General features: G+C 62.5%; 53 protein-coding genes, 4 pseudogenes and 1 riboswitch (1 of these 58 running past the window's edge). Of the genes and pseudogenes, 26 read left to right on the top strand and 31 right to left on the bottom strand.

Annotated elements, in window-relative coordinates; translation table 11 throughout:
* Nucleotides 1–785, bottom strand: partial view of an ATP-binding protein gene (locus NKH12_RS06755; RefSeq protein WP_352952427.1) — the 5' portion only. 382 nt of this gene lie to the left of the window's left edge; 785 of the gene's 1,167 nt are visible here — the first part of the coding sequence; its start codon is at nt 783–785; the stop codon falls past the left edge of the window.
* 309 nt (nt 786–1,094) lie between these two features.
* On the opposite strand from NKH12_RS06755, the pseudogene NKH12_RS06750 reads away from it, so the two are divergent.
* A pseudogene (locus tag NKH12_RS06750) lies at nt 1,095–1,187 on the top strand (polar amino acid ABC transporter ATP-binding protein); the annotation flags it as partial.
* Between the two features lie 161 nt (nt 1,188–1,348).
* On the opposite strand, the gene NKH12_RS06745 reads toward NKH12_RS06750, so the two are convergent.
* Nucleotides 1,349–2,350, bottom strand: a complete 1,002-nt coding sequence (locus NKH12_RS06745) for an NADP-dependent oxidoreductase (protein WP_352952426.1) — start codon at nt 2,348–2,350, stop codon at nt 1,349–1,351.
* A gap of 130 nt (nt 2,351–2,480) precedes the next feature.
* Here NKH12_RS06745 and NKH12_RS06740 point away from each other — a divergent pair, with 130 nt between their 5' ends.
* Together NKH12_RS06740 and NKH12_RS06735 are read left to right on the top strand one after the other, a co-directional pair.
* Nucleotides 2,481–3,083 carry a TetR/AcrR family transcriptional regulator gene (locus NKH12_RS06740; RefSeq protein WP_352952425.1) on the top strand — a complete coding sequence of 201 codons (603 nt, stop codon included), beginning with the start codon at nt 2,481–2,483 and terminating at the stop codon, nt 3,081–3,083.
* Complete coding sequence (locus NKH12_RS06735; protein WP_352952424.1) at nt 3,080–3,946, top strand: alpha/beta fold hydrolase; 867 nt, start codon at nt 3,080–3,082, stop codon at nt 3,944–3,946. The genes NKH12_RS06740 and NKH12_RS06735 overlap by 4 nt, the downstream gene beginning before the upstream one ends.
* A gap of 194 nt (nt 3,947–4,140) precedes the next feature.
* Here the strand turns inward: NKH12_RS06735 and NKH12_RS06730 are convergent, their stop codons facing one another.
* The 3 genes from NKH12_RS06730 to NKH12_RS06720 form a co-directional block, all read right to left on the bottom strand.
* A complete protein-coding gene (locus NKH12_RS06730; RefSeq protein WP_352952423.1) occupies nt 4,141–5,199 on the bottom strand; it encodes a Gfo/Idh/MocA family protein in 1,059 nt (352 codons plus the stop codon).
* 78 nt (nt 5,200–5,277) lie between these two features.
* Nucleotides 5,278–6,063, bottom strand: a complete 786-nt coding sequence (locus NKH12_RS06725; RefSeq protein WP_352952422.1) for a ThuA domain-containing protein — start codon at nt 6,061–6,063, stop codon at nt 5,278–5,280.
* Nucleotides 6,064–6,447: 384 nt separating this feature from the next.
* Complete coding sequence (locus NKH12_RS06720) at nt 6,448–7,965, bottom strand: tlde1 domain-containing protein (protein ID WP_352952421.1); 1,518 nt, start codon at nt 7,963–7,965, stop codon at nt 6,448–6,450.
* Between the two features lie 504 nt (nt 7,966–8,469).
* Here NKH12_RS06720 and NKH12_RS06715 point away from each other — a divergent pair.
* On the top strand, nt 8,470–8,895 hold the full coding sequence (locus NKH12_RS06715) for a hypothetical protein (RefSeq protein WP_352952420.1): 426 nt from the start codon (nt 8,470–8,472) through the stop codon (nt 8,893–8,895).
* Between the two features lie 177 nt (nt 8,896–9,072).
* Here NKH12_RS06715 and NKH12_RS06710 read toward each other — a convergent pair whose 3' ends face one another.
* On the bottom strand, nt 9,073–10,512 hold the full coding sequence (locus NKH12_RS06710; RefSeq protein ID WP_352952419.1) for an FAD-binding oxidoreductase: 1,440 nt from the start codon (nt 10,510–10,512) through the stop codon (nt 9,073–9,075).
* A 243-nt stretch (nt 10,513–10,755) separates the two neighbouring features.
* Between NKH12_RS06710 and NKH12_RS06705 the strand changes: the two genes are divergently transcribed.
* Both NKH12_RS06705 and NKH12_RS06700 read left to right on the top strand, forming a co-directional pair.
* A complete protein-coding gene (locus NKH12_RS06705) occupies nt 10,756–11,019 on the top strand; it encodes a hypothetical protein (RefSeq protein ID WP_352952418.1) in 264 nt (87 codons plus the stop codon).
* Between the two features lie 342 nt (nt 11,020–11,361).
* Entirely contained in the window at nt 11,362–11,658 is a 297-nt protein-coding gene (locus NKH12_RS06700; RefSeq protein WP_352952417.1) for a hypothetical protein, read from the top strand.
* A gap of 67 nt (nt 11,659–11,725) precedes the next feature.
* Here the strand turns inward: NKH12_RS06700 and NKH12_RS06695 are convergent, their stop codons facing one another.
* The 3 genes from NKH12_RS06695 to NKH12_RS06685 are packed head-to-tail and all read right to left on the bottom strand — an operon-like array spanning nt 11,726 to nt 14,714.
* Nucleotides 11,726–12,940, bottom strand: a complete 1,215-nt coding sequence (locus tag NKH12_RS06695) for an NAD(P)/FAD-dependent oxidoreductase (protein ID WP_352952416.1) — start codon at nt 12,938–12,940, stop codon at nt 11,726–11,728.
* On the bottom strand, nt 12,937–13,650 hold the full coding sequence (locus tag NKH12_RS06690; RefSeq protein ID WP_352952415.1) for a methyltransferase domain-containing protein: 714 nt from the start codon (nt 13,648–13,650) through the stop codon (nt 12,937–12,939). Before NKH12_RS06690 ends, NKH12_RS06695 begins: the two co-directional genes overlap by 4 nt.
* Entirely contained in the window at nt 13,647–14,714 is a 1,068-nt protein-coding gene (locus NKH12_RS06685; RefSeq protein ID WP_352952414.1) for a type III polyketide synthase, read from the bottom strand. Before NKH12_RS06685 ends, NKH12_RS06690 begins: the two co-directional genes overlap by 4 nt.
* 854 nt (nt 14,715–15,568) lie before the next feature.
* Between NKH12_RS06685 and cueR the strand changes: the two genes are divergently transcribed.
* The 3 genes from cueR (at nt 15,569) to NKH12_RS06670 (ending at nt 17,300) form a co-directional block, all read left to right on the top strand.
* Entirely contained in the window at nt 15,569–15,967 is a 399-nt protein-coding gene (cueR, locus tag NKH12_RS06680) for a Cu(I)-responsive transcriptional regulator (RefSeq protein ID WP_352952413.1), read from the top strand.
* Entirely contained in the window at nt 15,964–16,512 is a 549-nt protein-coding gene (locus NKH12_RS06675) for a cytochrome c (RefSeq protein WP_352952412.1), read from the top strand. The genes cueR and NKH12_RS06675 overlap by 4 nt, the downstream gene beginning before the upstream one ends.
* A gap of 110 nt (nt 16,513–16,622) precedes the next feature.
* Nucleotides 16,623–17,300, top strand: coding sequence for a phytochelatin synthase family protein (locus NKH12_RS06670; RefSeq protein ID WP_352952411.1), 678 nt, complete (start codon nt 16,623–16,625; stop codon nt 17,298–17,300).
* A 60-nt stretch (nt 17,301–17,360) separates the two neighbouring features.
* On the opposite strand, the gene doeB is transcribed toward NKH12_RS06670, so the two are convergent.
* The 10 genes from doeB to ehuR all read right to left on the bottom strand — a co-directional run bounded on the left by doeB (nt 17,361) and on the right by ehuR (nt 27,154).
* The gene (gene doeB / locus NKH12_RS06665; RefSeq protein WP_352952410.1) at nt 17,361–18,362 is read right to left on the bottom strand and encodes a N(2)-acetyl-L-2,4-diaminobutanoate deacetylase DoeB; all 1,002 of its coding nucleotides are present in this window, start codon (nt 18,360–18,362) and stop codon (nt 17,361–17,363) included.
* Between the two features lie 5 nt (nt 18,363–18,367).
* On the bottom strand, nt 18,368–19,546 hold the full coding sequence (gene doeA, locus NKH12_RS06660) for an ectoine hydrolase DoeA (RefSeq protein WP_352952408.1): 1,179 nt from the start codon (nt 19,544–19,546) through the stop codon (nt 18,368–18,370).
* A 39-nt stretch (nt 19,547–19,585) separates the two neighbouring features.
* Nucleotides 19,586–20,578, bottom strand: a complete 993-nt coding sequence (eutC, locus tag NKH12_RS06655) for an ectoine utilization protein EutC (RefSeq protein WP_352952407.1) — start codon at nt 20,576–20,578, stop codon at nt 19,586–19,588.
* Complete coding sequence (gene eutB / locus NKH12_RS06650; protein ID WP_352952406.1) at nt 20,575–21,567, bottom strand: hydroxyectoine utilization dehydratase EutB; 993 nt, start codon at nt 21,565–21,567, stop codon at nt 20,575–20,577. The genes eutC and eutB overlap by 4 nt, the downstream gene beginning before the upstream one ends.
* Before the next feature lie 16 nt (nt 21,568–21,583).
* Entirely contained in the window at nt 21,584–22,357 is a 774-nt protein-coding gene (eutA, locus tag NKH12_RS06645) for an ectoine utilization protein EutA (protein WP_352952405.1), read from the bottom strand.
* Nucleotides 22,358–22,394: 37 nt separating this feature from the next.
* Entirely contained in the window at nt 22,395–23,054 is a 660-nt protein-coding gene (ehuD, locus tag NKH12_RS06640; protein ID WP_352952404.1) for an ectoine/hydroxyectoine ABC transporter permease subunit EhuD, read from the bottom strand.
* Nucleotides 23,055–23,070: 16 nt separating this feature from the next.
* Nucleotides 23,071–23,730, bottom strand: coding sequence for an ectoine/hydroxyectoine ABC transporter permease subunit EhuC (ehuC, locus tag NKH12_RS06635; RefSeq protein WP_352952403.1), 660 nt, complete (start codon nt 23,728–23,730; stop codon nt 23,071–23,073).
* A gap of 186 nt (nt 23,731–23,916) precedes the next feature.
* On the bottom strand, nt 23,917–24,768 hold the full coding sequence (gene ehuB / locus NKH12_RS06630) for an ectoine/hydroxyectoine ABC transporter substrate-binding protein EhuB (RefSeq protein ID WP_023797848.1): 852 nt from the start codon (nt 24,766–24,768) through the stop codon (nt 23,917–23,919).
* 91 nt (nt 24,769–24,859) lie between these two features.
* Nucleotides 24,860–25,645: an ectoine/hydroxyectoine ABC transporter ATP-binding protein EhuA gene (ehuA, locus tag NKH12_RS06625; RefSeq protein WP_352952402.1), complete on the bottom strand. Its 786-nt coding sequence runs from the start codon at nt 25,643–25,645 to the stop codon at nt 24,860–24,862.
* A gap of 123 nt (nt 25,646–25,768) precedes the next feature.
* The gene (ehuR, locus tag NKH12_RS06620) at nt 25,769–27,154 is read right to left on the bottom strand and encodes a MocR-like ectoine utilization transcription factor EhuR (RefSeq protein ID WP_352952401.1); all 1,386 of its coding nucleotides are present in this window, start codon (nt 27,152–27,154) and stop codon (nt 25,769–25,771) included.
* Between the two features lie 82 nt (nt 27,155–27,236).
* Between ehuR and NKH12_RS06615 the strand changes: the two genes are divergently transcribed.
* From NKH12_RS06615 to NKH12_RS06600, 4 genes are all read left to right on the top strand, one after another.
* The gene (locus NKH12_RS06615) at nt 27,237–27,728 is read left to right on the top strand and encodes an Lrp/AsnC family transcriptional regulator (protein ID WP_352952400.1); all 492 of its coding nucleotides are present in this window, start codon (nt 27,237–27,239) and stop codon (nt 27,726–27,728) included.
* A gap of 130 nt (nt 27,729–27,858) precedes the next feature.
* Nucleotides 27,859–29,352, top strand: coding sequence for an NAD-dependent succinate-semialdehyde dehydrogenase (locus tag NKH12_RS06610; RefSeq protein ID WP_352952399.1), 1,494 nt, complete (start codon nt 27,859–27,861; stop codon nt 29,350–29,352).
* 181 nt (nt 29,353–29,533) lie between these two features.
* Nucleotides 29,534–30,913 carry an aspartate aminotransferase family protein gene (locus tag NKH12_RS06605; protein ID WP_352952398.1) on the top strand — a complete coding sequence of 460 codons (1,380 nt, stop codon included), beginning with the start codon at nt 29,534–29,536 and terminating at the stop codon, nt 30,911–30,913.
* Between the two features lie 9 nt (nt 30,914–30,922).
* Nucleotides 30,923–32,032, top strand: coding sequence for an alcohol dehydrogenase family protein (locus NKH12_RS06600; RefSeq protein WP_352952397.1), 1,110 nt, complete (start codon nt 30,923–30,925; stop codon nt 32,030–32,032).
* A gap of 9 nt (nt 32,033–32,041) precedes the next feature.
* On the opposite strand, the gene NKH12_RS06595 is transcribed toward NKH12_RS06600, so the two are convergent.
* A complete protein-coding gene (locus tag NKH12_RS06595; protein WP_352952396.1) occupies nt 32,042–32,650 on the bottom strand; it encodes a YkoF family thiamine/hydroxymethylpyrimidine-binding protein in 609 nt (202 codons plus the stop codon).
* Nucleotides 32,641–32,753: riboswitch (TPP riboswitch) on the bottom strand. Its footprint overlaps the gene before it by 10 nt.
* 33 nt (nt 32,754–32,786) lie before the next feature.
* On the opposite strand from NKH12_RS06595, the gene NKH12_RS06590 reads away from it, so the two are divergent.
* Nucleotides 32,787–33,113: a hypothetical protein gene (locus NKH12_RS06590; protein ID WP_352952395.1), complete on the top strand. Its 327-nt coding sequence runs from the start codon at nt 32,787–32,789 to the stop codon at nt 33,111–33,113.
* Nucleotides 33,110–34,222, top strand: a complete 1,113-nt coding sequence (locus NKH12_RS06585; RefSeq protein WP_352952394.1) for a nucleotidyltransferase family protein — start codon at nt 33,110–33,112, stop codon at nt 34,220–34,222. Before NKH12_RS06590 ends, NKH12_RS06585 begins: the two co-directional genes overlap by 4 nt.
* A gap of 68 nt (nt 34,223–34,290) precedes the next feature.
* Here NKH12_RS06585 and NKH12_RS06580 read toward each other — a convergent pair.
* Nucleotides 34,291–35,657: pseudogene (locus tag NKH12_RS06580) on the bottom strand (aspartate aminotransferase family protein).
* A 281-nt stretch (nt 35,658–35,938) separates the two neighbouring features.
* On the opposite strand from NKH12_RS06580, the pseudogene NKH12_RS06575 reads away from it, so the two are divergent.
* The 4 genes and pseudogenes from NKH12_RS06575 (at nt 35,939) to NKH12_RS06560 (ending at nt 39,529) form a co-directional block, all read left to right on the top strand.
* A pseudogene (locus NKH12_RS06575) lies at nt 35,939–37,116 on the top strand (NAD(P)/FAD-dependent oxidoreductase).
* Nucleotides 37,117–37,333: 217 nt separating this feature from the next.
* On the top strand, nt 37,334–37,621 hold the full coding sequence (locus NKH12_RS06570) for a Cif family virulence factor (RefSeq protein ID WP_352952393.1): 288 nt from the start codon (nt 37,334–37,336) through the stop codon (nt 37,619–37,621).
* Between the two features lie 203 nt (nt 37,622–37,824).
* A complete protein-coding gene (locus tag NKH12_RS06565) occupies nt 37,825–38,265 on the top strand; it encodes a hypothetical protein (protein WP_352952392.1) in 441 nt (146 codons plus the stop codon).
* Nucleotides 38,266–38,338: 73 nt separating this feature from the next.
* Nucleotides 38,339–39,529, top strand: a complete 1,191-nt coding sequence (locus NKH12_RS06560; protein WP_352952391.1) for an NADH-quinone oxidoreductase subunit D — start codon at nt 38,339–38,341, stop codon at nt 39,527–39,529.
* Between the two features lie 16 nt (nt 39,530–39,545).
* On the opposite strand, the gene NKH12_RS06555 is transcribed toward NKH12_RS06560, so the two are convergent.
* Both NKH12_RS06555 and NKH12_RS06550 read right to left on the bottom strand, forming a co-directional pair.
* Nucleotides 39,546–40,298 carry a metallophosphoesterase family protein gene (locus tag NKH12_RS06555; RefSeq protein WP_352952390.1) on the bottom strand — a complete coding sequence of 251 codons (753 nt, stop codon included), beginning with the start codon at nt 40,296–40,298 and terminating at the stop codon, nt 39,546–39,548.
* Entirely contained in the window at nt 40,291–41,103 is an 813-nt protein-coding gene (locus NKH12_RS06550) for a nucleotidyltransferase family protein (RefSeq protein ID WP_352952389.1), read from the bottom strand. Before NKH12_RS06550 ends, NKH12_RS06555 begins: the two co-directional genes overlap by 8 nt.
* 146 nt (nt 41,104–41,249) lie before the next feature.
* Here NKH12_RS06550 and NKH12_RS06545 point away from each other — a divergent pair, with 146 nt between their 5' ends.
* Complete coding sequence (locus tag NKH12_RS06545) at nt 41,250–41,534, top strand: acylphosphatase (protein ID WP_352952388.1); 285 nt, start codon at nt 41,250–41,252, stop codon at nt 41,532–41,534.
* A 203-nt stretch (nt 41,535–41,737) separates the two neighbouring features.
* Nucleotides 41,738–43,444 (top strand): HAD family hydrolase, encoded by a 1,707-nt coding sequence (locus NKH12_RS06540; protein ID WP_352952387.1) that lies wholly within the window; start codon nt 41,738–41,740, stop codon nt 43,442–43,444.
* Nucleotides 43,445–43,629: 185 nt separating this feature from the next.
* On the opposite strand, the gene NKH12_RS06535 is transcribed toward NKH12_RS06540, so the two are convergent.
* On the bottom strand, nt 43,630–44,064 hold the full coding sequence (locus NKH12_RS06535; RefSeq protein WP_082982175.1) for a hypothetical protein: 435 nt from the start codon (nt 44,062–44,064) through the stop codon (nt 43,630–43,632).
* A gap of 301 nt (nt 44,065–44,365) precedes the next feature.
* Here NKH12_RS06535 and NKH12_RS06530 point away from each other — a divergent pair, with 301 nt between their 5' ends.
* A complete protein-coding gene (locus NKH12_RS06530) occupies nt 44,366–44,551 on the top strand; it encodes a hypothetical protein (protein ID WP_352952386.1) in 186 nt (61 codons plus the stop codon).
* 129 nt (nt 44,552–44,680) lie between these two features.
* Here NKH12_RS06530 and NKH12_RS06525 read toward each other — a convergent pair whose 3' ends face one another.
* Nucleotides 44,681–45,487, bottom strand: a complete 807-nt coding sequence (locus NKH12_RS06525) for a GntR family transcriptional regulator (RefSeq protein WP_352952385.1) — start codon at nt 45,485–45,487, stop codon at nt 44,681–44,683.
* A 963-nt stretch (nt 45,488–46,450) separates the two neighbouring features.
* Between NKH12_RS06525 and NKH12_RS06520 the strand changes: the two genes are divergently transcribed.
* Nucleotides 46,451–46,717, top strand: a complete 267-nt coding sequence (locus NKH12_RS06520; protein WP_352952384.1) for a hypothetical protein — start codon at nt 46,451–46,453, stop codon at nt 46,715–46,717.
* A 137-nt stretch (nt 46,718–46,854) separates the two neighbouring features.
* Here the strand turns inward: NKH12_RS06520 and NKH12_RS06515 are convergent, their stop codons facing one another.
* Both NKH12_RS06515 and NKH12_RS06510 read right to left on the bottom strand, forming a co-directional pair.
* On the bottom strand, nt 46,855–48,327 hold the full coding sequence (locus NKH12_RS06515; protein ID WP_352952383.1) for a coiled-coil domain-containing protein: 1,473 nt from the start codon (nt 48,325–48,327) through the stop codon (nt 46,855–46,857).
* 1,174 nt (nt 48,328–49,501) lie between these two features.
* Entirely contained in the window at nt 49,502–49,801 is a 300-nt protein-coding gene (locus NKH12_RS06510; RefSeq protein ID WP_352952382.1) for an ABC transporter substrate-binding protein, read from the bottom strand.
* Nucleotides 49,802–49,983: 182 nt separating this feature from the next.
* Between NKH12_RS06510 and NKH12_RS06505 the strand changes: the two genes are divergently transcribed.
* From NKH12_RS06505 to NKH12_RS06495, 3 genes are all read left to right on the top strand, one after another.
* A complete protein-coding gene (locus NKH12_RS06505) occupies nt 49,984–50,484 on the top strand; it encodes a hypothetical protein (protein WP_352952381.1) in 501 nt (166 codons plus the stop codon).
* Between the two features lie 93 nt (nt 50,485–50,577).
* On the top strand, nt 50,578–51,495 hold the full coding sequence (locus tag NKH12_RS06500) for an aldo/keto reductase (protein WP_352952380.1): 918 nt from the start codon (nt 50,578–50,580) through the stop codon (nt 51,493–51,495).
* A complete protein-coding gene (locus NKH12_RS06495) occupies nt 51,496–52,161 on the top strand; it encodes a DUF6064 family protein (protein ID WP_352952379.1) in 666 nt (221 codons plus the stop codon).
* A gap of 252 nt (nt 52,162–52,413) precedes the next feature.
* Here the strand turns inward: NKH12_RS06495 and NKH12_RS06490 are convergent, their stop codons facing one another.
* The 4 genes and pseudogenes from NKH12_RS06490 to NKH12_RS06475 all read right to left on the bottom strand — a co-directional run.
* The gene (locus NKH12_RS06490; protein ID WP_352952378.1) at nt 52,414–53,055 is read right to left on the bottom strand and encodes a ThuA domain-containing protein; all 642 of its coding nucleotides are present in this window, start codon (nt 53,053–53,055) and stop codon (nt 52,414–52,416) included.
* Nucleotides 53,056–53,123: 68 nt separating this feature from the next.
* Nucleotides 53,124–53,765 carry a LysE family translocator gene (locus NKH12_RS06485; RefSeq protein ID WP_352952377.1) on the bottom strand — a complete coding sequence of 214 codons (642 nt, stop codon included), beginning with the start codon at nt 53,763–53,765 and terminating at the stop codon, nt 53,124–53,126.
* A gap of 23 nt (nt 53,766–53,788) precedes the next feature.
* Nucleotides 53,789–54,718, bottom strand: a complete 930-nt coding sequence (locus NKH12_RS06480) for a dihydrodipicolinate synthase family protein (RefSeq protein ID WP_352952376.1) — start codon at nt 54,716–54,718, stop codon at nt 53,789–53,791.
* A gap of 11 nt (nt 54,719–54,729) precedes the next feature.
* A pseudogene (locus NKH12_RS06475) lies at nt 54,730–55,049 on the bottom strand (hypothetical protein); the annotation flags it as partial.

The following is a 55,049-nucleotide window of genomic DNA, read 5'->3' as shown; positions in this document are numbered from 1 at the left end:
ACAATAGCGGAGAGTGCGGCTTGGTCGATCGTTTCTCCCTCTGCCTCGATTGGCTGTCGGATCGCCTCCTCGGCTGCGGTGATATCAAGCGCATCAACCTTTGGAAAGATAAACAGTCTTTCGGCGTAGGATTTCGCATCTCCCGACAACGCCGCGATCTGAGGCAAACCCGCGCCGAAGAAGAGGACGGGAAGGGACTTCTGGTTGATCCGATGGATAGCGACAATAAGTGCCGCAAGCTCTTCGGCGGAGAGGTACTGCACTTCGTCAACCAGAAGGGTCCACCCCCTCCCAGCGGCCTGGGCTGCCTGTCCCACTCGCAAAAAGAGATCCGCGATGTCATATTCGATGTTGCCGCTATCGGCGACGCCGGGTTCGGGATCGACAGCAATCGCGACGTCGCCCACCTCGATCTTGAAGGCACTCGCAAACCCACGCAACGCGCGCAGCGCCGAGTAGGTCGCTGCCTTCGCGCCCTCCACAACGGACAGTCGGCGCAAGACTTGGTGCATCCGCGGGTACAAGAGCTCTACGAGAGACCTATCTTCTGGCGCCTCGACAAACGAGGTGAGGTGACCATGGCCTTCAGCGATCTCTTCGATCTTGTTGAGAAGCACTGTCTTGCCTACCCCTCGCAACCCCAGGAGCATCTGCGATTGCGATGGCTTTCCAGCTAGAACTCGCTGCAATGCGATGTCCGCGGTCGAAATTATGTTGTCACGGCCGGCAAGCTCGGGAGGCTGGGAGCCCGCTCCAGGGGCAAATGGGTTTCGAACGGCGTCCAAGCTATACCCCTTTATAAGCAACTATATCCCGATCCTCATATATTCGCTTATACATCATTATAATCGCATATCAATCGTCTCGTCGCCGCGGTCTATGAGGAGCAACCCTTCCTGTCCCATGAGACAGACGCAACTGGGCCACGCGATTGCAGCGGCATGTCCGCTTTGGGTCATGGGCGTGACTTCGGCCGAGCGCGAACGATCTTCCGCTTAGGGTCGAATTCGGTCGTTCAGAGTGATTGGGTTTGATGCTAAAACGTCAGCCTGCCCTGGCCGGCGTCTTCAGCCGGACGTCTGCAGAGGCTCAGTGCGGACCTCGAGAGCGGCACGCCCGACGAGTTCTTCTCGCATCCCAAGACCGACCGCAGCCGCGCTTTCCTGAGCAAGATCCTGCGGCATTAGCGTTCTAACTCAACTCAGTTGGCTGGTCAGTTGGCCGGCTGCCGATGGCCGAGATGGGTGGATAGTGTCGAAAAGTCCGTAACTATGCCCATTGGGACGCTTGGGTAGAACATCATTTGGCGATGCCGGAAGCGAAGCTCGTCGCCTGAAGCATTGCAGGGCTATTTGACCTTGATAACAACCTTGCCCTTGGCGCGGCCCTGCTCGATATAGGCCAAGGCCTCATTGGTCTGCTCAAACGGGAAGACCCGATCTATGATCGGGCGGATAATGCCCGACTCGATGAGAGACGTGATTTTGGTCAACTGCTCCCCATTGGCCGCCATGAACAGGAACGAATATCGGACATCTGCGCGTTTGGCCCGCCGCCTGATGCCGGCGCTCAAAACGCGCATGACCAAGTTCAGCACCACGCTCAGACCCTTCTCCCTGGCAAACGCAGCATCGGGCGGACCGGAGATCGAAACGGCAAGGCCACCTGGTTTCAACACACGCAGCGATTTTTCGAGCGTCTTGTTGTCCTGGCTGTTCAGGACGACGTCGTAGCCCGAAAGGACTTTCTCGAAGTCATCCTTCTTGTAGTCGATGATGACATCGGCGCACAGATTCCTGACCATATCCGTGTTGGACGCGCTTGTTGTCGTGGCGACCGTCGCGCCGAGGTGCTTTGCCAATTGAATGGCGAATGTCCCCACCCCGCCGGAACCAGCCTGAATGAAGATTTTCTGTCCTTTCTTCAGCTTCGCCCTCTCAACCAGCGCCTGCCAGGCGGTCAGCCCCACCAGCGGAATGGACGCAGCCTCTTCCATACTGAGGTTCTTCGGTTTCAGGGCCACGTCCGCATCATTTATGGCGATGTACTCGGCGAAAGCCCCGATCCGCCCGTCGCGTGGTCGCGCATAGACCTCGTCGCCCGGCTTGAACTGTCGGACTTTCGAGCCGACGCGAATGACCGTTCCGGCCACGTCATGGCCTGCAACCAAGGGCCGGCGATAGGGCAGGATGAGTTTGAATTCTCCATCCCTGATCTTGGAGTCCAGCAGATTGACGCTGGCGGCACGGATCTGCACCAGCACGTCATTCTCCCCTACTTCCGGCTCCGGAACCTCTCCAAGCCGCAGGGGAGCGTTCTTTGCGTATCGATCGACGATGAAGGCCTTCATTGTAGCTTTCCCAAATTGAGGAGACCCGGAGCGCGCTCGGGGCGCCATCTCCGATGCGTTGCCCTATTGCATTACGTTCATTTAATGATAATATGATCGTAATGCAATAGATGATCGAAGGAGAAAAAACATGCGCTACGAGAAGGGCAGGAAGGACGCATCGCGGCAGCGGATCATGGATGTGGCGACCGAACGGTTTCGTTCCGACGGCATCGCTGCATCAGGTCTGGCCGGCATCATGGGCGAGGCGGGACTGACCAATGGAGCTTTCTATCCCCATTTTCCGTCCAAGGCAGCGCTGGTGCGTGAGAGTGTGGCCGCCGCCCTGGAGGTTCAGGCGACCCAGATTCAGGAACTATTGGCCGCCGGTGGCCCGTCAATGGCCGTCGACGCGTATCTGTCGGCGGAACACCGAGACAATCCAGGCAAAGGTTGCGCTTCAGCCGCGCTGTTGCCCGAAATTGCGCGTGAGCCGGCCGAGACGCGCCAGGTTTACGCCGAACACCTGCTCAAGCTCGTGCGCCAGGTGGCGGCCGAACTTACGCCCGACGCCCGCGACCCCGAAGATGTCGCGTTCGGCGTCTTCGCGACCCTGATCGGCACGCTTGAGCTGTCGCGCGCGGTGAACGGAACCGAACTGTCCGATCGCATTCTTGAGGCTGGCTCGGTGGCGGCGAAGGCGCTGCTCCAGCCCCGCGAGAACGACAAGCCACAAGAAAGGAAACCATCATGAACGTGCATCAGCTATCGCGGCCTGCCGCGATCATCAAACACAGGGACGTGCCGACGAAAACGGTCGACGTCGGCGGTACGAAATTCGCCTACCGGGAGCTCGGACCCACAACCGGGGTACCGGTGATCTTTCTTACCCATCTGAGTGCGGTTCTCGACAATTGGGATCCCCGGGTCGTCGATGGTATTGCCGCAAAACGGCGAGTTATTACCTTCGACAACCGTGGTGTTGGTGCATCTGGCGGCTCCACTCCCAACACGGTGGAGGCGATGGCCCGCGACGCGATCGCCTTCATCCGCGCCCTCGGTTTCGAACAGGTCGATCTGCTCGGCCTATCTCTTGGCGGCTTCATCGCCCAGGCGATTGTTCAACTGGAACCTAATCTGGTTCGCAAGATCATCCTCGCGGGAACCGGCCCAGCCGGAGGTGCCGGCATCGACAGGGTGACGTTCGTCACCATCTTCGACATGATCCGCGCCGCGCTGACTATCAAGGACCCAAAGAACTACCTCTTCTTCACCCAAAGCCCCAACGGCAAGAAGGCGGCGCGCGAGTTTCTGCAGCGATTGAAGGAACGGACCAATGACCGCGACAAGCCCATCGCGCTCGGCGCCTTCAACCAGCAGCTCAAGGCTGTCCGTGCCTTTGGCCGGGAGCGCCCTGCCGACCTATCGCGTATCCGGCACCCGGTCCTCGTGGTGAATGGCGATCACGACAGAATGGTGCCCACCAGCAATTCCGTCGACATGGCACGGCGCTTTCCCAATGCCGAGCTGGTCCTGTACGAGGACGGCGGGCATACGGCCATTTTCCAGTATCACGACGCCTTCGTGGAAAAGGCCCTGGACTTCCTCCAGGCCTAGCGCATCGGCCCGAAAATCGGAATCGATTTTCGGAAAGCACGATGCGCAGTTTCAAAAGTGCTAGAGCGAACTTTGTGCGTCAAGGTGGACGCACGTCGCTCTAGCGGCGGCCGCCTGGTCCGATCCAATCGATAGCTGATCGCAGAACATGGGCACGGCGCGTGACCATGGCTGGCTCCTTTCAGCGAACGACATCAATGAGTATCCGCATGGGCCCTCAGCTCTGCCCTCTTCTCGTCGGAGACGACGGCAAGGTCCAGCACCTTCTGCAGTTCGGCGGCATGGCGGAATGACGGTTCGGCCTGCACGCCGCTGCGCACCGCATCGACAAAGCGTTGGTAGTTGGTCGGCACCGTTCCGGCATCGAGAACCTGCCATTTGGCGTTCTCGATGTTCTCGCCCATGCAAACTTTCAGCTCCGAGCCGTTCAGATTGTGCACGACTTCGATGCCACCCTTGTCGCCATAGATGCGCAGCCGCAATTCGTTGAGATGGCCGGTTGCCCAGCGGCTGGCATGGACGACGCCGAAGGCGCCGTTGCTGAAATCCAGCGCCATGGTGAAACTATCGTTGGCGTCGAGCTCGTACTCGCCAATCCGGTTGCCGGGCGCCTTGTCGAAGGACTTGAGGCGGCAGAACACATGGTCGATGTCGAGCGCCGCGCCATAGCTGGCGAAATCGAGGATATGGATGCCGACATCGCCCAGCACGCCATTGGAGCCATGGCCGCGTGACAGCCGCCACAGCCATTTCGGATCGGTGCGCCAGTCGCCCCAGAATTTGGACACCAGCCAGCTCTGCAGATAGGACGCCTCGATATGCCTGATCTGGCCGATTTCGCCGGCTAGCACCATGGTGCGCGCCTTCTGCAGCGGGGCGACGTTGCGATAGGTCAGGTTGACCATGTTGATGATGCCGGCTTGCTCGGCGGCATCGGCCATTTCATTGGCCCTCTGGTAATTTTCGGCCAGCGGTTTTTCGCATAGCACCGGCTTGCCCGCCGCGATCAGCCTCATGGTGGTCGGATGGTGGATGCGATCCGGCGTTACGTTCGCCACCGCGTCGAACTTGTCCCATGCGAGCGCGTCTTCCAGCGACGCGAACCGATTGGGAATACCGTAGATGTCCGAAAACTTGTCGACACGCGCGCGGTCGAGATCGACGGCGCCGATCAGTTCGACGCCCTCGATCTTGCTGAATTGCCTGGCGTGCTCTTCCGCCATCCAGCCGGTGCCGAGTATCAGGAGACGCATGATTCTTATCCTTAGAACAGGGCTCTATCTTCTTGTTTGACGATGGATTTTCCGAACCGAAGGTTCGGGACCATGGTTCTAGCGAAAACCGGCTTCGCCCTTGGCGTGGAGTTTTCCGCCGCGCTCGACGATTGGCTCGAGCGCCTTTTCCACCGGCACGTTCGGCGCGTCGAGGATGGCTGGATTTGAGCCCTGCGGGTTGTGCGCCCATTTCACCGCATTGCGCAGCACCTTCTGGACGGTAGCGTCGTGATAGGTCGGATAGGTTTCGTGGCCAGGCCTGAAATAGAAGATATTGCCGGCGCCGCGGCGCCAGGTCAGCCCCGACCGGAACACTTCGCCGCCCTGAAACCAGGAGATGAAAATCGTTTCCAGCGGCTCCGGCACGGCGAACTGCTCGCCATACATCTCCTCGTTCTCGAGCTCGAAATACTCGCCGATCCCGGCAGCGATCGGGTGGTTGGGGCTCGTCACCCAGAGCCGCTCGCGCTCGCCGGCCTCGCGCCATTTCAGCGTGCAGGGCGTACCCATCAGCGTCTTGAATATCTTCGAGAAATGGCCGGAGTGAAGGACGATCAGCCCCATACCTTCCCAGACCCGGCGCGCCACGCGCTCGACGACTTCGTCCGCGACGGCGCCATGGTCCTTGTGCCCCCACCACACGAGCACATCGGTTCGCGCCAGACGGTCGGCCGGCAGGCCATGGTTCGGCTGCTCGAGCGTCGCCCACGACACGGAAATTTCGGGATCGAGCTTCAGGGCGTCGGCGATCGTCGCGTGCATGCCCTCGGGGTAGATCCCCGCGACCACCTCATTGGTCCGCTCGTGGATATTCTCGCCCCAAACGACAGCGCGTATAGTCATGACATCCTCTTGATTGGTTGAAGCCGCCGCCCCGGTCCGGTCAGTCATAGTATCCCTAGGCAGGATTGAAAACGATTTCGAGGCCGGCTGCTGACAATCTGTCGGGAAATTCGGCGACGCCGGCGGGACAGCTCCCCCTCTGTCCTGCCCTCTGTGCCACCACTTGGCATCTCCCCACTTGGGGAGAGATTGGATGTCACGCCGGCTTTCGCAAATCGCCAACGCTGCAGGAGTGAGTGGAGCGCGGAAGCTGCCCCACTTGTGGCGGCGATGTCCGGCAGGACAGAGGGGTGCGCGAAGGATCGCTGCAGAACGCTTCCTTCTACGCCGCCGCAGATGGTCAGGCGCCGCGTCCCTCCGACGCGACCTGCATCAGCGCTTTGGTCAGCCGCGCACGACGAGACGCTTGATCTTGCCCTTCTTGAAGGCGGCGAGGAAGCGGGCATAGTCCTTGAAAACGACGCAGCCGCTCGATTCCCCGCGGCGGCCGCGCAGCAGGTAGGTGTGCGCAAGAAAGCCGTCGCGGCCAAATTTGTTCTTGCCGTCGATAGGAGTGAGACGCAGCGCCTCGACGCCATGGAAGCGCGATTCACGCAGCCTCAGATCGTAGGTGTGGGGCGGCGTCGGGCCGGCATTCTTCCGGTTGGCGTAGCGCGGCTGGTCGGCCATCGAGCCCAGTCCCGAATGCGCCTCGAGCCGCGAGCCGTCCGGCATATAGACGGTTTTCGACGAGATGTCGTAGACGGCGACGCCGCTGCCTGGCTTGGTGAACAGGTTGCGGAAGGCCCCGCCGCCCGCCGGGCTGTCGGGTTTGGCATAGGCCAGCATGTCTGCGGCCTTCGACCGCTTGGCCGGCTTGCCCCGGCTGCCTTGCACGCCCGGGCTGCCTTGCATGCCCGGGCTGCCCTGCTTGGCTTGCAGGCTTGGCATCGCCGCCGGTGACGAACTTCTCGGCGACAAGGCCGGCGCCCGGGGCATCTCGACCTGCGGAGCGTCCGCGATCGGCGCCTTGGTGGATTTGGGCGGCTGAGACTGGGCCTTGGCGGGCTTCGATGCCTGGACCTTGGGCGTTTTGGCCGTGGGTGCCTCGACCTCGGGCGCCTCTGACTGATCGATTTCCGCCCGCGAGCGGAAGGTCGGCAGCGGAATGCTATCGGGCATATCGTCTTGCGGCGGCAGCGACGCCCCCTGAACCTCAGCCCCCTGCGGCTCCTGTGAAGAAGCAGGCTCGCTCGCCGCAACAGCTGGCGGAAGCACGTCGATCATCTCTTCCGGCAATGCATTCGCAAGCGCCAGCGCCAGACGGGAGGATCGTTCGGATTCGGCAATCTCGGGCCCGAAGCGCGCGGCCGCGGGACCATGCTGATCGGGCAGGCGCACCGGCTCCGCAAAGCGCGCGCCTGTTGGCACACTGGCGACAGCAAAAGGGGCGCCCGCGCCGGAGGCTCGGGCAAAGGCAGCAGCAAGCTTTTGCGGCGACAGCGCGGCTTTCGCCACCACGCTGTCGAAGCGCGCTTGCGGCGAGATTTCTGCGACAACCGGCACGGTATTCGGCTTCGCTAACGGCTTGAGACGCGCCATCTTGCCTTCATGCACGAAGCTCGCAGCGGCCTGCGCGCAGCCGGCATCGCATCGGCTGAGCAGCGCCGCCTGACGCTGCCGGCTGGCCGCCAGCGACGGCGCCGGTGAACTGGCCCACGAATTGGCCCATGAATTGGCAACGGTGTGTCGGGGATCGGCGAGCGCCATGGAGCGCGGCGCAAGCAGGCTTTGCGGAAGACTGTTGGAGGCAGTGGTGAGCGACGTTCCCACCGAATGGAGGCCGGCCACGGTCGCCACCGACCACAGAGCGATCACAACGCCAACAACGGGAATCGCGGCCCAGCGCCGGCCGGGCCTCATCGAGGGCAATCCACTATCAGGATTGTCACCCCGGTTATTCAAACGCATCAACGCCATACAACCAAACCTCAATCGGCCTTGCGGCATGCGGGCTCGCAGCCGTCACAATCACAGATGCCTGGTGCTCCCCGGCACGCTTCACGTCTGTTGCCGATTGAATCAAAAGATGGACAAACTTGGTTAACCAATCCCTCTACCGATCGCCAATTAGGCGAAGGTCGATACCAAAAAAGCTCCCTCCAAAAACTATGAAAATGGTGGAAATTCCCTCCATGCCAGGCTTTGCTGCCCGTTTTTGCAGGCCGAGTCAACAACGCGAAAGGACTAGACCTTGCCTGGGCGGGCGTCAGCTGAAGGGCTGTTTCGGGATCAAAAGCGTCGCATCACCATGATCGTCTGCGCGCAGGCTGCGTCGCCGGCTCCGCCTTTGCATACAGGTAATTCGTCTGTGCTAATATAATTTGTCATGCACATTTGTGCGCGACCAACAAAAGGGAGGATGCGATGGAAACCATGAATCGCAGATCTGCAATTGCGCTCGGCGTCACGGCCGCCGCGGTAACGCCATTGTTCGCTTTGGCGACGCCTGCAAGGGCAGCCAAGCAATACGGCCCGACTGAAGGCAAGGAGGTTGCGCCCGGCATCAGAGTGGTGGAGGTCGGCACTGGCAACTCCGACATTCCCGCTTACAAGAGCATCTCAATCGTCGACATAGTCTTTCAGCCCGGAGCAGTCTTTCCTGAAACGGTCATGGACAACGACATGGTCTGCACGATTGCTGCCGGCGAATTCACGATCAAGAAGGCGGACAAGGAATTCAAGCTTAGGGAAGGCGACATGTACACTTGCGCTAAGGGCAAGACCGACGGTGCCACCAACACGAGTGCCGTGGTCGGCGTGCATCGAATTGCGATCTTGATACCTGCCTAGAGCAATTCCAGGAAAAGTGTGCAACGGTTTTCCCGGGAAAAGCGCTTAGCGCTTTCCCTAGGAATTGCGCAAAAAACAAAGGACTAGAGCGGCTCAGCGAACCGCTCTAGCGCGTGACTAGAAAATGGAGCGCGCGTCCTCCGTCAGACGCGTGGCCTTTGTCATGCGTGCGCACCCCTATGCGGCGCGCAGACTTTCCACCGGCCGCAAATTCTGGTTCATGCGGAACAGGTTCAGCGGGTCATAACGCTGTTTGATTTCCAGGAGCCGCCGGTAGTTGCCGCCATAGACTGCTTCGACCCGGTCGACCTCGTCCTCCGGCATGAAGTTCACGTAGGCCGTGCCGGCGGCATAGGGCCTGGTCGCCTCGTAAACACCGCGCGCCCAGTCAATGCAGGCGCGGTCCATTTCCGGTTCGCGCCAGCGGGCGTGAACATTCATGACGAAATGCGCGCTGCGCTGCGGAAACGCCGTTGCATCCGCTGCCACGCGGCCCGCGGCACCGCCGACATGGCCGATGAATATCTCGCATTCGGGGCCAGGAAGCCTGGGTATCGCCGCCGTGACGACCTCGATCGCGCTGTCGGAAAGCTCGGTGAAGTCATGGCTCTTCCAGTAGTTTCGGGCGCCAGGCGTCAGCAACGGATCGAATCCCTGCTGCCAGCCGGTGAACGGGCTCGGACCGACCACATCGGCAATCGGTGTGCCGATGGCGCGAAGCCTTTGCGTCGCTTTCTCGCCCTCCTGAAGGTCGCCGCAATAGCACATGGCCAGGACCAGCACCTCCTTGCCATGCCATTCGGCCGGCAGGAACGGCAGCGGCGGCGCCTGCCGCATGACCACCCAGCAGGTCAGCTCATTGGGCGCTGCTTCGAGCGCCGCTCGGTATTCCTGCAACACGTTTTCGGCATCGGCGAACGGATGGACGACAAGCCCCGACAGCACCTGCGGACCGACTTGGTGGAGCTTGAACTCGAAAGCCGTGACGACGCCGAAATTGCCGCCGCCACCGCGCAGCGCCCAGAACAGGTCCGGATTTTCGGTCTGGCTGGCGCGCAGCAGCTTGCCGTCGGCGGTAACCACATCGGCGCAGAGAAGATTGTCGATGGTCAGGCCGAATTTCCGCGTGATCCAGCCGAAGCCGCCGCCCAGCGTCAGGCCTGAGATGCCGGTGGTCGAGTTGATGCCGGTCGGCACCGCCAATCCGAAGGCCTGTGTTTCCGCGTCGACATCCGCGAGCGTCGCGCCAGGTTCCACCCATGCCCGCCGCGTCGCCGGATCGACCCGCACCGACTTCATCGGCGACAGATCGATCACCAGGCCGCCGTCGCAGACGGCGCTGCCGGCGATGTTGTGGCCGCCGCCGCGAACCGCGACGAGCAGCCTGTTTTCCCTGGCAAAATTGACGGCGGCGATAACGTCGGCGGCGCCGGCGCAGCGCACGATCAGCCCGGGCCGCCGGTCGATAATGGCATTCCAGATGCTGCGTGCCTCGTCATAGGCGGCGTCGCCTTCCCTCAACACAGTGCCGCGCAATTGCGCCGAAAGCGCGTCCAGGGCCGCGGCATCGACTGTTGTCTTGCCGCGTTCAAGCGTGGTGAAGCTCATGCTATCCATGGCTTTCCTCCCGATTGTTTTTTGAGCCGTTTTCCCTCCACCCGTTTCGAAGTGTGCCCCTATATTAGAGGTCATGCAAGTTCCTAGTGGGCTGCCGGCGGTATTGGTAAAAAGCCCCGCCGGCAGGCCAAACCGAGATGGGTGCTGGATCGCCGTAAGGCCGTCTCCGCCGGTTCGGTCGAGGAACTACGCAGCGGTCCGCGGAGTTAAGGATATGAACAACCAATGCATAGGAGAGCTCTGATGGCACCGCGCAGAAAACCCGACGATCCGTCCGAAGGTCCGACCATCGAACAGCAGGATTGGGACGCGATCAAAGGCGGCGAAATTCTACCGGACAGCGTGCCGGGAAACGGCGACATCCGTCGCGACGTCGAGAACGAGGCTGAACTGCCCGAAGAAGACGACGACAATCCGTACCAGGAAAGTGACGAGGCGCTGCCGGACGACGAAGAGGAACGTGCCATCTCGCGCAACCCCTCGAAGCAAGATATCGACGAGCCGTGAACGGCAGCATAGCGCGGCTGGTTCCGGTCCAAATTCCGTGAAAAGTTCCTCCAAATGACAGAAAAGGCCCCGCGGGAAGGAAGCGCGGGGCCTTTGTCCGAATGCCGTGCGAACGGCTTTCCAGTCGCTGGAGTAGGACGATTTTGCTTCCACCCATGGCCGGCGGATCTTGCTCCATCGAAACCGAAAAGAGAAGGCGCTCGTTCGCTGCTTCGCCAGCATTGCTGCTCGATGCATAAGGCTCAACCCATCGATCACAATTTCTGTCTGACGGAACAACTCCAAAAAACGCTCGTTGGATAATCATCGCAATCAGCGATGCAACTCGAATGGAGACCCATCATGATGAAAATTCTTTCTGCAACCGTACTCAGCATCGCCCTTGCCACTTCGGCGATGGCGCAATCAAGCGGCACAGGATCCGGCACCAGCGATCCGGGAGCGGCCACCGGGACCGGCACTGGCACCATGGCTCCCGGCACCGATAATGCAACTCCTGCCGATCCAAACGTAACCGGTTCAACAACCACAGGCGCGGACGGCATGGGTGACCGGTGTAAGGAAACGGCAGGCGCCGATGCGAATACAGGCTCCGCCAGTGGCACTGCAACTTCGGACATGGAGAATTGCCCCAAGTGAGGGAGCTAGCGCTTGTTGAGCACCGCTGTAGGTGCCTTCGTTTGCGCATGATGCGCCGCATCACTTGTTAGACAAAGCCGGGAACCGGCTTTGTCTTGCCGCTTAGTTGCGCGCCCAATGTCAGTGCCTGCGGAAAATTCCGGATAATTGCCGGCATCAAGGTGGTGTTACCGGGGCGAAGGGCAATTCTGGCAATCGCTGCAGCGGCGTAGACCCGTGTCGAAAACAGTCTCTTCCAGGCCATCTCATAGCGCCTACCGGCAGCCTCGCGCCCTGCACCGCCACCTGGCGCGCATGCGAGTTCCGAGGCCAGCAGCCAGCCTGACTGAAGCGCCATCGATATGCCCTCGGCGATAACAGGATGAGACTCTCCGGCTGCATTGCCGACGCGGAAGATGTCCCGTTCGTAGCAGGAGCGAATTCCCGGCCGGATCGGACCTGCGGCAAGCCACGGACCGTCGGCGTGAGCTGACTCCAGGGCATCCCTGACACCCCGGCACGATTCCATCAAATGACGGGAGACCGCATCGGCGGCCGACAAATGGCTCTGGTGTTTGGGGTGTTTGCGCAACCGTGCAAGCATATCGCGCCGAATGCAGCACGAGATAGACAGCCGGCCATGATCCGCCAAGACCATGCCGCCATAACCGCCGGGGAATACCAGCAGGGGCATCAAATCAGGCGCCAGGGACGACCCGGTGAAATGCGCCTTGAAGCCGAGCAGATCCGACGGGCGGTTGGTCTTCCCGAGCTGGCTGGGCAGCGGCCCTGGTTCCCAGGAGCCGTGAGCGGCGACAATCACCGGCGCACGCAACATCGTCGTTTCGTTTCCGGCTTGAATTCGCACTATTCGCATCTCGCCATCCCGATCGATGGCGACGGCGCGGCAAGGCTGAAAGATTTCGACGCCCGCCGATCGCGCCGCCTGCAGAAGCAGACCGTCGAGAATGTCCCGGCCGAGCGCCCGGCCGAAGCCATCTTTTGCAGAGCGCCCATCGTTTGCGCGAGGCATTGGCGCATCGACGCTAGTTTCGCCGGAAAAGAATCCGACACGGCGGATTTCGGGGCCGGCATCGGCACGCCACGCTTCGCCGATCTCCAACTGGTCCAGAAGCGCAAGATTGCTTGCTGACACGTATTCGCCGCAGACCTTGCGACGCGGGTACGCGCTCTTTTCCACAATAGCCACGGCCCATCCGCGCCGGGCCAACGTCAGCGCGACGGATGTGCCCGCCGGGCCGGCGCCTATGATGATCGCGTCGTGTGTCGATAATCGCGTCATAGGTCATGACCGGCGCTGGCGCCGACGAAAATGTGGGAAAAAAGGCCGGCGCGCCGTTCCTCGACCGGTTTGCCGTTTGCTGCGAGCCAGAGACCGGAAAGCTCGTTGCCGCGAAAGCCGGCACGCACGCTTTGAGCCGCGTCGTTTCGTGTCACGTCATTGGCGCCGATTGCCGGCAGAAGACGGGTCGCGGCCAAGGCCAGTTTCGTCCGCAACGGCTCTGTCGCCACGAGCAGCGGGGTCTTCGGCGCCATCAGCGAAAACAGACGCGCGAGCTCGGCATCGTCGAAATGATGCAGAAACAGATTGACGGTGATGGCGTCGAACCGCGTGCCCTCGGTCTTTCTTGCCCAGTCGAAGACATCGGCGGTGACGCCTTCGACCGTCCACCCCAGCCTGTCAAACTCACCACGCAATTGCACGGTGAAGAGGTCGACGCGGTCGAGCATTACCAGTTCGACCCCAGGCCAATGCCCGGCCATGCGCCGCGCTACCGCCAGCATGAAGGAGCCATCGCCGGCGCCGATCTCCAGAATCCGGCGTGGCGGCTTTGGCACAAATTTCCTGAGCAGCGACGCCATGATCTTCGCCTGAAACATCAGCGCGTTGATCCGACGGAGGTCGCGGCGCGCCGCAAGTGCTCGCGGGTCGTCGGCTGCAAGTCCGTCGAGGATTTCCGGCGCAAGCTGCCGGTGCTCCAGGCCGCTCATGACACCGTTCGGAAAAGCATGGTTTCGGCCGTCAGCCCGGGTCCGAACGACATGCCGCAGCCGAGCTGGCCTGGTGGCGCCTTCAACATCTCTTTCATCACGAACATGACGGTCGCAGACGACATGTTTCCGTATCGGCGCAACACCTCGCGCGATGGCTCCAGCGCGGTGGGTGCAAGTTTCAGGGCCCGTTCGACCGCGTCGAGGACCGAACGTCCACCCGGGTGCACGGCCCAGAGGTCGATCGCCTCGGTCGGCCGGTCGCCGAGGATGGCGTCCTGGTTGCTCCGCAACGCTTCATGGATTGCTGCCGGGACCTGGCCGGAAAGAATCATCTCGAAACCGTGGTCGCGAATGCTCCAGCTCATCAGATCCCGCCGCTCGTTCGCCACGATACAGTAAAAGCTTTCGAGCTCGATGCCGTGCGGTTCGGCGGTGACGAGCGCAGCCGCACAGCCATCGCCCCAGAGACAGAACGACAGCAGCTTTTCCAAGTCGCTGGTTTCGCGCAGATGCATCGTGCAAAGTTCAATATTGACCAACAGGACCCTGGCCTGCGGGTCCGAGCGGATGATGTGGCGGGCAAGCTTGAGGCCGTTGATCGCCGCGTAGCACCCCATGAACCCGATCATCGTGCGTTCGACCCTTTCCGGCAGGCCGCATCGCGCAACCAGCTCCAGGTCGATCCCCGGCGCTGTAAAACCGGTGCAGGTGGTGACGATGAGGTGGGTGATGCGGGAAGCACCGCCACCGAGCTCCAATCCGTCGACGCCTTTTTGCGCCAGAACAGGTGCGGCATGACAGAACATTGCCATTCTCTCGGCCGTTCCAGGAAAGGCGCCCCGGATGAACCTCCCGGCCAGATCTGCTGATGGTCCCTCGGGGTCGCCGGCAGGAGCAAAGCAGGAATAGCGGTGCTCGATGCCGGCAAGGTCAGCCATACGTTTGAAAATTCTTCGGCGATCGGCCGCAAGCATGGAGGCCGCGAAACGCAGATAGAATTGATGAACCTCGTGCTCCGGCACCGCTGTCGCGATCCGGTTGATATACGCTTTGGTCGGCATATTTGTCTCCTCGGCGTTGTGCACGGTATAATTTGGGGCCACCGCCGGAGGTTGTTTGGTCATCAGCACCAGATGTGGACATCAGGTTTTGAGTGTTGTCTACAAACGTTTCAGAAAACTGATTTCATCCCGAGGTTTAGCTTGTGCTGTTGCCAGCCGATGCTGCAGTTCGCCGATACTAGGAACATAGGATCCATCACCGAGGCGTCCACCGCAGAGCCCGCGCTTCCGGCCCCCACCGGGCACGGTCTTTTTGCTGGTCGATGGAACATTAGCACATACTAAGAGTTGTAGGATGACAGCCGAATATCTCCCGGACATTGGCTGCTGGACCGGGGCCAGTACCCCAGTCGGCCCGCGCTCCTGCAGAGGCGCGGGCTTCCGGTCCAAAGAATAATTTGGCGGCTTGAGGCCCAGTTTTGGAACGAGAACGCCGTGAGGGCGTTCGCCATAATTATCGCAAAGGAGAGCTGTCATGAACAACATCATCTGGCTGGTCGGGGCCATCGTTATCGTAATAGCGATACTCAGTTTCCTTGGTCTTCGTTAATAGTCGCTTTTAGCGAAGCCGACGCGTGAATAGCCCGTTATTTGGGGTCGGCTCTGGGGTCTGCAGGCGCAGCAGCTACCCGCGCGAACGACCCCGCTCCTTCACGGGCGAAGTTCCCTGCCCGATCCATACCCTCCAAAACCCGGCGCTCTCATTTGACGCCGCGTCTCCTGGCTTGAGCGGGTGACGTCCGCATCCCCGCTCGACTTTGCGTCGCGGGGTTGCGGCGCATGAAAATCACCCTCGGGCGGTTGACCTTCCAGCAGCTGGAAGGTCTATTTCCACGCAAACGGAGATTTTCATCATGAACATTGGCCTCGCATCCGAGAAATCCGGCCTGCCGTCCAAGACGATACGCTACTACGAGGACATCGGGCTTTTGCGCCCGGCCCGGACAGACAATGGTTATCGTGACTATTCGACGGCAGACATCCATCGCCTCCGGTTTCTGCAGCGCTCGCGCAGCCTGGGTTTTTCGGTCGACGAGTGCCGTCAATTGCTGTCGCTTTATCAAGACAAGGACCGCGAGAGCGCCGACGTCAAATCTATCGCAGAAGCCAAGCTGGTGGAGATCGACAGGAAGATCGCCGAACTCGTGGGATTGCGCGGCCTGCTTCATCATCTGGTCGAGCACTGCCACGGCGATGAGAGGCCGGACTGCCCGATCATCGACGAATTGGCGGGAGAGGGCATGGTTCAGTGAAATGGACTGCCGTGGTGATGCTGAAGCTTGCCTGCGCCTCCGCTGTGGTGGCCGCGGCCGGACCTGACCCAATCGTCGCGACGCGCCAGGCCTCGATGAAGGAGATGGCCGCCGCCGCGAAGACGATCGCGGGGATGTTCGAGGGCAAGCTGGCCTATGACGCCGCGGTTTTCAAGGCGGCGGCCGGAACCATTCGCGCCCGCACCGGCCCTGCCCTCATTGCGGAATTTCCCAGCACGACATTGGGCGCACCTTCGGGCGCCAAGTTGGAGATTGATCAAGCCCGTTCGGAATTCGAGGCGCTGGCCCGTCACATCGGGACGCTGGCCAGCACGCTGGCAGCCAAGGCCGAGCGGGCGCCCGCCAGCATCACCGACGATATGAGGATGGGTTCCGGCCCGGCGATGGGCGGCGGCAGCCTGCTTGGCAAGCGGCAGGCAGCGGCGGAAGCCGATCCTGCCAAGGCTCCCGCCGAGCACCTCCTGCATCTTATCCTGCAGGATTGCTCAAGCTGTCATTCGAAGTTTCGGCAGAAGGTCCTTTGAAGGCCGAGCGATCCGCGACATCACCGGATGGCTGATTGGCCGGGTGCGGCGCTGATTGACGCTGCGGTGCCTTTTCTTCATTGTCCCGTTGCTGACTCCGAGGTTCAGCAATGAAGCGCAGTCTCGCTTTCGGTGTGATTGTCGGCAGTGTGATCGCCGTCGTCGGCCTGCTGGGCGGCGGCGCACTTTTGATTGCTGGCCAGTCCAGAGTTTCGCAAGACGCAATCCAGTCATCGGTTATCCGCACCCCTGAATTGATCGACAGCGCCTGGAAGTTGCCCGTGGCTGCCACTTTCACTGCCGACGTCGCATGGCAATCAAATGGGTCAAGGTGCGGCCCGGCAAGTGTCGCAAACACATTCCGCTCCATCGGCGAGGAGGAGACAACCGAAGCCGAAGTCCTCGCGGGAACCGGAAAGTGCTGGACAGGCTTTTGCATCATCGGGCTCACGCTGGACGAGCTTGCCGAGGTCGCTCGAACCAACACCAAGCGGAAGGTCTCCGTGCTTCGGAATCTGAGCGCTGATGCGTTTCGCGAGCACATGAAGCGCGCCAACGATCCCGGCCGCCGTTACATCGTCAAGTTTACCCGTGAGAAGATTTTCGGCGCCGGCAGCGGCCATTTTTCCCCGGTCGGAGAATATCTGGAGGCCGAGGACATGGTCTTCGTCCTCGACGTAAACGAGGATTATAAGCCCTGGCTGATCGAGCGTGAGCGCCTGTTCTCAGCCATGAACACAATCAATAGCGATGGCGACAAAAAGCGCGGCTTACTGCTTCTCGAGTAGCACGGTCGCAAGCAGTTTCGCAGACTGCCTAATCCATGAGCCGAGTCCCTGCGGCTGCCTTCAATCGACGAGCACGGCGACCACTGCGGTGCAGTCGCCCGACTTGACCAATCCGGGGAAATGCCGCGCGGCCAATAGACCCGACATCCTCGCCCTGATCTCCTGAGGTGCGGTACCGGTGCGACCGATGGAGTGGATGCGCGCCAGGACCTGACCCTCCTCGACAGGCTCGCCGAGATCGATCATCGTTTCGATCATCCCGTCGTCCTCGGCGAACGAGAAGCAATCGCCCGACGGCATGTCGAGCCAGCGGGTCGGCTGCATCTCGACTGCACCGGCGACAATGCCGGCATGGCGCAGCACATTGAGCACCCCGCGACGGGCGATCCGCACCGTCCCCGCGCGAGAGGTCCCACCCCCTCCAAGCTCGGTGGTGATGAACAGCTTGCCCATCTCTTCGGCTGCAGTGTCGAACATGCCAACCGCGTCGATCTCCAGCATCTTCATCGACCACGGCGCCGAGAACGCTTCGACCGCGGCGAAGCCCTTCGCTTCCAGCACCTTGTCGGGCCGGATATGGGCGGCACAGAACGGCACGAAGTCGAGCGTCTTGCCGCCGGAATGGAAGTCGAGCGCGATGTCTGCGCGGGGGAGCAACTCACTTTGAAAATAATCCGCGATCTTCTCGGTCACCGTACCGTCGGGCCGGCCGGGAAAGCTGCGGTTCAGATTGCCCTTGTCGATCGGCGAGGTGCGGGTGCCGGCGCGGAACGCCGGGTAGTTCATCGCGGGCACGATGATCACCGTGCCGCTGACGTGCTTCGGATCGAGGGTACGGGCGAGATCGTAGAGCGCCAGCGGCCCCTCATATTCGTCGCCATGATTGCCGCCGGTGAGCAACGCACTCGGCCCGTTGCCGTTGCGGATCACGCAAATCGGGATCATCACCGATCCCCAGGCCGAATCGTCGCGGCTATAGGGCAGGCGCAGGAATCCGTGCTGCACGCCGTCGCGGTCGAATTCGACGGTCGGCGTAATCGGTGATGGGCGAAGGTGGGACACCGGGCTCAATCCTTCACCACCAGCTTACGCGGCACATTGGCCAGGCACTCGACACCGGTCTCGGTGATCAGGATGGATTCGGTGATCTCGAGCCCCATCGTCTCCAGCCACAGGCCGGTCATGAAATGGAAGGTCATGCCGGGCTTCAGCTCGGTGCGGTCGCCGGGGCGCAGGCTCATCGTGCGCTCGCCCCAGTCAGGCGGATAGCTGAGACCGATCGGGTAGCCGGTGCGGTTATCCTTGACGATGCCGTATTTCTTCAACACTGCGAAGAAGGCGTTGGCGATGTCTTCGCAGGTGTTGCCGGGCTTTGCCGCAGCCAACCCCGCCTCCATGCCTTCCAGCGTCGCCTTTTCGGCATCGAGGAATTCCTGGGTGGGTTTACCAAGGAACACAGTCCGAGAAAGAGGACAATGGTAGCGGTTGTAGCAGCCGGCGATCTCGAAGAAGGTGCCCTCGCCCGACTTCATCGGCCTGTCATCCCAGGTCAGATGCGGCGCCGACGCATCGGCGCCCGACGGCAGCAGCGGCACGATCGCCGGATAGTCGCCGCCGATGCCGTCGACGCCGCGCGTGCCGGCATCATAGATCTCGGCGACCAGGTCGCATTTGCGCATGCCGACTTCGATCTTGTCGACGATGCGCTGGTGCATCACTTCCACGATGCGGGCGGCCTTGCGCATATAATCGATTTCGGTCGGGCTCTTAACTGCGCGCTGCCAGTTGACGAGTGCCGTGGCGTCGACGAAGCGGGCATTGGGCAGATGTTTCTGCAGCGAAGCGAAGGCAGCGGCCGAGAACCAGTAATTGTCCATCTCGACACCGATCGCGAACTTGCCCCAGCCGCGATCGGTCAGCACCTGCGAGAGAAAATCCATCGGGTGACGTTCGGTCGACTGCACATAATGGTCGGCATAGCCAACGATGTTGTCGTGCGCGAGATAGGCGGTGCGCTTGGCGCCGTTGGCGTCCTGGCCGCGCCCGTACCACACCGGTTCGCCCGACGGCGGCACGATGACGGCCTGGTGCACATAGAACGACCAACCGTCATAGCCGGTCAGCCAGGCCATGTTGGACGGATCGCTGACAACAAGGAGATCGACACCCTTGGCCTCCATGGCCTTGCGTGTCTTGGCGAGGCGGTCCGCATATTCGCCGCGCGAGAATTTCAAACTAGGCTGCATTGTTTCTTGGTCCTCGTTTGTTGGGCCTTGCGGCCGGCATCAGCTTTCGAAAATAGTCCCGGCATTCCCCGCCCGCGCACGGTCGCGGGCGAGCGTCGCGATCGCCGTGTCCTGCACGCCGGTGCCGGTGAGGTCGGCGATGGTGATGTCGCTATCCGAGCGCCGGCCATGTCTTTCGCCGGCGATGATCTGGCCGAGCTCGGTAATCTCGGCATCGGCCGCCATCACGCCCGTCGCGATGGCATGATGCAGTTCGCCCAGCAGCCGCGTCTGTTTCGCGCTGTCGGCGACGTAGAGATCGGCCATGCGCAGGATCGCCGGCGCGATCTCGTTCTTGTGCTCGGCGTCCGAGCCCATCGCGGTGATGTGCTGGCCGGCGGAGACGAAGCCGGCCTTGATCAGCGGTTCGGTCGATGGTGTCGTGGTGACGATGATGTCGGCGCCGGCCGCCGCCGTTGCCGCATCGGGCTCAGCATGCACGACGATGCCCAGCCGCTCGCGCAATGCTTCCGCGGCGGCCTCGGCCTTGGCTACGTCTCTGGCCCAGATGCGGGCCTCGGCGATCGGCCGCACCAGCCTAAGCGCCTCGAGCTGTAGTCCGGCCTGGACGCCGGCGCCGAAGATCGCGGCGATCGAGGAGTCCGCCCGCGAAAGATGTTTCGCCGCGACCGCTCCGGCGGCGGCCGTGCGGATGTCGGTCAAATAGCCATTGTCGAGCAGCAGCGCCTCGACCAGCCCGGTTTTTGACGACAGCAGCACCATCATGCCGTTGACGCTGGGCAGGCCGAGCTTTGGATTGTCGAAGAAGCCGGGACTGATCTTGATGGCAAAACCGTCGATCCCGGGCACATAGGCAGTTTTGACGTCGACCTCGCCGCGATGCTCGGGAATGTCGAGCCGCAGGATCGGCGGCATCGCCACCGGCAAGGTGGCAAGCGCACGGAACGCATTTTCGACGCAGGCGACGGCAACGAGATCGAGCTTCACGACCGCGCGCAATTCGGCTTCGGTGAGTATCGTCATCCGGTTCATGCGGCGTGCTCCTCAATTGCTTCGCCGCAAATGACTCTCCTGTGCAGCGTCATGTCGATGTTGCGGCCCGACAGAATGAGCACCGTGGGGCCGCTCGCCCTGACCTTGCCGGCAAGCACGGCGGCGATGCCGACCGCGCTGGCGCCTTCGACGATCTCGCGCTCCTGTTCATAGGCATGGCGGATGCCGGCGGCGATCTCGCCCTCGTCGAGCAGGATCACGTCGTCGAGCAGGTCGCGGCACATCGAGAAGGTCAGCCGGTTGTCGAGGCCGATGCCACCGCCAAGCGAATCCGCCAGCGTCGACAGTTCCTCGACCAAAACTGGATGTCCGGCATCGAGGCTTGCCTTCATCGCCGCACCCCGCGCCATCGAAACGCCGATGACCTTCGTGCCGGGGCTGACGCCCTTCACGGCAGCGGCGACACCCGCTGCCAGTCCGCCACCGGACAGCGGCACCAGCACCAAAGCGGCGTCAGCAACCTGCTCCATGATCTCCAGCCCGAGCATGCCTTGCCCGGCGATGATATCAGGATGGTCGAAGGGCGGCAGCATGACCAGCCTCTTTTCCGCGACCAGCCGGTCGACCTCCTGCTGCGCATCGTCCTGGCTGTTGCCGACGATGCGGATCTCGGCGCCAAGCCGACGGATTTCATCGAGCTTATTCTGCGGCACCAGTCGCGACATGCAGATCGTCGCGCGCACGCCTTCGAGCTTCGCCGCATGAGCCAGCGCCCGGCCGTGATTGCCCGTCGAGGCGGCGACCACGCCACGTGCCTTCTCCTCGGCGTCCAGCGAAGCGATTGCGTTCGAGGCGCCACGCAGCTTGAAGCTGCCGGTAGTCTGCCGATGTTCGAGCTTGAGATAAACAGGCGCGCCCAAGCGTCCGGAAAGACTCGGGGAAAGCACGGTCGGCGTGCGCTCGACCTTGCCTGCGATGCGCTCGCGCGCCGCGCGGATATCGGAGAGGGTGACGTCGTTCGCGGTCATGACCTTTGCTCTGCAATCAATTCAAAGGCAGCGTCATCAGCCGGCCAAATTCGGCGCGCGGCTCGTCGTCGCCGCAAAGCCGCAGGCAGTTCCAGACCGTCGCCTGGTTGCTGGTGACGACCGGACGGCCGATCGCCTCTTCCATGCCGACCACGGCAAGTGCAGCCCGCAGCGCCGTGCAGGAGACGAACAGCGCGTCCGCTTGCGCGTCGGTCGTCTCGCGCGCCAGATCGACCAGCGACGCCGGCGCAATCCGCGCCATCTCGCGGTCGTCCTCGAAGCCGAGACAGGTGAAGCTGGCGATCTCGAACCCGTGCGCCGCGAAATAGGCCGCCATCGGCCGGCTGGTCTCGACCGTGTAGGGCGTGAGAATGCTGATCGTCCTGGCGCCCAGCGCCTTCAAGCCGCGCACCCCTGTCATCGGCGGCGTGACCACGGGCACGCCGGGCTTGGCTGCCTGCACCGCCGCCTCGATCTCGGCATCGCCGATGATCACGGAGGCCGAGGTGCAGGAATAGCAGATCGCGTCGAGCGGCTCATCGGGCAGGATGAGCGCCGCGCCCGCCGTAAGCGACGGCTGCATCTTGCGCAAATTCTCCGGCGTCGTCGGATTGGCGTAGGGAATGCGCGCGACATAAACGCCGATCCGGTCGCTCGCCACCATGCGGCGAAAATCCGGTTCGGTCGTATGGTCGGTCGCAAGGATGATCAACCCGACGCGCTTTTCCAGCGGGCGCGCGTCGAGCGCGGGCCGTGTCGCGTGGACGCGGATGTCGACAGGAGCGGTCATCACGCGCTCCTTGCCAACGGTTTGGTCGAAGGAACTGTCATCTTTCAATCCGCCCGTAGCGGCGTTCCAGCCAGCGCAGCAGCACGACCGAGAATAGGCTGATGACGAGGAAGAAGGCGCCGACCAAGGTCATCGGCTCGACATAGCGGTAATAGGTGTTGGCGACGCTCTTGGCCTGGTTCATCAGTTCCAGCACGGTGATCGCCGACAGCAGCGGCGTCTCCTTGAACATCGCGATGAAGTAGTTGGCAAGCGCCGGGATCATCGGCGGAATCGCCTGCGGCATGATGATGTGGGTCCAGGTCTGCCTGGCGTTCAGATTGCAGGCCTTGGCGGCTTCCCATTGGCCGCGCGGCACATTCTCGATACCGGCGCGATAGACCTCGGCCGTATAGGTGCCGTAATGCAGGCCGAGGCCGATGACGCCCGCCACCAGCGGCGGCAGCAGGATACCAATATCCGGCAGCACGTAGAAGATGAAATAGAGCTGCACCAAAAGCGGCGTGCCGCGAATGAATTCGGCGAGGAAGCCGACGGTGCGCGACAAGCCCTTGTTCGGCGAGCGCCGCGCCAGTGCGATGGCCAAGCCGACGATCGCGGCCAGAACCGAGCCGAGCAGCGTCGCCAGGATGGTGATCTTCACGCCCTGGATCAGCGTCGGCATGATCTCCCAGACGAAATTCCAATCCCACTCCATTATGAGACCCGATCCATCAGACGCGCACCCCGTCGAGGCCGCGCGCCATGCGGCGTTCCAGCGATCGCACGCCCCAGGAAATGATCAGCGCAAGGACGAAATAGATGATGAGAATGGTGGCGAACGGCACCAGCGTGTTGCCGGTCTGCGAGCGCACCACCTGCGCCTGGAATGTCAGATCGGCGAGCGAGATCAGCGAAACGACGGCGGTGGACTTGAGCAATTCGATGGCGTTGTTGCCGAAGGTCGGCAGCATGACCAGCAGCGCCTGCGGCAGGATGACATGGCGCATGGCTTGCCAGCGGCCGAGATTGACCGCGATGCAGGCCTCGTACTGTTCGCGGCCGATCGACTGGATGGCGCCGCGCACCACCTCCGCGCCGTAGGCGCCGACATTGAGGCCAAGTGCCAGCACGCCGGCCTGCAGCGGCGTCAGCGAAATGCCGATGAACGGCAGCACGAAATAGGCCCAGAACAGCTGCACGAAGATCGAGGTGCCGCGGAAGAATTCGATATAGGCGGTGGCCAGCGCCCGAACGGCGAAAAAACGCGACAGCCGCCCCATCCCGGCGAGAAAGGCCATGATCAGGGCAAGCACCGACCCCATCAGCGTCAGCTCGATGGTAACTAGCGCTCCCTGCAATATCAGGCCGAAATAGCCGGACCATTGGGTCATTGGGTCGAGAGTTTCCGCGTTGAATGTCGAGCGAGACGTTGGTTCCAGCGTCCTTCTCCCCGTTCACGGGGAGAAGATGCCCGCAGGCAGTGAGGGGCGGCGCGAACCAACCAAAGTATGGCGCTGCCCCTCATCCGTCACTTCGGGCCACCTTCTCCCCGTGAACGGGGAGAAGGAAAAAGGCGCCTACTTTGCCGAGCAGAGCTTGTCGCGGCTCGTCGACATCGCTGCCGCTGCCGAGAAGCCGTAAGGCTCGATGATCTTGGCGAATTCGCCGGACTCCTTCAGCTTGGCCAGCTCGACGTCATAGGCGTCGCGCAGCGCCTCGTCGCCTTTCTTGAAGGCCGCGCCGTCGCAATAGACCGGCGCGCCGACCACCGGGGCGACGACTTCGAGGTTCGGATCATTGGCCTTCTTGACCAGATCGTTGATCGACAGCACTGGCAGCGAATAGGCGTCGATGCGGCCGTCCTGCAGCATCTTCAGGCCGCTCTGGCCGTCCGGCACGACGATGACGCGGTCACGTGGCACGCCGGCAGTGAGCGCCAGCTTCTCCTCGGTGCCGCCGCCCGGCGCCCCGATCGTCGCGGTGGCATCCTTGGCGACATCCTCGTAGCTCTTGAAGCCCTTCGGGTTGCCCTTCTTCACCAGCATCGCCTCGGCGTCGCACAGCACCGGCTCCGAATAAGCGACCGCCGCGCAGCGCTCCGGCTTCATGAACAGGCCGGCGGTGACGACGTCGAAACGGCCGGCCTGCAGGCCGGGGATCATGGCGCCATATTCCGAGATCGAGGCGACGATGTCGTTGACGCCGAGTCGCTTGAATATCTCGCGCGCCACGTCGGGCGCCGCACCCGAAACCTTGCCGTCGGCCGCAACCGCCGTATAGGGCGGCTCGTTGGCGATGGCGACACGGGCGAAGCCCTGTGCCTTGAGCTCTTCGAGCTTGCTGTCGTCGGCCGATCCCGCGGTCGAGGCGGCCAGAATCGCGGTCAGTGCAACACCGGCCACGCCGGCCAGAATGCCAAGTTTCTTCATTGTTCCCAACTCCTTGCTTCTCTTCTTGGTTTGCTTTGGTCGAGACGGCGTTGCCGCCCTTGAGGACGGCTTCGCCGCCTTGGCATGGCGGTCAGACGCGATGTCCGGCCGCGATGATCTTCTTCAGGAAGCCTTGCGTACGCTCCTGCTTGGGATTGCGGAAAATCTCGTCGGGCTTGCCTTCCTCGACGATCTTGCCGCGGTCGAAGAACAGAACCCGGTCGGCGAAATCATGGGCAAAACCCATTTCGTGGGTGACCAGCAGCATGGTCATGTCTGTCTCGGAGCAGAGCCGCCACAACACGTTCAGCACCTCCTCAACCAGTTCCGGATCGAGCGCCGATGTCACCTCGTCGAACAGCATGATCCTGGGCTGCAGCGCCAAGGCGCGAGCGATGGCAACGCGCTGCTTCTGCCCACCGGAGAGCTGCGCCGGCATCGCTCTGGCCTTGTCTGCCATGCCGACCATGTCGAGCAGTTCCATCGCCCGTTTTTCGGCGGCGGCGCGCGGCATGCCCTTGGTCAAGATCGGCGCCAGCGTGACGTTGTCGATGACACTCTTGTGCGGAAACAGGTTGAACAGCTGGAAGACCATGCCGATCTTCTGGCGCATTCTTGCCAGATGCCGTTCGTCGGCGGGCAGCAACTGGCCGTTGCGCTCCATGTGGTAGAGCTGCTCGCCGTCGATCTGGATGTGGCCGCTGTCGATCCTCTCCAGCGTCATCAGGATGCGCAGGATCGTCGTCTTGCCCGAGCCGGATGGGCCGATCAGCGCCAGCTTCTCGCGCGGCATGACCTGCATCGACAGGCCGTCCAGCACCTTGAAGGTGCCGAAGCTTTTCGAAATGCCGTCGATCTTGATGATGGGCGCGGACAATGAATTCCCCGTGTTGGAGAAGCTTGGTGCCTTCAACGATGCGGAACGCGCCAAATCATGTCAATCAGGAAAATAAACTCATGACAATGTTTCTGGCTCCGCACAATTCCGCGGCGATCTTGCCTAGATCGCCAGCAGGAGATGCTCCGGATCGCCGAGCAGAAGTTTGGTGACAACGCTCAGGCCGGCGCGCAGTTCCTCCTCGGTAGTCGATCCCAGCGAGATGCGCACTGCCGGCTGCCAGGGCTCCTGCGAAATACGGAAGGATGTGCCTGGCGCGATCGCCACGCCCTGCAAACGGGCCTGCGAGACGAAACTCTCCTCGGCGCGGTCCCCGGGCAGCTGCAGCCACAGATGCAATCCGTCACGATGGACACGATAGTCGACCCCGGCAAGCACCTGGGCGGCAATCTCCTGCCGCCGCCGCAGTGCGGAACGTTGCCAGCGGACAAGCTCCATCGCCGTGCCGTCGGTCACCCATTTTGTCGCGATCTCCGCCACCAGCGGCGTCGCCATCCAGTTGGAGACGAGATGCCGGTTGGCGACGGCGGCGACATAGCGGTCGGGCGCCGCGAGATAGCCGATGCGCAGGCCTGGCACGACGATCTTGGTGAAGCTGGTAACGTAGAGCGTGCGCTCTGGCGCGAAGGCGGCGACCGGTGGCGGCCGGTCTTCGACCAGCGGACCGAGCACGTCGTTCTCGATGAGGGCGATGTCGTGCCTGCGCGCCACCGCGGCGATCTGCTCGCGCCGCGCGGCATCCATAAGCGTTGCGGTCGGGTTGATCACCGAAGGCTGCACGAACACGGCGCGAATATCGGAAAGCTGGCACGCCTCGTCGAGCGCCTCCGGGATCAGGCCATTATCGTCGATCGGCAGGCCCTCGAGGTTGAAGCCGAGATAGCGCGCCAGCGGGATCAGCGTGTGGTGGCCGATCGCCTCGGTGGCGACGGTCGAACCGGGCGGCGCCACGCTCATCAGTGCCACCGTCATGCCGGCCGTGGCGCCGTTGGTCAGGCTGACATTCTGCGCGGACACATCGAGACCGCACAGCCGCAGCCATTCGACCGCCACCGCGCGGGGGCGCGGGAACACCATGTTCGGCCGGAACGACAGCGCCGAGCTCGACGGCAGGTTCTCGGCAAGCCAGCCCAGCGCCTGTTTCAACCGCTCCAGATGCATCGGCTCGCAAACCGGCTTCAGGATGGAGAGGTCGATGACCTCGCCAAGACGCTCCGGCAGGTATGGCGGCTCGGGCTCGCGGCGCTGCGTCTGCACGAAGCTGCCGCGGCCGATCTCGCCGGAGACCAGGCCCCGGCGGATCAGTTCCTCATAGGCGCGACTGACTGTCTGCACCGAAAGCTTCAATTCGTCGGCCAGCCGGCGATGCGTCGGCAGCCGCGCGCCGTTGGCTAGCCGTCCATCATGAATGGCGCGCGCGAACTGGTCGGCGAGCGACTGATAGGCCGGCCGCCGGATGAGCGCGGGATCTGGACGCCACAATGTCATGACATATTAGAGATCGAAATCAGTGCAATTGACAATCGAAATAATGCGCCGTCATGGTGTCGGGACGAAAAAGTGGAAGCTCATGGCCGCACCGAAACTCGATCAGATCGACCTCAAAATCCTCGACGCCGTCCAGCGCGACGGGCGCATCACCAAGCTGGCGCTCGCCGACAAGGTCGGCCTGTCGCCGACGCCGTGCTGGATGCGGCTGCGCAAGCTGGAAAAGGCCGGCATCGTCGCCGGCTATCACGCCAAGGTTGCGATGCGCGCCGTCGCGCCGGTCGCCACCGTACTGATGGAGGTGACGCTGGCCAACCACCGCCAGGCCGATTTCAACCGCTTCGAGCGCGTCATTCGCGACGTCCCCGAAATCGTCGCCTGCTGGTCGGTGGGCGGCGGCGTCGACTATCTGCTGAAAGTGATGGCGCGCGACATCGACGCCTACCAGCGGCTGGTCGACGTCCTGCTCGAACGCGAGATCGGCATCGACCGCTATTTCACCTACATCGTCACCAAGACAGTGAAGGAGGAGGTCGCCTTGCCGGTGGCGGATCTGCTGCCGATGTCGTCTTAGCGCTAGAGAGATCGGCTGCCCGGGCGATGCAATAGAGACAATCTCTCTACGCCCGGGCGCCCAAACAGCCTCTCTGTCTGCTGCACGCGGATAGTCTTCCCGTATCACTCCGAACCGGGAGACCTCGAACATGTCCGCGCATTTTGCCCGCCCACAACGCCACGAAGCGCTCGACCGCCTCGCCGACCGCCGGCTGCTGCGCGAACTCGCCTATGTCGACGGCCACTGGACTGCGAGTGAGGCCGCCGAGAGTTTTGAGGTGACCGACCCTGCTACAGGCGCCACCGTTGCCTGGGTTTCCGCGCTCGATAGCAGGCAGACGAGCAAGGCGATCGATGCGGCGTCGCGTGCCTTTCCCGCCTGGCGCGCGGCTCTCCCACAGGAACGCGCAAGAATCCTGCGAAAATGGTTCGACCTGATCATCGCCGCCAAAGACGATCTGGCACTGTTGATGACGCTGGAACAGGGCAAGCCGCTTAGGGAAGCCCTTGGCGAGATCGACTACGCCGCCTCCTTCGTCGAGTGGTATGCCGAGGAGGCAAAACGCCTCAACGCCGAAAGCGTCACCAGCCATTTGCCAAACGCCGAGATGATGGTGCGGCGCGAACCGCTCGGCGTCGTCGGCGTCGTCACTCCGTGGAACTTTCCCGCGGCCATGCTGACCCGCAAGGCGGCCGCCGCGCTCGCAGCCGGCTGTACGATCGTCGCGCATCCTTCGTCGGAAACGCCGCTATCGGCACTGGCGCTGGCCGAACTCGGCGAGCGCGCCGGCCTGCCGGCTGGCGTCTTCAACGTTCTCACCGGCAAGGCCTCGACCATCGTTGGGCGCATGTGCGAAGACGCTCGCGTCCGGGCCATGAGCTTCACCGGCTCGACCGAGATCGGCAGGCTTATCGCCGCGCAAAGTGCGCCGACGATGAAGCGGCTGGTGATGGAGCTTGGCGGCCATGCGCCGCTGATCGTCTTCGCCGATGCCGATCTCGACAAGGCTGTGACTATCGCTGTCGATGCCAAATTCGCCACTTCCGGCCAGGATTGCCTTGCCGCTAACCGCATCTATGTCCAGCGTTCGATTTATGATCACTTCTGCGCCGCCTTCGCCAGGCGCATCGAGGCGTTGCGGACAGGCAATGGCCTGGCCGATGACACCGATATCGGGCCCTTGATGCACGAGCGCGGCGTCAAGAAGGTCGAGGAGCAGGTTGCTGATGCGCTCGCCCATGGCGCGCGCTGCCTTACCGGCGGCAAACGCGATTCTGCAGGGCCGCTGTTCTACCAGCCGACCCTGCTGGCCGATGTTGGAGACGACGCGCTGATCATGCGCGAGGAAACCTTTGGTCCGGTCGCTGCCGTGACGCCTTTCGACAGCGAAGACGAGGTCATCGCCCGCGCCAACGCCACCGAATACGGCCTCGTCGCCTATGTCGTCACCGAGAACGGCGGCCGCCAATTGCGCATAGGCCGCGCGCTCGACTACGGTATGGTCGCCGTCAACCGCGTCAAGATCACCGGCGCGCCGATCCCGTTCGGCGGCGTCAAACAGTCCGGCATCGGCCGCGAAGGCTCGCGCCACGGGCTCGAAGCCTTTACCGACCTTAAATATCTCTGCCTGGACGTTGCGTAAGGTGTATCGACATTCAGGTGATGCCGGTCTGCAAATGGCGGCGTCCTGCGCTTCCGGTGCTCACGTACGAAAAAGTACGCTCCGCTCCGGTTCTCGGAAGCCACCATTTTCGACTCGGCCTGACCTGAATCTCGACACACCTTAGGCCGCGTCAGACCGTCTTTCTCTAAGGAGTCAAAAAATGCTCGACCAGTCCAATGAACTCGCCGCCTGGGACCGCGACCACTTCTTCCATCCTTCGACCCATATGGGCACGCATGCACGGGGTGAATCGCCGACCCGCATCATCGCCGGCGGCGAAGGCGTCACCATCTGGGACAATAATGGTCGCAAGAGCATCGATGCCTTCGCCGGGCTTTACTGCGTCAATGTCGGCTATGGCCGCCAGAAGATATCAGACGCCATCGCCGCCCAAGCCAAGAACCTCGCCTATTATCATGCCTATGTCGGCCACGGCACCGAGGCGTCGATCACGCTCTCCAAGATGATCATCGACCGGGCGCCGCAAGGCATGTCGAGGGTCTATTTCGGCCTCTCCGGTTCCGACGCCAACGAAACCAACATCAAGCTGATCTGGTACTACAACAACGTGCTCGGCCGTCCCGAGAAGAAGAAGATCATCTCACGCTGGCGCGGTTATCACGGCTCCGGCGTCATGACCGGATCGCTGACCGGGCTCGACCTGTTCCACAACGCCTTCGACCTGCCGCGCGCGCCGATCCTGCACACCGAGGCACCCTACTACTTCCGCCGCGCCGACCGCTCGATGAGCGAGGAGCAGTTTTCCCAATACTGCGCCGACAAGCTCGAGGAGATGATCCTGGCTGAGGGCCCGGACACGGTCGCCGCCTTCATCGGCGAGCCGATCCTCGGCACCGGCGGCATCGTGCCGCCGCCCGCTCTCTATTGGGAAAAGATCCAGGCGGTGCTGAAGAAGTACGACGTGCTGCTGATCGCCGACGAGGTGGTCACCGGCTTTGGCCGGCTGGGCACCATGTTCGGCTCCGACCATTACGGCATCAGGCCCGACCTGATCACCATCGCCAAGGGCCTGACCTCGGCCTATGCGCCGCTGTCTGGCGTCATCGTCTCGGACAAGGTCTGGCAGGTGCTGGTGCAGGGTTCCGACAAGCTCGGCTCGCTCGGCCATGGCTGGACCTATTCGGCGCATCCGATCTGCGTTGCCGCCGGCGTCGCCAACCTGGAACTGATCGACGAGATGGACCTGGTGACCAATGCCGGCGAGACCGGCGCCTATTTCCGCGCCGAGCTGGCGAAGGCCGTCGGCGGCCACAAAAATGTCGGCGAGGTGCGCGGCGACGGCATGCTGGCGGCAATCGAATTCGTCGCCGACCGGGACGATCGCGTGTTCTTCGACGCCTCGCAAAAGATCGGGCCGCAGGTCGCGACCGCCCTTGCCGAGCGCGGCGTCATCGGCCGTGCCATGCCGCAAGGCGACATTCTCGGCTTCGCACCGCCGCTCTGCCTCACCCGCGAGGAGGCCGACATCGTCGTCTCGAAGACGGCCGATGCGGTGAAGAGCGTGTTTGCAAACATCTGAAGAACCGACATGAATGCCATGACCAAAACCCTCCCCGCCACCATGGCCGCCGTGCAGCTCACCGGTCACGGCGGGCCGGAAAAGCTCGTCTACCGCACCGACGTGAAAGTGCCTTCGCCCGCCCCGGGCGAGGTGCTGGTCAAGGTCACTGCTTGCGGCATGAACAACACCGATGTCTGGGTGCGCCAGGGTGCCTATGGCACGGAGGAAGATGCTGCCGCGGTGTCGACCTGGCGGCGGCAAGGCAACACGCTGACCTTTCCGCGCATCCAGGGCACCGATACGGTCGGCCGCATCGTTGCCGTCGGCGCCGGTGTACCTCCAGCTCGCATCGGCGAGCGCGTGATGGTCGATTTCTCCATCTATAACCGCGACAACGATTCACTCGCCGACATCGACTACATGGGCCACGGCCGCGACGGCGGCTATGCCGAGTACCAGACCGTGCCGGCCGAGAATGCGCATGTCGTCGACACCGAGCTGACCGATGTCGAACTCGCCACCTTCTGCTGCGCCTATCTCACCGGCGAACAGATGCTGGAACGCGCCGCATTGAAGGCCGGCGAGCGCGTGCTGGTCACCGGCGCGTCGGGTGGCGTCGGCTCCGGCATCGTGCAGCTGGCGCGGGCGCGCGGCGCCATCCCCTATGCCGTCGTCGGCAAGGGCAAGGAACAGGCGGTGCTCGACATCGGCGCCGAGGCAGTGATCACCCGTGGCGTGGCCCACCTTCCCCCCGCCGTGAACGCGGCGACCGGCGGCCAGCCGATCGACGTGGTTGCCGACCTGGTCGGCGGCGCGATCTTCAATGACCTCTTGCGCATCCTTCGGCCCGAAGGCCGCTACGCCACCGCCGGCGCGATTGCCGGCCCGGTCGTGCAGCTCGATCTGCGCACCATGTATCTCAAGCAGTTGCAGTTGCACGGCTCCAGCCAGGGCACGCGACACGATTTCCGCCGTATCGTCCGCTACATCGAGGACAAGAAGATCCGGCCGCTGGTCGGCGGTGTCTACAAGCTCTCCGATTTCCACCGCGCCCAGGCGGATTTCGTCGCCAAGGACTTTGTCGGCAAGCTGGTGGTCGTTCCGGATGCCGTTTCGGATTTCGCTGTAACCCGTTGACAACCAACACTAACAAGGGCTCGGGCTGTTTGCGGACACTGTGAGATCGAGCGCGACATGGCCTTGCGGCGCGCCGAAGCGAAGGAAGGCTTCCGACAGCGTCGCGAACACCGGCCCGGCATCGCCTCTCAGCTTGGTGCAGAAATTCTTCGACCTGTCGAAGACGCCCGAAGTCTTGAGAAAGTCGACGCAGCCGTAGATCTCGTCCATGTGATGGCCTTCACCGAGCGGATAGAGCGAGAACTGCGCGGCGACCTCTTGTCCGAGTTTTTTCGCACTGTCGACATGCGACCGCGCCGCGCCGATGCGCTCGGCCAGGGAGAGCTCGTGACTGCTGCCGGAAATCGGTGTGCAGATCGGATCGTCAGGCTCGCCGGGGCAGCCGCGCGACACCGTCGCCGACAACACGCAATGCACACCGCTTGCCGCCGCCGAGGCGAACAGATCGCGTATGGCCGGAAAAAGCTGTTCCGGCGGGCCGACGATCAGCGTCGAGATGTCGTCGGTCTCGATGCGGAAATTCGGCCGATAGGAATCCATCGCCGAAATTGCTCTAAGGATGACGCCGACGAAATCGTCGCACATCGGATACAGGGAAATCTGTGCACCTGAAAACATAGTCGCCTCGCTCCGCTGGCATTACCCAGATCAGCTTGAGGGACCGAAGGCTTGGCACCTTCCATCTCAGCCCCGGCAATACGGAGCGCCCCTGTCGATGGGGGCGACGTAGCACCTGCGCGAAGGATGTTCAAGTATGGTCCAGGCAGTCGCTTCGGACCAATTGCCGATCGTGGCGCCGCCGGCGAAGCTGCCTATCTGCCGCGGCAAGGCGTCAAAGCGTACCTGGCTTTCAACGCTCAATACGCGGCGGCTTTCACGAGGCGTTTTTCGTGATGGCTTCGTTTATCTGGATGAGCAAAACCATTCTGATTTGGCTGCACGACGGCAACAGGGATTCTTGATCTTCTCCTGCGGCGTTATAAGTTTTTCGCAATTTTCTTATAACGCCGCTTGCGTCGCTCGAGATCATGCCGTTATAAGAGAACCGCATTTTTCTTATAACCGGAGCCGCCTGACATGAAGACGGTCGACCTCGTTTACCGCACGATGTATGCGGAACTCGTCCAGCGATCCTTGGACGCAGCCTTCGAAACGGATTTTCCGACGACGGGCAACCTCGTCAAGGTGCCCGTCAAGGACAAGGTCTACTGGTATTTCGAGGAAACGAAGCCGACGAAGACGCGACGGTATGTCGGGCCTGACAGCGATCCCGAGATTGCAAAACGCGTCGAATCCTTCCGTCAGATCAAGGACGATCTCCGCGCCCGCAGGAAGCTGGTATCCACGCTCGTGCGCGAGGCAGGGCTGACAGAACCCGAAAAGTTTACCGGGGATGTCGTCGAGGCGCTGGGAAAGGCTGGCATCTTCCGCTTGCGCGGCGTCCTGGTCGGCACGGTCGCCTTTCAGTCATACGCGGGCTATCTGGGCGTGAAGCTGCCCGGTGCAGCGTTGCAGACGAGCGATGCAGACTTCGCCCAATTCCATTCCGTGTCGGCCGCGGTCGAGGACAGCCTGCCGCCCATCCTCGAAATCTTGAGGGAGATCGACCCAACCTTCAGGGAAATCCATCACAGATCGGATCCCGGACACGCGACGCAATTCGAGAACGCAGCCCGATACAAGGTCGAGTTCCTTACACCGAATACGGGCAGCGATGACTACGCCGATCATGCAACCTCGATGCCGTCTTTGGGCGGTGCATCGGCGCAGCCTCTTCGGTTTCTCGATTTCCTGATCCACGAACCAATCAGAACTGTGCTGCTGCATCGATCGGGGGTGCCTGTCGTGGTACCGTCGCCCGGACGATATGCGGTTCACAAGCTGATCGTCGCCTCGCGCCGACAGAACAACGCAAACGGCGTGGCCAAGCGGGAAAAGGATGTCCACCAGGCAGCACTCCTGGTCGAGGCACTGGAAGCCACCCGTCGCCAGGACGATCTCGCCATCGCGTTTTCGGAAGCGTGGGGCAGGGGGAAACATTGGCGTGATGCGATACAAAAAGGACTTGGTTTGATACCCCAGAAACAGCGTGGCGACGTCGAGGCGACGATTGTCAACGCACTTTCAGGAATCGGCGAGGAACTGGAAGGATTCAGCGGCTCGTCTGCGAAAACAAAGCAGGGAGACTAAATGGCAGCAACGGGTGTGGAGGGTGGCCTTCTGCCAGCCCCGCTTTGTAGGGCAAACGCGCGCGCCAATTACGGGACCTGCTTGACCGCGGCTTCGAGCGATCTTTCAAACGCGTCGACCACCTGATCGACCTGGGCTTCGGTGATGATCAGCGGCGGGCAGAAAGCCAGCGCGTCGCCCATGTTGCGCGAGATGACGCCGTTCTGCTGCATAAAACCGTTGACGAGCCCGCCCAGCGCGCCGGCCGTCTCCCACGGCGTTTTGTTCGCCTTGTCGCCGACCAGTTCGACCGCAGCGATCAGGCCGACGCCACGCACCTCGCCGACAAGCGGGTGCGAAGCGAACTTGCGCAGCTGCTTCTGCATATGCGCGCCGACCGTGCGCGCATTGCCGACGAGGTCGCGCTCCTCGATCAGCTTCAGGTTCTCGAACGCGACCGCGGCCGCAACGGGATGGCCGCCACCAGTGAAGCCGTGACCGAAGGTGCCGATCCGATTGCTTTCGTCGGCAATCGGCTCGAAAACCTTCTCGTTGATCAGCAGGGCCGAGATTGGCAGATAGGACGAAGAAATCTGCTTCGACAGCACCATGATGTCAGGCCTGATGCCGAAGGTCTGCGAACCGAACATCTCGCCGGTTCGACCAAAGCCGCAGATGACCTCGTCAGCGACGAGCAGGATGTCGTATTCGACAGGACCGCCTGGATCTTCTCCCAGTAGCCGGCCGGCGGCACGATGACGCCGCCGGCGCCCATGATCGGCTCGCCGAAGAAGGCAGCGATGGTTTCCGGTCCTTCGGCCAGGATCAGCTTTTCCAGATCGTCGGCAAGCCGGCTCGAAAACTGCTCTTCGCTTTCATTTGGCAACCCATCGCGCCAATGGTGCGGCGTCGCCGTGTGCAGCACATTGGCAATCGGCAGGTCGAAGGAAGTGTGGTTGTTGGGCAGGCCGGTCAGGCTTGCCGCGGCAATGGTGACGCCGTGATAGCCGCGATTGCGGCTGATGATCTTCTTGCGTGCCGGCTGGCCGATCGCATTCGACCGGTACCAGATCATCTTCATGGCCGTATCGTTGGCCTCGGAGCCGGAATTGGTGAAATACGCCTTGCTCATCGGCACTGGCGCCATCTGCACCAGCTTCTCGGCGAGATCGATCAGCGGCGAATGCGATTTGGAGCCGAAGTCGTGATAGTAAGGCAGCTTGGACATCTGGCGCACCGCCGCATCGACCAGCCGCTTCTCCGAAAAGCCGACCGCGACGCTCCAAAGCCCGGCCATCGCCTCGATATAGCGGTTGCCGGCAATGTCCTCGACATAGATGCCGTCGCCTTTCTCGATGACGAGCGGCCCTGCCTCTTCATGCTTGCGGGCATTGGTGTAGGCGTGCATGTGGTAGCTGATGTCGCGAGCTTCGGGAGAATTAGGTCGAGCGTCCATGATGGCTCCTGTCCTGCATGCCGGGACGTGGGACCTGCCGCCGTTCGGCGTGCATCGGCCTCTGTCATTAATGCTGTTTGGTGCATCTGTTTCTTGTAAGGGTGTCAAGCCCTTTCGGAACCCTTTCGGAAGGGCTGGCGGATGGACGGAAGACATGCAGAATTTCAGCTTCGAGGCTGCAGAACGCGAGAACCTGCGCCAAGGCTGCTGTGCGCATCCCGAGGCGTAATTCCCGAACGGGTCACCAGCAGGCACAACAACAAGGCTGAGGTGGCCTGATCGTGGACCATGTCGACTGCATCGTTGCCGGCGCCGGGGTCGTCGGCCTCGCGATCGCGCGCGAGATGGCGCAGCGTGGCATGGACACCCTGATCCTCGAAGCCGAGAACGCCATCGGCACCGGGATTAGCTCGCGCAATTCCGAGGTTATCCATGCCGGCATCCACTATCCGGCCGGATCGCTGAAGGCCCGGCTCTGCGGGGCAGGCCGGGAAAGGCTCTACCGTTATTGCCAGGAGCGGGCGGTGCCGCATGCGCGCTGCGGCAAGCTCATCGTCGCCACGAGTGCCGGACAGGAGCCGGTGCTCGCTTCCATCCTGGCCAACGCCTCTGCCTGCGGCGCGGGCGACCTGACGCCTTTGACCGCCGCCGAGGCGCGCAGGATGGAGCCTGCGCTGCGGTGCACGGCGGCCCTGCTGTCTCCCGCCACCGGCATCATCGACAGCCATGCCTTGATGCTGGCGCTGCTGGGCGACGCCGAGGAGCACGGGGCGGCACTCAGCCTCAACACCCGCATCGTCGCCGGCCGCATCGAGAGTGGGCGCATCGTGCTCGACACGGTCGACAGCACCAGCGGCGGGCGCTTTGAAATCGCCACCGCGCGCTTCGTCAACGCCGCCGGGCTTGGCGCCACGGCACTTGCCGGCTCGCTTGACGGGCTCGACCGGCAATTCGTGCCAGAACTTCGCTACGCCAAGGGCAATTATTTTTCGGTCGCCGGCCGGGCGCCGTTCTCGCGGCTGGTCTATCCCATACCCGAACCGGCGGGCTCGGCGTCCATCTGACGCTCGACCTCGATGGCGTCGCCCGCTTCGGGCCTGATGTCGAATGGACGGATCAACTCGACTATCGCGTCGACCCAGCGCGTGGCGAGCGCTTTTACGACGAGGTCCGCAAATACTGGCCGGACCTCGCCGATGGCAGCCTGCAGCCGGCCTATAGCGGCATCCGGCCGAAGCCCTCCGGTCCCGGCGAAGCCAATGCCGACTTCGTCATCCAGAATGCGGCCGTGCACGGCGTGGGGAGCCTAGTCAATCTGTTCGGCATCGAGAGTCCCGGCCTGACCTCAAGCCTGGCGATCGCCGACCATGTCGCGCAGGCCTCGCGCCGAAGCCAAGCTAGCCGAGACGACATCGAGCGAGCGCGCCCGCTGCCAAAGCATAATCCAAGACGCCCGTAAGCCATCCGCAACCCGGGGTCGCGGAACCTTGGTCCGTCGATCACAGCCGATCGCCGGAGGCTTCGGAACCGTCGGCTCAATGATGGGGGTTAGATGGCTGTCACTTCCCTCAAGGGCAGCGCCCAAGCCGCCAAGGCTTTTGCGGCAGCCTGCAACTCATGAGATCCTACAGTTCGTAAGAACCTGTAGTTCATGAGAGTGCCGGAGGAGTCTCGCCATGACCGATGAACCAAGCCGTGAACCGGCGCGTGATCCTCAGGATTTGGAGCGCCTGCTGATTTCCCGGCAGTGGGTGGGAGACATCGACGGCATGGCCGCCCTATTTAAGCCGCATGCCGTCGTCGAGAGCGGTGAAGGGCAACTGACGCATGGTCGGGAAGCGATCCGGACACTCTTTGCTGACATCACCGCAACGGGCCGAAATTTGCTGCCGGAAATCAGGCCCCGGCTGTTGTCAGCGGAGATTTGGCACTCACGTCAACCCGTCTCCCCGACGGCACCGTAACCGCCGAGGTCGCCCGCGCCAAGGCGACGGGACATGGCTGTGGGTCATCGATCGATTATCCGTCGCGTAGCGTCGGCCCGACGCATGTGGCAGGACCTCCCGACGGCCTTATCCGTGACGGACCGGGAACCATAATCCGGCACAATGGTTGTGTGGTCACCAAGTGATCCTCCCCGAGCAACCGGAGAACGGAAGGACCGATCATGCGCATGTTGACGACAATTGCCGCCCTTTCGGGATTGGCCCTGGCGCAGCCGATCCACGCGCAATCCACCGACCCGCAGCTTCCCCAAATCGCACCCATGGCCCCGGAAGCCCTGCCCGATGCGACCCTGCCCGACCAAACGCCGCCTGACCAAGCGCTGCCGGATCAAGCGCTACCGGATCAGGGTTTCATCGACCAGAACTTTACTGGCATTGCGATCGTCGCCCTCGAGGATTTGCCTCCGGAACTCAAGACGCAAGCCGAGGCCGTGATCACCCAGACCACCGTTGAAGATCTGCTTACCCTGCAGAGCTCGATCGATGCGTCGCCGCAGGCAGCAACGGCGCTGGCGGCGAGCGGGCTGGATTCCTCGCAAGTGGTTGCCGCCAACATCGATGGCAATGGCACGCTGACGCTGATCATCCAGACAACGACCTGATCGGCGGTCCGGGTGTGGCGGGCCGAAGCACGCGGCTTCGGCCGTAAGAACCCAGTACAGCGGGAACACCGTTATGGTCGAAGCCGCAGTCCGCAACTTCACCCTCAACTTCGGGCCGCAGCATCCCTCTGCTCACGGCGTCCTGCGGCTAGTGCTGGAACTGGACGGCGAGATCGTCGAGCGCGCCGATCCCCATATCGGCCTGCTCCACCGCGGCACGGAAAAACTCATCGAGTGCAAGAACTATCTGCAGGCGCTGCCCTATTTCGACCGGCTCGACTACGTGGCGCCGATGAACCAGGAGCATGCGTTCTGCCTCGCCGCCGAGAGGCTGCTCGAAATCTCGGTGCCGAAGCGCGGACAGCTCATCCGTGTTCTCTTTTGCGAAATCGGCCGGCTCTTGTCGCATCTCCTCAACGTCACGACACAGGCCATGGACATCGGCGCGCTGACCCCGCCGCTCTGGGGTTTCGCCGAGCGCGAGAAGCTGATGGTCTTCTACGAGCGCGCCTCCGGCGCCCGCATGCATGCGAATTATTTCAGGGTCGGCGGCGTGCATCAGGACCTGCCTCCGAAGCTTCTGGACGACATCTGGGCATTCTGCGACCCCTTCCTCAAGGTCTGCGACAACCTCGACGAATTGCTCACCGGCAACCGCATCTTCAAGCAGCGCAATGTCGATGTCGGTGTGATCGGGCAGGACGACGCCTGGGCCTGGGGCTTCTCCGGCGTGATGGTGCGCGGGTCGGGCGCACCATGGGACTTGCGCAAGGCGCAGCCATACGAGTGCTACCCAGAGATGGATTTCGACATTCCGATCGGCAAGAACGGCGACTGCTATGACCGCTATCTCGTCCGCATGGAGGAAATGCGCCAATCGGTGCGGATCATGAAGCAATGCGTGGAGAAATTGAGATCGCCCGAAGGCCGCGGGCCGGTCGCGATCCCGAACCAGAAGATCACGCCGCCGCCGCGGGCGACGATGAAACGCTCAATGGAAGCGACGATCCACCATTTCAAACTCTACACGGAGGGTATTCGCGTGCCCGAAGGAGAGGTCTACGCCGCGGTGGAGGCGCCGAAGGGCGAGTTCGGCGTCTATCTGGTTTCGAATGGCAGCAATACTCCGTATCGATGCAAGATCCGGGCGCCGTCCTTTGCCCATTTGCAGGCGATGGATTTTCTGTCGCGGGGGCACATGATCGCCGATGTCGCTGCGATCATCGGGTCACTCGACATCGTGTTCGGCGAGATCGATCGCTGACCATGCACAGGGTGTTTCAGATTTCGAGCAAGGCGTAAGGACGGCCGGTCGGCTTCGCCACGTGCATGGCGACGTTATACACCGGGGCGCCGCCGGGCGTGCGACCTTCATAGGCACCGCGATGCGCGTGGCCATGCACCACGGCGCTGACCTTGAACCGATCGATCGTCTCCGCCAGGCGCGACGAGCCCAGGAACGGAAAAATCTCCAATGGCTCGCCAGCGACTGTCTCGACCACCGGAGCGTAGTGCAGGACGACGAGCGTACGTTTGGTGCGAACCTGCCGCATAGCGTTTTCGAGCCGCATCGACTCGCTGACGCTTTCGGCGACCATCGCCTTGATCGCCGGCTCGCCGAAGGAGCCGAGCATGCGTGATCCAAAACCGCCAACGAAACCCTTCACGCCGACAAAGCCGACCTCCTTGACTTCCGTCGATTGGCCGTCGAGGAGATGGACGCCTGCCTGTCGAAGGATGTTGGCGACGTCCTCGACCGCGCCGGATTCATAGTCGTGGTTGCCGAGCACGGCGACAACCGGGATCGTGCAGGTGCGTAAATCCTCCGCAAGGATTTCGGCTTCGCGCGGTTTGCCGAGATTGGTGAGATCGCCAGTGAGCACGAGAACGTCTGCTTCGCGCGAGATTTCGCGGAAGAGGTCACGATAAGAGGCCTGGGCGTCTTCCTGCACGTGCAGGTCGCCGACAGCCGCAATCTTGACTGTGCCGCCGTTCCCAACCGTCGCCGTGGCAGTTGCGCGCTTCTCAGCCATCACGAAATTCTCCTGTTCCGCCGACGCCGGCAAAGCCCCATTCCTTGACGTCGATTTCATAGTCGGTCGGCGAAAGCAGGCGTCCGCGGCAGATTTTCATCCGGGGAGTAGGCAGCTCCCTTTGCTTGGCGAGACGGTCAAGCAATTCGTCGAGCAGCCAGGCGGGAACATGGTCGCGCTCGCTCGGATAGATCCATCGGAAATTCAGAAGCTGCATCAGCAGCACCTCCCAGTGTACCTCGAGATAGGAAAGGAGCCGGTGCCAGTCGATCTGATCCTGCGCCTTGAGGATGGTATGAGCGATGTCGGCGCCGTCATGGCGGCCTCTGTCCTGGATGAAGCACTTGGACCAGATAAGCTCCGTCGGACCGACAATCCGCACCCGACTGCCCAGCAAGTCGACTTGCCTTGCGTGCTCCAGCCACTGGTCGCTGACCGGCATGGTTCCGTTCGCCGATGCGAATATGACGTCAAAGAAATGCGTGCCCTTGAAGACCTTGCCGAGCCACCGGTCATCCAATATCTCGACCGCGTAACCGGCCTGCTTGAAATGGGCGAGGATGCGGGGGTAGTCGCCTGCCTTGCAGAAAATGTCGAGATCCTTCGTCTGGCGCGTGACGCCGGTGTAGGCGCTCACCGCGTAGGTGCCGGCGACGAGAAAGGGAATGTCCGTCGCACTGAGTTCGCGGATCGCCTCGATGTAGAAGACCTCGGCCTCGGCGTAACGAAGCGTCGGTGCCGCTTTTGCGTCGATCGTCGGAACGGATGCCGGGATGGCGCCTTCCGGTGTAGGATCATTGGTCATGAAACCGTGGCTCCGAGGCCCAGCAACCCGCAATTGTCCGTCTTTAAACAAAGCCGCCGCCGCATGGTTCCGTTGCCAACAAGGCGGAGCCTTTTTCGCAGCCGGCGAGTTGAAGGTGTGAACAAACCAGCTGCACGGAGGTAACCATGGAGGACGGGCGCAAAGCGGTACGCGTCAGGCTGAGTGGAAGGGTGCAAGGCGTCTCGTTTCGCGTGTGGACACGGACGGAGGCCGAGAGGCTCGGTCTGTCCGGATGGGTTCGCAATGAGGAGGACGGATCCGTAACGGCACTGATCGTCGGAGCCGAGGGCGCGGTTTCGACGATGATGAACCGGTTCTGGGAAGGGCCGACCGGGGCGTCGGTCTCCAGCGTGAAATCCCAAGACGTCGATCCCGGCCGGGAGCCGAACGGATTCAGGATTGTCGGCTAGCAAGCGGGTACCGCGTTGGGAAAAACCGATGCTTAAGCAAAAGCCAGGCCTCAGCAACTCTTGCCTTCCGCCGCCGGGAACAATCGGCAGCCAGCGCCGTTTGAACCGATCAGCCAAGACAAAGTCACCGGAGCAGATGGCTTTCCGCTCAGTTCGGCGAGAAAGCTTCTCGGGTCAGCTTCGGACTACCGACGGACAGTTCGATGTATGCTCTTGCACTAGCCACTGACTACGACGGCACACTTGCGGAAAACGGGATCGTTTCCGATGCGACCCGTGCCGCGCTCGGGCGGCTGAAGGAAACCGGCCGCAAGTTGATAATGGTCACCGGTCGCGAGCTTGCCGATCTCGAAAGCGTTTTCCCGGAGCTTGGCATTTTCGACAAAGTCGTCGCCGAAAATGGCGCGCTCGTCTACACGCCGGCTTCGAAGGAGGAGCGCATCCTGGCGCCTGCGCCTCCGGCGGAATTCGTCGACAGGCTGATGATGCGCAAGATCGCGCCCCTGTCGATGGGACGTTCCGTCGTCGCCACCAGGGAGCCTAACGAGACCATTGTGCTGGAAGTGATCAAGGACCTTGGCCTGGAGCTGGAGATCATCTTCAACAAGGGTGCCGTCATGGTGCTGCCGAGCGGGGTCAACAAGGCGACCGGTCTTGCGGCTGCCCTCGAGGATCTGGGATTGTCCGCCCACAATGTCGTCGGCATCGGCGATGCGGAGAACGACCATGCCTTTCTGCGCGCCGTCGGCTTCGGAGTTGCAGTCGCCAACGCACTGCCGAAGGTAAGGGAGACGGCGGGCCACGTGACGAATGGTGCCCGCGGCGCGGGCGTGAGGGAGTTGATCGAGGGCCTCATCTCGCATGACGCCGCCTTGCTGGACACGGCGCGGCAACGCATTGAGATTGGCGCGGACGACGGATCGGGCACGGTGATGCACCTTTCACCGCGCGGCGGCGGCGTGCTGCTGGCCGGCACGTCGGGGATCGGGAAATCCACCCTCGCCACCGCCCTGACCGAACGCTTCGTCGAGCAAGGCTTCCAGTTTTGCGTGCTCGACCCGGAGGGCGACTACGAGGAACTGGAGGACGTGCTGGTGGTTGGCGATGCCAAAAGCCCGCCGAGTTCGCGCGAAATCTTCGACCTTTTGTCCAAGCCGTCCAATAATGTCGCCGTCAACATGCTCGGGATCAAGACCGCTGAGCGGCCAAACGCCTTCGCCAAACTGCTGCCGGAGCTTGCCGCGCTTCGCGCCCGCACCGGACGTCCGCACTGGCTGATCATCGACGAGGCACACCACCTGTTGCCGCATGCGCGCGATGGCACATCCTTTGCGCTTCCAAAAAACTTTTCGGCGACCATTCTGGTCACAGTTCATCCCGATCTGGTTTCGCGGGACGTGCTGGCAGGTGTCGACACAGTGCTGGCTCTTGGCCCGGAAGCCGACAAGGTCGTCGAAAGCTTCTGTGCCGCAATTGGCGAGGACGTGCCGCAGGGCGTCGTGCCGCCACCGGAAAACAAGGTCTTGTATTGGAACCGGTCGACAGGCGATCCTGCAAGACCGATCTCGATCGAGCGCCCCCGGCAGGAACGCAAGCGCCATATTCGGAAGTATGCCGAGGGCGATCTTGGCGACAACAGTTTCTATTTCCGCGGCGCGGACGGCAAGCTCAACCTGAAAGCGCAAAATCTCATGATGTTCCTCCATATCGCCGAGGGAATCGACGACCTCACCTGGGAGCATCACTTGCGCGCGGGTGACTATTCGGCCTGGTTCCGCGACCAGGTCAAGGACCAGGGACTTGCGGAGGAAGCCGCGGTCATCGAGGATGACGATAGTCTCGATCCGCATAAAAGCCGTGCCGCCATCGCGGAAGCGGTCCATCGCCGCTACACGGCGCCCGCCGACTGAAATCAGCTCATGCCTGTGGTACCGAGGCCCATTGTATCGACCTTCGCCGATGGCGGATCGCCGCAGAACGGCATATCCGCACATCAACGACCGCTGATGCGAGGCGTGGAAATCGCTTCGCCACCTCCATCACCCGAACATGCCGGCCCCTAGCGTGAATGCCGGCAACGTGGATGCCCCTAGCGTCAATGCATGAATGTTCCTCGCAGCCAGGCGAAGAAACCGAACCTCTCGGACATTGCCGCACGGACGCGAGAGGCAGCCCATCGCGCTCGTATCGTGGCGCCGACATGGCAATGGCAGACGATTTCGTGCAACTGCCAGTCGGTCAGTTCGAAGAAGCGCCTGGCTTCACCGTAGGTGTCGTCTCTCAAGCCTTGCGCACGAAAGATCGGATCCTCGAAGGCAACCGTGAGAGGCGAGTCGTTGTAACGCATTTTTTCGCGTATCTCAGGGGACTTGTATTCGGTGCCCGTCAGCGCTTCGAGACGCCGATCGGGATTTTTCTCCAGCAGTTTCGCCCAACGTTCGAGACGCTGGCTTCGGGTCGCTACGAGGTCTGTTGCTTCAGCGTGAACGTCGGCAACGGTATGCAGTTGGTCAAGTGTTTGGTGCTTCACGGCCGCCTCCTATTCAGCAGGTGAGTTCGTCCCACCCTGAAATGGAAATTATGGCGCTCCACGACGCCGACAAGGCCCTGATGCACGGACCATTCGATCACTTTTCTGACGGCGTCGTCCTGCCACGAGTGCCTGATGTGGGGATCATCGGAGGTTCCCATCGGAACTATAGGCACGCGTGGTCGTTCTGCGTGCATCGGCTCGTAGAGCGAAACCGGTCGGAACGGGTAGGGTCAAAAAATCCGGCCGACGTCAGCGACCCGCTAAGGCAGAGTGCAGCGAGCGGAAGGAAAAACACGCTATGGCCATTCTTCCCACTCCCGAACCAACGCCCACTCCGGCGCCCACGACACCGCCGTTTCCTGAACCGAAGCCGGTGCGTGAGCCGGATCCGGATAGACTTCCCGACGAAGCTCCCGTCCCCAATCCGGATGAAAATGATGCGCCGCTGAAAATCGGTCCTAAAGCATCCAATCCCGACATTTGACGGAGCGGATTGGCGTGAAGCGATCGGGGAGATGCTCGTTCCGGATCGCTCAATCCTTATGGATGCCGGAAGGTGTCGGGGCATTGCGCGGCCGAGTGGCCAGCATGCGCGGTGCCGCCGCGGCAGGCATCAGATCGAGCGCTGCGGCGAAGCGAACTCCGAGGCCTGCCGTAGATGCTGGCGCAGCAGCGCCTCGGCCCATTCGATCTCGCCCGCCTCGACGGCATCGAGGATGGCCAAATGTTCCCGGCAGGATTGCTCGATACGTTCCGCTGGCAGTTCCTCGAAACCCGCCGATTCCTGCAACCGGCGCAGATTGTTCTGCTGACGCACCGCATCGGCCAGGAACCGGTTGCCGGAACAGGCCGCAAGTCCTTCATGAAATGACGCGTTGATCCGGAACCATTCATCGCCGCCGATCAGCGTCTTGCCCGTCGACACGATCGCCAGGATGCGCTCGTGAGCGCGCCGGACCGGCGCCAGCTGCTGGGGATCCGCATTGAACATGGGCGACCGCAGCGCCGCGCATTCGACGGCCATCCGGAATTCATAGCTTTCCCGGTACGCGTCCTCGCCGACAAGTGTGTCGGCGAACCGCCAGCCATGCCCCGGCAGGCGCTGCACCAGCCCTTCGGCGGCAAAGCGGAGCAAAAGCTTGCGCAGGACGCCGCGCGACACCTGATAGCGCGGCATCAATTCCGCCTCGGACACCTCCTGGGGCAGTTGGCCAAGCGCGCGCTCCCGCATCATCCTGCGGTAAAGCTCCTCGAGCGGAGAACTGGGCAGGATATCCTCCGGGTCGAGGTCGGCGACATCGCGCGCCAATTGCAGCCCCCTCGTCTCGAAGGGACTGAGAATGCCCTGGGCGACCAGCAGTTCCAGCGCCGCGCTGACGGGGGAACGCGAAACGCCGAACGTGCGGGCAAGGTCCGGCACCTAGACGCGGGTTCCGACCGTCCAGCCCGGCATCACCGCGAACTATCTCGAATCGGACCGCGACTATCGCGGGATCGGAATCCGCTCCCCTTCATCCGCGCCTCACAGCGTCAGTCCCATGCTGGCTGCCCGGATCCGGGCAGCGCGAGCGCTGGTCCGGGCGGCAGCCGTGCTTCTGATCGACGATGTCGATGTTTGCAAGGATCGGGATTTGCTTGCCGCCGTTCTTGCGTGCGCGCGAGCCACGCGTACGACGGTGATCGCATCGTGCGACGTGACTGCCGGGACTACCGAGTTCGATGGCACTTGGCTTGTTGATGGTGAATGGTCATCGAGAGGCAATCCATGAGGCCGGTCCTGACCATGCCCGTCCGGTCAATTCGCGTCCCGTGCGAGGCCACTACCCAGTACCCACGTCCTTGATACACCGGATTCATCCCCTAGTTACCTCCCGTGGGCGCCTTAGTCGCGAGTTTGCCTGAGGGCGGCGGCGGTTGCGCCGTCCTGACCGCATGCCGCGGAAAGACGGTTCGACCGACACACTTTATGGAGTTGATCGTGCGTCAATCCCCTGAATCCAGCTGGGCATATTTCGTTTTCGTTTGCTCGATTGCGGTAGCTTGCGCAGGGGCTGCCGCCGGCGGCGAGCGCGGCGGAGGCAATAGCGGTGGCGGCCACGGTGGCGGAGGCAATAGCGCTGGCAGCCATGGCGGAGGCAATAGCGCTGGCAGCCATCACGGTGAAGGCCGCAAAGGCGGCGCGCAGAAAGGACCTGGCGGCGTTCCCAGCGGCTCCAGCAGTAGTTCACCCGTGGACGACGATGGGACCAGCACCACTGCAACGGCGGCAATGACGGCAACTACGGCCGCCACTGCCGTCAGTGTCGCCCGGTCCGCAGGGGCTGGACGGTCGCTCGACCTCCCGGCCACCCTCCAGCCTCCCAGCGTCGGCAACAGTCTACCAATGGTCAGTCCAATCAAGGCGCTGCCGGGCGTCCCGGATGAAGTCGTTCGCGCCTGCCATGATGCAATCGAGTCGGCCGCCGCCCCGTTTGGCGCGACCAGTGTGCGCGTCAGCAGCGCAGGTTCCATACGTCGGTTGAGCCCGGATACGATCTCAGCTCCAATTGAGGTCAGCATCGACTATGGACGGCAAGGCAACGTGGAGACGCGGCAGGCGCCGATCAAATGCGAATTGAACGCGACAGGCAGGGTGATCGGGCTGACATAGCGTATCGCGCAGAACTCCTCACCGACGAGAGCAGGATGAATTCGAAGGGTGATTCATCCGCGGCGTCGTGAGAGGGTGCGAGGCAACGCCTCCCAAAAGCCCTGGGCCTTCGATAGGACGCACATTCGTTTTGGAAATCACTCCAATGTCACGTGTCTTGGCCTGAGGGAATAGGGAAGTGTGAGAGAACGCACCCGGGCAATCCGCGACGGGTTGCGAACCTTGCTGCGTGCAGTCTTCTGGCTGACAGCCTTCTTCAACCCGCCGGCAGCGGCTGCTGCGCGGCCAGCGCGCGGCTTCAGCGGCCGCTCAATCTGCGCGCTGCGATGCTCAGCCCTGAGCCTGTCATTGTCCGCGCGCGCCGCGGCCAGGTCGCGGGCAAGAGAAACAGTGGCTTCACGTTGCTTGTCCAGAGCCTCCTTCAGCTTGGCGAGCCGTACCAAAAGTGCTCGGGCGGCGGCGCGTTCGAGGCGAACCTTATCGAGATCCTCACGCGTCGAGACTGCTGCAGCGCGTTCTCGTGCCAGCGCTTGCGCCGTCTCGGTTGCAGTCTGCTCGGCACGCTCTCTCGCTGAGACTGCTCTGGCTCGTGCCTGTTCCGCCGCGACGCCCTCGAGGCGAGCTTTTTCCAGCTCGTCACGCGTCGACGCTGCTGCAGCGCGCTCTCGTGCCAGCGCTTGCGCCGTCTCGGTTGCAGTCTGCTCGGCACGCTCTCTCGCTGACACCGCTTCGGCTCGTTCCTGTTCAGCCGCGTCGCGCTCGAGGCGAGCTTTTTTTAGCTCTTCACGAATCGAGGCTGCTGCAGCGCGTTCTCGCGCCAGCGCGCCCTCCGTCTCGGCTGCGGTCTGCTCCACTCGTTCTCTCGCTGTGACTGCACCGGTCCGTTCCTGCTCAGCCGCGTCCGCGCGCTCCATGAGCGCGGCATTGGACAGTTGCACTTCGGCGAGGTCGCCAAGAAGGTTCTCTGACTTCCGGCGCTCGTCGTCGAGCATTCCGCTCGCTTGCGCCAGCGAAGCCTTGGCCTTGGCGCGATCCTCGGCGGCCTTTGCCTCAAGCTGTTCAATTTTCGCCCGCGCTCGCGATAGATCGCGCGCTACCCATCCGGCTCGCTGACGCTCCAGATGAGCAGCGGGCATCTCCGTAAAGACATAGTTGGTGGCCTCGCGCAGCATCGTGCGGGTATCTCCCGCAATGCGCCGCAATGCGTCAACTGTGCGGGCTGCCGCGAGCTCGTTGCGCAATCGCTCCCGGCGTACGTTGTCGGCGGCTGCCATGCTTGTCCTCAGCGCGTCGATCTCCTTGCGCGACTTGAGCAGCGCTCGCTGCAGAGCGGCGCTCCTGGCGCGCTCGCTTTCCGCCGCCTGTTGCTCCTGGCCAGCCAATTCCCTCGCTGCGGCTGCCTGTGCAGCAGCTGCTCCGACTTGCGCCCGGGCAGCCGTGATATCCGGGCTGAGCAATTCGACACTCGTGCGCTCGTCTCCCTGGGCTGGCCCACGCACATCTAATGCGGCACTCGCCGGAAGCTCGATGGGTCGCGAAAGGTCCGGATTGGCGTTGCCCTGGACCCGCGAATTGGCGGGGGCGCTTTCGACCCAGTTTTGTCTCGTCATCGTATAGCTAAGCGGCACGGCCAGACAGATTGCGGCAACGCCAAAGCGGGGCACAAGACCGATCGGCCTGCGAACGCGAGGAGGTAAGGCCGTCGCTGTGGTGGGGTCAGGATCCTCCGCGAGGGCGAGTTGTGTCGGCCTACGGCTCAGAGCCCTCAATACTGGACTACTTAGGGCGGCAAGATTAGCCGCCAGCTGCCTATGAACATAGCCAGCGATTTCTCTGATCGATGTCGCAAGCCGGCCGGATTGCGCTATGTTCGTCGCGGAAGCGAAAGCGTTGGTCTGGGCCGCAGACGAGCTCTCGCAAGCTTCGGAGATCACGTCGAAATACTCGATTCGCACCCCGAACCGAAGGTAATTGGCATCCTGAGGCCGATCATCCAGGTCTACCGTGTCTGAGGGCACGGCAACCTGAGAAGAAGAAGCAGGCTCGGTTGCAAGGTCGACCGGGCTTTCCCAATCCCAAGAAACCTCCTCCTCGGGGAGGTCTGATCCGCCTTCGCTCACATCTGATTTGAGGCGACGCACCGCGATAAGGATACGCCGGAGCACAAGATAGACGCCCACCGAGGCAAATGTTGCTATCCCGCCCAGGATGGCGAGATCTGCGTTGTTTGCGTAAATTTCGGCAAGATGAGTTGGCATTGCCGTGCCTGTGCGGTCATGGGTGTATTTTCAAGTTCGTGAAGCGGTGTTTGGCCCCTCGTCTTGGTGCTGGCTAAGGCCTTTGATCGCTTTCGAAGCTGTCACTTGCCTCGAGCAATGTCCCTCCGACACTTGCTTCGAGGTCCCTCCAGTGCTCGAATTGTTGTTGCATGGCGGAGCGCCGGTCGCGCGCTGATAGACATGCCGGCGCAGATGACTTTTGTTTGAATCGAAACTTGAAGATGCCGTGGCCGCCGATTATCGGCCGCCAAGGGCGCACAGGCTCTGAAACCCGACTTGCACCTCTGCATTTCAACGTCCCGAAAGTTCTCCCACGGTGCGTACCATTCCGCCATTTCCGGCTCTGGATGGTTCGGCTTTAAGCTAGGTCACAGACCTCCACGGTCAACCGTCACCTCATACTAAACGTCAGTAGCACTTCGGCCATGCACAACGGCCATTGCTGCTCGGATCGCTGTCGAACGACCGCTCCTGGCGCAAACGCGCCGTCGGAGAGCTGGTGAATTTAGGTCTCCTTCCCGCCCTGAGCGGGTTTACGGCCATGCGCCAGCGCCTCGCGCATCTTGGCGTTCGACAGCAGCGGATCCTTGGTCTGCAGCAGGATCGCCGTCCACGACAGGCCATGTGTCGACGGCACCGTCATGCGCCGCGACTTGGCTTCCTCGACACGCGATGATTCAAGATCGGGAAGGACGTCAAGCTCCCCGGCAAACAGCGCGGTCTCCGCCGCCGCCGTGTCGGGAATGACCATGAAGCGCAGTTCGGCGACATAGGCCTCACGGCTCGCCTCGTTTATGTCGCGCACGATAGCGGCGCGTGCGCGTGGCCCATCCTGGCTTCGATCGCGGCGACGATCGCATCGGCGCCGTCCGCTCAAGGTCGGCCGAGCGGCACGGCAAACGGACATCGTGAAGTTGTGCAGGTTGACTCGATTGTCTGCTTGCCTAACTAGGATCTCGGGGCTCAGAGCAAATCACCACAGTCGGTATGATATCTTCCCGCATCCGAACGCTTGTCCTTGTTGTTGTTCTCTTGGCCGGCAATTCGATCGTGTCGTCCTGCGTCGCCCCAGACACGTCGAACCTCCCAAAGGAAGACGCCACAACGGCGGCAGCCCGCAAAGAGATGGTCGGTCTCAGCGAGGCGGACGTTCGAATGTGCGCCGGCTTTCCGACTGCCACCGCCGATGCGGGCGGAAGCCAGATCTGGACCTATCAGCGTACCGTTCGACGCGGCAATCTCAACGTCGTGATTCCAACTTTGGCCGTGGGTGCGGTCCCGACGGTTGGAGGATCGCTCAATGTCGATCCTGGCGGCTATTGCAACACGCAAATCCGGATGGTTGATGGCCGTGTCGCCGAGGTTGCCTACGCCGGCGACAACAACACGCCGAACCACCGCGACGCGCTTTGCGTCAGCACGGTTGACGGCTGCGTGGCATATGCCCGCCAGCGCCATCAAGTCAGGACAGGAGCCATCGCCAGGTAGTCGGGCTGGCTGGCGCAACCCAGACCCTGCACCATTCGTTCTGTTCGGAACAGTCGGGAGTACAGGGAGTCGGGAGTACAGGGACGGCAGACGATGATCATTACCCGCAGGACATTCGTGAAGGCTGCGGCCGCTTCCGGAGCGGCTCTCGTTTTGCCGGGAACCGCGCCCGGCGCGCCGCCTGCGCCGGTGATGCGGGCCGTGCCCTCCTCGGGAGAGATGCTTCCCGCAGTGGGCCTGGGCACTTGGATCACCTTCAATGTCGGCGACGATCCGGTGCTGCGCGACGAGTGCGCCGAGGTGATGGCGGCCTTCTTCGCGGCAGGCGGCCGCATGATCGATTCCTCGCCCATGTACGGCTCTTCGCAGCCCGTGATCGGCTATGGCCTCGAGAAGCTCGGCCGGCCTGAAGCACTGTTTTCCGCCGAGAAGGTCTGGACTTCCGCCGGCGCCGACGGACCCGCGCAGATCGAGCAGTCGCGCCGCTTCTGGGGTGTGCCGCGCTTCGACCTCGTTCAGGTCCACAACCTCGTCGCCTGGGAGACGCATCTCGAAACCCTGTTCGCCATGAAGGCGGACGGGCGGATCCGCTATGTCGGCATCACGACGTCCGAAGGACGGCGGCACGACCTGTTCGAGCAAATCATGCGCGCGCATCCGCTCGACTTCGTGCAGCTCACCTATAACGTCGTCGACCGCGAAGCGGAGGAACGGCTCCTGCCGCTGGCGGCCGAGCGCGGCATGGCCGTCATCGTCAACCGGCCGTTTCGCCAAGGCGCGCTGACGCGCCAGCTCCAAGGCGAGACGCTACCGGACTGGGCGGGCGAGATCGGTGCCGGGACTTGGGCGCAGTTCATACTGAAATTCATCATTTCGCATCCCTCCGTCACTGTCGCCATCCCCGCCACCACCCGCGTCGACCACGTGCGTGAGAACCTGATGGCGGCGACCGGTCCCCTCCCCGACGCGGCCATGCGCGATCAGATGGTGGCCTTCGTCCGGGACCTCTGAATGTCGGAATGGTGGACCTACCGCCTGGAAGATTTCCTGCTCTTCTCGCCGCGCGTCTACTGGCGCATGTTCGAGTTGGCCAATGCCGCGTTCTGGCCGCTGCATCTCCTGACGCTCGCCGCCGGCCTCGCCATCGTTCCGCTAGTGCTGCGGCCGCCGCGTCGCCATGGTCTCTGGATTGCGCTCGTCCTCGCCGCGCTCTTTGCCCTCGTCGGCTGGTCGTTCCTGTGGAGCCGCTATGCCGTAATCAACTGGGCGATCGCCTATGTCGCGCCGGCCTTCGGCCTGCAGGCGCTGCTGCTGGCGATCGGCGGTGCCGCGCGCGGCGGCCTCGCCTTCGACCGGCGGGATATAGCAGGGCGGCTCGGGTTGCTGATCGAGGTCGTTGGCCTCGTCGTTTACCCCCTCCTGCCGCCGCTCTTCGGGCGGCCATGGACAAGCGCCGAGGTCTTCGGCATCGCGCCGGACCCGACTGCGATCACGACGCTCGGGGTCCTGCTTGCAGCGAGCGGCGGGCTTGTGCCGCTGCTGTTTGCGATCCCGCTACTGTGGCTGCTGCTCAGCGGCCTGACGCTCCATGCCATGGGCGATCCGCAAGCCTGGCTGCCGCTTCTGGCAGCGGGCACCACTGTCGCTGCCTTGACCCTGCGCCGCTTTGCTCGGTGATGCCCGGCGCTTCGGCATTTGCTCCGGCAAGAAACGTGAGCGATTGTCGGCAGCACGTTTGTTCTTGCTTTGTGCCGGCAGCTGTGCTATGGAATTATTTACGGTGCCTATTCGCGCCAACGACCCGCCGCCGAGGCGGGTTTTTTGTTTTAGGTTCGGCGCCATCCTTCACAGGGCTTCAAATCCGTGTCTGACAGCGTGGCAGGATTCCTGGCGTGGCGACCAGTTCCAGCAGGGCCGACTGTCGCGCTCTCAGCGCGCCGCCCACACCAGCCCGCGGCGAAATATCGTTCGCATCTGCGGCCCCGTGAACTCCTTGGCGGCATGTCCGAGTGCCGAATAGAACACCCTTCCCTTGCCGTGCCGGCGCTTCCAGACGACCGGCATGACCACGCCTTCTATCCAGGACGCGTGCTCGCCGGAGAAGGTGGTGCTCGCCAGCACCTCGTTCGATGGATCCACATGCATGTAGTACTGCTCGGAGCGGTACGAGAAATCATCGATGCCGTTCATGATGGGATCGTCGCGCCTGGCGATGTCGACCCGGCAGTCGATGATGTTGCCCGGGTGAGCCACCCACTGGCCGCCGCACATGAACTGGTATTCCGTGGCTTCACGAAAGGCATCGCACATGCCGCCGTGATAGCCGCCAAGGCCGACACCGCCCTCGACTGCCTTTGTCAGGTTGAGCTCCTCGTTCTTCGCAAGCTTGGCCATCGTGTGGATCGGGACGATTAGGCTCAGATCGGCGATCGCGGGATCGGCGAACATCTCGCTCGTGGTTTCGACGCGCACGCCAAACCCTTCTTCTTCGAGCATCGCCTTGACGACGCGCGCACCTTCTTCCGGCTCGTGTCCATCCCAGCCGCCCCATACGATCAACGCTTGCCGCATGTTCTTCTCCGTCAGTTGGTTGTATCGCCGAAACGAGCCTTCGGCGGCAGTGCGGCCGGCCGAACCGGTCAAGCAACCGGGCGCTTTGCCAGCAGCAGCCCACATCCAAGCATGATCATAGCGCCGCCCGAGCCTTCACGAAGCCGGCGAATGAGATTCGGACGGGACGCCGCGCCATCGCGAAGTCTTCCGGCTGCAAACGCCACGACAATATCGGCGAGCGTGTTAAGAGCAACCGAGATGGCGCCGAGGATCACGAACTGCAGGGCAACGTGATCCGACGACGTATCGACAAACTGAGGAATGAAGGCGAGGAAGAATGCGGCCGTCTTCGGGTTCATCGTTTCCACAAGAACGCCATCCCTGAAGGCCCGCGTCGCGCCGACGGGCGGCTCTGAATGACCCAGCGACTTGTAGTCGGGCCTGGCATGGCGAATGGTTCGGTATCCCATCCAGACCAGATAGAGCGCGCCGACCACCTTGAGTGCCGTGAACAACTCGGCGCTTGCCAGCACGATCGCCGAGACGCCAAGGCTGCCGGCTACGACATGGAACAGTCCGCCGAGACCATTGCCAAGGCTCGAAGCGATTCCTTCCGAGCGGCCGCCGGAAAGGGTTCGGGCGGCGACATAGAAAATCCCCGGACCCGAAGTAATCGCCAGAAGGAATGCCGTGAACAGGTAGACGGTGAAGGCGTTGGAATTCAGCATGGAAATGTCCTGAGGAAGACTGTCTACCGAAGTTCAATACAAACTTTGGAACCAGCGGAGAAAACCGCATCGAGATGGTCGAGAGCGGCGGCGACGCGCTGCCGTGCCTGGTCCTTCAATGGGAGGACGGGGCGTGGCGGATCGACGTCGCAGAGGTTCAGAAGCCTGGCGACGACATACATCACCCTAAAACTGCCGAATTCCTTGAACAGCGCCCAAAGCGGTCCGAATGCCGCGTCAAGTCGCTCAACGGTCGCAGCGTCGCCGGCTTGCGCCGCTCGCGTCAGGGCCAGAGCCTGTGACGGCAGAAGTCCTGCGACGACGGAATACCAGGCGTCGCTCCCGGCGAGCAGCGCAGGCGCGCCGCCCCAGTCGCCGCTGTAGCCGATCTTGAATGCCGACCCGGTCGCAGACCGGAGGGAGGCGAGTTCGGACGCGAAGTCACCACCGGACGGCAAAGGCATCTTCACGGCTTCGATGTTCGCCACCTTCGACAAGCGGGAAATGAGGTCCAGGCCGAAGGTGAACTTGGTTGTGCCGGGATTGTTGTAGATGCAAAGCGGGAGCTGTCCCGCGTCGGCGACTGCGGCGAAGTGTTCGAAGACCTCGTCGTCAAAGAGCGGTGTATAGGAAACCGGAGCGACCAGCAGGCCGTCGGCGCCCGCAGCCTTCGCGTCACGGGCAAGGTCCACCGCATCGCTGGTCCGGATCGCTCCGACGCCGACCATAACCGGGATTTTGCCGCCGACCGTGTCCATCGCCGTTTCGACCGCGCGTCGACGCTCTTCTCGCGTGAGGAAAGCGTAGGCGCCGGTACTGCCGAGCAGTCCGATGGAGTCCGCTCTCGCCTCCTCGATGTGCTTCAGAAGGCGCGCGAGAGCGGCGGTGTCGAGCCTGCCGGAAGCGTCCGCCGGGGTGATCGGGAATGCCGAAAGGCCTTGGAAGAGTGACATGAAAGAACCTTTCATATGCGGGTCAGGAGAAGCTTCAGCCCGGCAAATCCGAAGAATACGGCCAGCGTGCCTTCGATCCAGTGCCGCGCCCGCCGATACAGGCGGATCATGGGAGCGGTCGAAAAGACGATCGCGTAGCCGCAGAAGATGGTGACGCTCAGGACCGCGCAGCCTGCGAGGATCACGAGTACCGTATACGGCGACGACCCAGAGCCGAGCCCCAGCGTCATCAGTGCGATCCATATGTGGACGGCGCCCTGTCTGCAATGGTTGGCGTCAGGCAGTTTCGATCGCTTGCGTCCATATGTCCGGCCTGTTGGTGCGGTCGTTT

Origin of the sequence: Mesorhizobium sp. M1322 (genome assembly GCF_040318085.1) — a bacterium.
GTDB lineage: Bacteria > Pseudomonadota > Alphaproteobacteria > Rhizobiales > Rhizobiaceae > Mesorhizobium.
The sequence above is the reverse complement of the archived record's forward strand: the minus strand, read 5'-3'. Positions and strand labels throughout refer to the sequence as shown.

Excerpts from the sequence above, each read along its gene's own strand:
- NKH12_RS06745 (WP_352952426.1), bottom strand. The coding sequence starts at position 2,350 with ATGAAGGCCTTCATCGTCGATCGATACGCAAAGAACGCTCCCCTGCGG.
- NKH12_RS06740 (WP_352952425.1), top strand. The coding sequence starts at position 2,481 with ATGCGCTACGAGAAGGGCAGGAAGGACGCATCGCGGCAGCGGATCATG.
- NKH12_RS06735 (WP_352952424.1), top strand. The coding sequence starts at position 3,080 with ATGAACGTGCATCAGCTATCGCGGCCTGCCGCGATCATCAAACACAGG.
- NKH12_RS06730 (WP_352952423.1), bottom strand. The coding sequence starts at position 5,199 with ATGCGTCTCCTGATACTCGGCACCGGCTGGATGGCGGAAGAGCACGCC.
- NKH12_RS06725 (WP_352952422.1), bottom strand. The coding sequence starts at position 6,063 with ATGACTATACGCGCTGTCGTTTGGGGCGAGAATATCCACGAGCGGACC.
- NKH12_RS06720 (WP_352952421.1), bottom strand. The coding sequence starts at position 7,965 with ATGAGGCCCGGCCGGCGCTGGGCCGCGATTCCCGTTGTTGGCGTTGTG.
- NKH12_RS06715 (WP_352952420.1), top strand. The coding sequence starts at position 8,470 with ATGGAAACCATGAATCGCAGATCTGCAATTGCGCTCGGCGTCACGGCC.
- NKH12_RS06710 (WP_352952419.1), bottom strand. The coding sequence starts at position 10,512 with ATGGATAGCATGAGCTTCACCACGCTTGAACGCGGCAAGACAACAGTC.
- NKH12_RS06705 (WP_352952418.1), top strand. The coding sequence starts at position 10,756 with ATGGCACCGCGCAGAAAACCCGACGATCCGTCCGAAGGTCCGACCATC.
- NKH12_RS06700 (WP_352952417.1), top strand. The coding sequence starts at position 11,362 with ATGATGAAAATTCTTTCTGCAACCGTACTCAGCATCGCCCTTGCCACT.
- NKH12_RS06695 (WP_352952416.1), bottom strand. The coding sequence starts at position 12,940 with ATGACGCGATTATCGACACACGACGCGATCATCATAGGCGCCGGCCCG.
- NKH12_RS06690 (WP_352952415.1), bottom strand. The coding sequence starts at position 13,650 with ATGAGCGGCCTGGAGCACCGGCAGCTTGCGCCGGAAATCCTCGACGGA.
- NKH12_RS06685 (WP_352952414.1), bottom strand. The coding sequence starts at position 14,714 with ATGCCGACCAAAGCGTATATCAACCGGATCGCGACAGCGGTGCCGGAG.
- cueR (WP_352952413.1), top strand. The coding sequence starts at position 15,569 with ATGAACATTGGCCTCGCATCCGAGAAATCCGGCCTGCCGTCCAAGACG.
- NKH12_RS06670 (WP_352952411.1), top strand. The coding sequence starts at position 16,623 with ATGAAGCGCAGTCTCGCTTTCGGTGTGATTGTCGGCAGTGTGATCGCC.
- doeA (WP_352952408.1), bottom strand. The coding sequence starts at position 19,546 with ATGCAGCCTAGTTTGAAATTCTCGCGCGGCGAATATGCGGACCGCCTC.
- eutC (WP_352952407.1), bottom strand. The coding sequence starts at position 20,578 with ATGAACCGGATGACGATACTCACCGAAGCCGAATTGCGCGCGGTCGTG.
- eutB (WP_352952406.1), bottom strand. The coding sequence starts at position 21,567 with ATGACCGCGAACGACGTCACCCTCTCCGATATCCGCGCGGCGCGCGAG.
- eutA (WP_352952405.1), bottom strand. The coding sequence starts at position 22,357 with ATGACCGCTCCTGTCGACATCCGCGTCCACGCGACACGGCCCGCGCTC.
- ehuD (WP_352952404.1), bottom strand. The coding sequence starts at position 23,054 with ATGGAGTGGGATTGGAATTTCGTCTGGGAGATCATGCCGACGCTGATC.
- ehuC (WP_352952403.1), bottom strand. The coding sequence starts at position 23,730 with ATGACCCAATGGTCCGGCTATTTCGGCCTGATATTGCAGGGAGCGCTA.
- ehuB (WP_023797848.1), bottom strand. The coding sequence starts at position 24,768 with ATGAAGAAACTTGGCATTCTGGCCGGCGTGGCCGGTGTTGCACTGACC.
- ehuR (WP_352952401.1), bottom strand. The coding sequence starts at position 27,154 with ATGACATTGTGGCGTCCAGATCCCGCGCTCATCCGGCGGCCGGCCTAT.
- NKH12_RS06615 (WP_352952400.1), top strand. The coding sequence starts at position 27,237 with ATGGCCGCACCGAAACTCGATCAGATCGACCTCAAAATCCTCGACGCC.
- NKH12_RS06610 (WP_352952399.1), top strand. The coding sequence starts at position 27,859 with ATGTCCGCGCATTTTGCCCGCCCACAACGCCACGAAGCGCTCGACCGC.
- NKH12_RS06605 (WP_352952398.1), top strand. The coding sequence starts at position 29,534 with ATGCTCGACCAGTCCAATGAACTCGCCGCCTGGGACCGCGACCACTTC.
- NKH12_RS06600 (WP_352952397.1), top strand. The coding sequence starts at position 30,923 with ATGAATGCCATGACCAAAACCCTCCCCGCCACCATGGCCGCCGTGCAG.
- NKH12_RS06595 (WP_352952396.1), bottom strand. The coding sequence starts at position 32,650 with ATGTTTTCAGGTGCACAGATTTCCCTGTATCCGATGTGCGACGATTTC.
- NKH12_RS06590 (WP_352952395.1), top strand. The coding sequence starts at position 32,787 with ATGGTCCAGGCAGTCGCTTCGGACCAATTGCCGATCGTGGCGCCGCCG.
- NKH12_RS06585 (WP_352952394.1), top strand. The coding sequence starts at position 33,110 with ATGAAGACGGTCGACCTCGTTTACCGCACGATGTATGCGGAACTCGTC.
- NKH12_RS06570 (WP_352952393.1), top strand. The coding sequence starts at position 37,334 with ATGACCGATGAACCAAGCCGTGAACCGGCGCGTGATCCTCAGGATTTG.
- NKH12_RS06565 (WP_352952392.1), top strand. The coding sequence starts at position 37,825 with ATGCGCATGTTGACGACAATTGCCGCCCTTTCGGGATTGGCCCTGGCG.
- NKH12_RS06560 (WP_352952391.1), top strand. The coding sequence starts at position 38,339 with ATGGTCGAAGCCGCAGTCCGCAACTTCACCCTCAACTTCGGGCCGCAG.
- NKH12_RS06555 (WP_352952390.1), bottom strand. The coding sequence starts at position 40,298 with ATGGCTGAGAAGCGCGCAACTGCCACGGCGACGGTTGGGAACGGCGGC.
- NKH12_RS06550 (WP_352952389.1), bottom strand. The coding sequence starts at position 41,103 with ATGACCAATGATCCTACACCGGAAGGCGCCATCCCGGCATCCGTTCCG.
- NKH12_RS06545 (WP_352952388.1), top strand. The coding sequence starts at position 41,250 with ATGGAGGACGGGCGCAAAGCGGTACGCGTCAGGCTGAGTGGAAGGGTG.
- NKH12_RS06540 (WP_352952387.1), top strand. The coding sequence starts at position 41,738 with ATGTATGCTCTTGCACTAGCCACTGACTACGACGGCACACTTGCGGAA.
- NKH12_RS06530 (WP_352952386.1), top strand. The coding sequence starts at position 44,366 with ATGGCCATTCTTCCCACTCCCGAACCAACGCCCACTCCGGCGCCCACG.
- NKH12_RS06520 (WP_352952384.1), top strand. The coding sequence starts at position 46,451 with ATGGTCAGTCCAATCAAGGCGCTGCCGGGCGTCCCGGATGAAGTCGTT.
- NKH12_RS06515 (WP_352952383.1), bottom strand. The coding sequence starts at position 48,327 with ATGACGAGACAAAACTGGGTCGAAAGCGCCCCCGCCAATTCGCGGGTC.
- NKH12_RS06505 (WP_352952381.1), top strand. The coding sequence starts at position 49,984 with ATGATATCTTCCCGCATCCGAACGCTTGTCCTTGTTGTTGTTCTCTTG.
- NKH12_RS06500 (WP_352952380.1), top strand. The coding sequence starts at position 50,578 with ATGATCATTACCCGCAGGACATTCGTGAAGGCTGCGGCCGCTTCCGGA.
- NKH12_RS06495 (WP_352952379.1), top strand. The coding sequence starts at position 51,496 with ATGTCGGAATGGTGGACCTACCGCCTGGAAGATTTCCTGCTCTTCTCG.
- NKH12_RS06490 (WP_352952378.1), bottom strand. The coding sequence starts at position 53,055 with ATGCGGCAAGCGTTGATCGTATGGGGCGGCTGGGATGGACACGAGCCG.
- NKH12_RS06485 (WP_352952377.1), bottom strand. The coding sequence starts at position 53,765 with ATGCTGAATTCCAACGCCTTCACCGTCTACCTGTTCACGGCATTCCTT.
- NKH12_RS06480 (WP_352952376.1), bottom strand. The coding sequence starts at position 54,718 with ATGTCACTCTTCCAAGGCCTTTCGGCATTCCCGATCACCCCGGCGGAC.